We start from the raw sequence: 49,162 nt of genomic DNA, 5'->3' as shown, positions 1-49,162 counted from the left end.
GCGGAACCCTAAGTGGCCGTTACCGCAGGAATGGATATGTACACGGTCCAACTGTGTTGACTGTCAGGCCGTCTTCGCAGGCAAGCCAGCTCCCACCTTGGATCGCGGGGCATCAGTTATATCTGTGTCGGCTGCCAGGCCGTCACGGGAGCAAGCTCCCTCGCCACCGATTTAGCGTCGTGCCGAAGTTGTGTAGATACCTATGGCCATCGCAGGCAAACCAGCTCCCACTTTTTAGGTGTGCGTTGCGTCAGAGGCTGGTTTGCAGATTGGCGCGCAACGCGATCAGGTCTCCTTGCAGCTTGCGCAATTGCTCCAGCGCCATCCCGCTGGCGCCCAGGATGCATTGTGGAACATCCTTGGCCTTCTCCTGCAAGGCGCGCCCGGTGTCGGTCAGTTCCACGACTACCACTCGTTCATCTTCGCGGCTGCGGGTACGGCTGAGCAGGCCCTCGGCTTCCAGGCGCTTGAGCAGTGGCGTCATGGAGCCTGGGTCCGTCAGCAGGCGGCTGCTGATTTCGCTGACGGTCAATTCATCCTCTTCCCACAGCACCATCATGGCCAGGTATTGCGGGTAGGTCAGGCCGATGGCTTGGAGCAGCGGCTTGTAGACCTTGGTCATCAGCAATGAAGTAGAGTGCAGGGCGAAGCACAGCTGGTTGTCCAGCAACAGCGATTCGCAAGGATCAGGGTTTTTGCTCATGGTGGCGTCTCGAAAAAGCATGTCTGGCCTGGAATCTAGCGGGCAAATCTTTAATGCGCCAGGTAATTCTTGCCGGAGGCGTCAGACCAAGCCACTTTGCAATGCCAGATCCCAAGGCGGCACCGGGCTGAAACGGGATTTAAGATATTCAAGCAACAATCGGCTGCGCGCATTGGGCTGTTGCTCCAGGCGCAGCGCATAAATGCCGGCGGTTTCCGGGCTCGGCAAACCGTCTTCACAAAACAGCGGCAACAGCTCACCGCGTACTAGGTATTCACTGGCCAACCAGGTCGGCAGATGAGCGATGCCCAGCCCGGCCAGTGCACCCGAAAGCAGGGCTTCGGCATTGTTGGCGCTCATGCGGATGCGCCGGGGGCGATAGGTGGTGCGACGCCCGTCCAGTTCGAAGCGCCAGGCGAACATTGGCGCCAGCCCGTCCCAGTCCAGGCCCTCATGTTCGCTCAGCTCTCGAGGATGGGCCGGCGTGCCACGGCTTTTCAGGTACGCGGGGCTGGCGCAGGCGATACGCACAATGCTCGCCAACGGCGTAGCGACCAGCCGGGTATCGACAATATGCCCAGCGCGCAGAACCAGATCGACCTTGCCCAGATGCGCGCCCTGCATATCGACAAAGCTGTCGATCAAGTGCAGGTGCACGTCCAGTCCTGGGTACAGGTTTAAAAAGTCCGCAATGACCGGCGCCAGATGCCGGCGGCCGAATGCTGCGGGCGCATCGACCCGGATCAACCCCTCCGGCGCATGGCTCAGCGAGACCGCTTCAGCCCGCGCCAGCTGCAACTCGTTGACAATCCGTCGTGCCCGCTCGGCAAAGGCCAGGCCCGCCGAGGTGGGCACTACTGCATGGGTGCTGCGTTGGAACAGGCGGCTGCCCACTGAGTTCTCCAGGCTGTCGATACGCCGGGCCACGGCGGAAGGTGTCAGCGGATGGCGGCGCGCGGCGGCGGAAAAGCTGCCGGCTTCCAGCACATCCAGAAACAGGCTGAGTTGGTCGGTCAAGGTGTTGGGGTTCATGGCTCGACGCTTATGCGAGATTGGCACAGCCATTGTGCGTTGCTGTGCGTTTCCGCGCCAGAGCCGACTGCGTAGCATGCAAAGCTTGGAATTGCGGAGTAGCGAGCGGTGTGGGATCTAGTGATGTACTTGGCATTGGGTGCGGCGTTGGGCACCGTGGGTGGGCTGTTTGGCATCGGCGGCGGGCTGATTGCTATCCCGGTACTCGGCGTGTTGTTCGGGCTGGATCAGCAAATTGCCCAGGGCACCGCTTTGGTCATGGTCGTGCCGAACGTGATGCTCGCCCTGTGGCGCTATCACCAACGTAACCGCATCGAGTTGCGTCACGCCTTACCCTTGGGTGTGACCGGCTTTTGCTTTGCCTGGCTGGGATCGATCTGGGCGGTGGGGCTGGATGCGGGCGCCATGCGCATTGGTTTTATTGCGTTCTTGGTGGCGCTGTCTGCCTACAACCTGCTGCGCATGTTCACCCGCAACGCGCCGCCCACCACGCAAATGCGTTATTCCTGGCCCTGGCTTGGCGTCTTGGGCGCGGCATCCGGCTCCATGGGCGGGCTGTTCGGGGTCGGCGGCGCGGTGGTGGCCACACCGGTACTCACCAGTGTGTTCGGCACTACTCAAGTGGTTGCCCAAGGGTTGTCGTTGGCCTTGGCGTTGCCCAGTACCGGTGTGACCCTGGTCACCTATGCCTGGCACCACGAGGTGGACTGGATGATCGGCCTACCGCTGGCGGTGGGTGGCCTGCTGAGTATCAGTTGGGGCGTGAAAGTGGCTCATGCCTTGCCGGAGCGCCTGTTGCGCGGCCTGTTCTGTGGCTTTTTGGTGGTGTGCGCGGTGATGCTTACCTTTAAAGTTTGAAGCCTTCGACGATGTAGTCCGCCAGGCACTCGGTGATCGGCGAGGTCATCTGCGGGTTACGCAGCAAGCGCAGGTTCATCGACGGCAAAGGCGGGAAGCCTTCGTCGCTGCCGAGCACTCGCAGGTCGTCGGTGACCAGGCTTTCCATGCTGACCATCGCCGCCAGGCCCGCACTCACCACCGCCAGGATCGCTGCTCCGTTAGAGCTGTGATAGGCCAGGCGATAATCTCGCCCGGCCGCGTCCAATGCCGCACGTGCCCAATGGGTGTACAGGCACTCGTCGCCGGACACCGCCAGAGGCAGGGCATCGTGCTCCTCCACACAAAAGCACGGTGATGCTGCCCATACCATGCGTTCGGTACGCAACAACTCACCCAGATCATTGCCGGGCTCGCGGCTGATCACGGTCAGCGCCAAGTCCCGCCGTTGCATCAATACGGTCGATGCTTCGCAGTGCATTTCGATTTGAATCAGTGGGTAGGCTTTGGAGAACTGTTTCAGGATCCCTGGCAGAAAGCGCATCAGATAGTCATCCGGCGTGCCGATGCGCACCAATCCCACCATATGCGGCTCGCGCAGGGTATTGAACACTTCACTGTGCAATTTCAGGATGCGCCGCGCATAACCCAGCAGCACCTGGCCTTCGGGCGTGAGCCGTACCTGCCGGCCATCGCGCTCGAACAGTTTGCGCTGCAACACGTCTTCTTCCAGACGCTTCATCTGCATGCTGACCGCCGATTGAGTGCGATTGACGGTCTCGCCGGCACGGGTGAAACCGCCCTGGTCGGCAATGGCGACGAAGGTGCGCAGCACGTCTGTGTCGATGCTGGGATAGGCGGACAATTGATCAATCTCCGAGATGTAATGCATAAGAAACATTCGTTGGATTGATCATAATGCCAGGCACACACTGTCGTCATCCCCACTGGAGGGCGAGAAGATGAAAGGTCAAAAAGGTTTCATATCGACGGATAACTGGCCGTTTTCCGGGCTGTTTCACACATTCGCGCGTTGGCAACTGTTGCATCAGGAGCGGCAGATGCTGGCGACCTTGAGCGATGACGCACTCAAGGACATCGGGCTCAATCGCGCCGACGTCGCGCAGGAAAGCCATCGGCATTTCTGGGAAGACCCGCTGCGAAAATAAGCCCGGATGCAGTAGGGTAGGGCGCGAGCCTCAATGGAGATCGCCATGCCCGCCGACCTGTGTATTTCACTCAAGCAAGCTCGACGCATGGCGCTGGCTGCCCAGGGGTTTTCCGGGCGCCAGGCGCCTGCACAGGTAAAGGCCACGCACCTCAACCGCTTGATCGAGCGCCTGGGCGTTTTACAGATCGACTCGGTCAATGCGCTGGTGCGTTCCCACTACCTGCCCGTGTTTTCTCGCCTTGGTTCTTATTCCCCATCGATTCTTGAGCAGGCGGCCTGGAGCCTGGGGCGGCGGCGTTCTCTGTTTGAATACTGGGGGCATGAGGCGTCGCTGCTGCCCTTGGCGCTGTACCCGTTGATGGGTTGGCGTATGGAGCGCGCCCGGCAAGGGCAGGGGATCTATTCGCAGATGGCACGTTTTGGCCGTGAGCAGCAGGCGACGATTCAGCGCGTGTTGCGCACCGTCGAACAGCAGGGCGCCGTGGGGGCGGGTAGCTTGTCGACCCGCGAGGAGCGTGCCGGTCCCTGGTGGGATTGGAGTGATGAAAAGCACGCGCTGGAATGGCTGTTCGCCGCTGGCCTGGTCACGGTTGCCGGTCGTCGAGGGTTTGAGCGGCTTTATGATCTGCCCGAGCGTGTTATTCCCGCAGAGGTGCTCAGGGTCTCCATGAGTGAAGGTGAAGCGCAGCGTGGCTTGCTGTTGCACAGTGCGACTGCATTGGGTGTCGCCACCGAAAAAGACCTGCGCGATTATTTCCGCCTCGACCCCGCCGACAGCCGCAACCGCTTGGCCGAGCTGGTTGAGGATGGGCAACTGCTGGCGTGCCAGGTGCGGGGCTGGAAACAACCAGCGTATTGCCTGGCGGTGCCCAAACTGCCGCGCAACGTGCCGGCCAGTGCATTGTTGTCGCCGTTCGATTCGCTGATATGGGAGCGCAGCCGCACCGAGCGCTTGTTCGACTTTCGCTATCGCCTGGAGATCTACACGCCGCAAGAAAGACGCGTGTACGGCTATTACGTCCTACCGTTTCTCCACAACGAACGCATTGCCGCACGCGTCGACCTGCGGGCCGAGCGTGCCCATGGGCGCCTGGCCGTGCATGCCGTGCACGAGGAAGAACCTGGGCTGGATGAGGAAGGTATGTTGGCGCTGGCCTTGAACCTGCGAAAGATGGCCGACTGGCTAGGGCTGGAACAGATCCAGCTCAATTGCCAGCGGCCCAGTACTGCCCGGTTGAGGGCTGCGATGCTGAACCGGGATGTCAGCTTTTAAGGTCCTATCGCGGGCAAGCCCGGCTCCCACAGAGAAACGCGTTCAAATGTGGGAGCCGGGCTTGCCCGCGATGGCGTCATCCCCGTCGATAAAACGTCAGCGCTTTACCTGTTTCAAGGTCTCGGCAATCAGGAACGCCAACTCCAGCGACTGATCGGCATTCATCCGTGGGTCACAATGGGTGTGGTAGCGGTCTGACAGGCCATCTTCGGTGATCGGTCGTGCGCCGCCGATGCATTCGGTGACGTTCTGCCCGGTCATCTCGATATGGATCCCGCCGGCATAGCTGCCTTCTGCCTGGTGCACCTGGAAGAAATCCTTCACTTCGCCAAGGATCTGCGCAAAGTCGCGGGTCTTGTAGCCACTGCTGGCCTTGATGGTATTGCCGTGCATTGGGTCGCAACTCCACAGCACCTGCTTGCCCTCGCGCTGCACGGCACGGATCAGGTTGGGCAAATGGTCGCCGACCTTGCCTGCACCCATACGGGCAATGAGGTTGAGGCGGCCGGGGTCGTTATCCGGGTTGAGGATGTCGATCAGGCGGATCAGGTCGTCCGGGTTCATGCTCGGTCCGACTTTCACGCCGATCGGGTTGTTCACCCCGCGCAGGAACTCGACATGGGCGCCGTCCAACTGACGGGTACGGTCGCCGATCCACAGCATATGCGCCGAGCAGTCGTAGTAATCGTTGGTCAGGCTGTCGCGGCGCACGAAGGCTTGTTCATAGTTGAGCAGCAACGCTTCGTGGGCGGTGAAGAAGCTGGTTTCGCGCAATTGCGGCGAGCTGTCCATGCCACAGGCGCGCATGAAGGCCAGGGTTTCGTCGATGCGGTCGGCCAGTTGGCTGTACTTTTCGGCGAGGGCGGAGTTGGCGATGAAATCCAGGTTCCATTTGTGCACTTGGTGCAGGTCGGCAAAACCGCCCTGGGCAAAGGCGCGCAGCAGGTTGAGGGTGGCGGTGGACTGGTGGTAGGACTGCAACAGGCGGTCCGGGTCTGGCACGCGGCTTTTTTCGTCGAAGCCGATGCCGTTGACGATATCGCCACGGTAGGCGGGCAGGGTGATGCCGTCGATGGTTTCATCGTTGGCCGAACGTGGCTTGGCAAACTGGCCGGCCATGCGCCCGACTTTCACCACCGGGCAACCGGCGGCGAAGGTCATGACAATGGCCATCTGCAGCAGCACCTTGAAGGTGTCGCGGATCTTCGCGGCGGAAAACTCGGCGAAGCTCTCGGCGCAATCGCCACCTTGCAGCAGGAAGGCACGACCCTGGGTCACTTCGGCAAACTGACGGCGCAATTCGCGGGCTTCGCCGGCAAACACCAGGGGCGGGTAGCTCGCCAGGCTCTGCTCCACTTGCTCCAAGTGCGCGGCGTCCGGGTATCGGGGTTGCTGCTGGATCGGCAGGGCTCGCCAGCTATCGGGACTCCAGGGGTGGCTCATCATGAACTCGTTTGCAGGTGGATGTTAGGGCGTCAATGTTAGCAGCAATTAGTGCGTGACCTGTGGTTGCCGCTTGGCCGACAATCGCGCCTTTGTCGTGCGGTAAACCCTTTAGGAGTAGTGATGAGCGAGGAGCGTGTCGAGCGCCTGCTGGCCGAAGTCCATGATGAATTCGGCATGATCCGTGTGCTTGAAGTGGCTGATTACCGCTTTCTCGAATTTGGCGACGCCATCGAGCAAAGCTGTGTGTTCACTGCTGACCCGAGCTGGCTGGAGTACGACTACACCCGCGCGATGCTGATCGGCGCGTTGTGCCATGAACAGCCGGAAAGTGCGTTGTTCCTCGGCCTGGGCGCGGGCACGTTGACCCAGGCATGCCTCAAGTTCCTGGCGCTGGAGGATGTCGAAGCCATTGAGCTGCGCCCCGATGTGCCGCGCCTGGCGATTGAATATCTGGGGCTGGATGACGATCCGCGCTTGTACATCCGCATTGGTGACGCGCTGCAATTGCTCGACAGTGCTGAATCGGCCGATTTGATTTTCGTCGACCTCTACACCGATGTCGGCCCGGGCGTGGGGCATCTGGCCTGGACCTTCCTGGAAAACTGTCAGAAGAAACTCAACCCCGGCGGCTGGCTGGTGATCAACCAGTGGGCCACCGATGACGGCAAGCCGCTGGGGGCGGCGTTGCTGCGTGGGTTGTACCACCGGCATTACTGGGAGCTGCCGGTGAAGGAGGGCAATGTGATTCTATTGGTGCCTTCGGAGCTGGATCAGGTGCTGGACCTGGATGCGCTATCAGCCCGCGCCGAAGCCTTGGCGCCGCGATTGGGGTATTCGTTGCAGCCGTTGATCAAGGCGATTCGGCCAGCAACTTAGTTGTCAGTTCGGACGCTTTCGCGGGCAAGCCCACAGTCGAGTTGCACTCTGTGTTGAAATGCAATCCCCTGTGGGAGCGGGCTTACCCGCGAAGAGGCTCTCACTGGCGACGGCTAATTCAGTTTGTTCAAATCCCCTTGAACACCCCGGGCCGCTTCTCGACCATCGCCCGAACACCCTCCTTGGCGTCCTCACTGTTGAGCAGTTTATCCACCATGGGCGGCAGCGCGGCGGCTGCGACGGCCTCACCCTCCATGCGCGCCAGGCGTGCCGACATCAACGTTGCCTGCACACCCAGCGGCGCCTGGCGGGCAATGCGGTTGGCCAATTCAATGGCACGGGGCAACAGGTCTTCACTGGCTATCACTTCCTGCACCAACCCCAGGCGCAGGGCCTCATGGGCGTCGAATTCGTCGCCGGTGAGCAGCCAACGCATCGCATTGCCCCAGCCGGCAATCTGATGAAAGCGCAATGTCGCGCCGCCAAACGGAAAGATGCCGCGTTGCACCTCCATCTGGGCGAAGCGGGTATTGCTGGCGCAGAGGTTGATATCCGCCGCCAGCATCAACTCGATACCAATGGTCAGGCAGTAACCTTGGGCGGCGACGATCACCGGCTTGCTCACGCGCGGGCCGGCAAACACCCCCCACGGGTCGCACCCTCCCAGCGGCGGTTGCCAGCCGCCGGCCATTACGCCGCTGACATTGGCCAGGTCCAGTCCTGCGGTGAAGTGATCGCCATGGGCAAACACCACGGCCACCCGTGCGTCATCGTTTCGATCAAATTCGCCATAGGCCAGGCTCAGTTCATTGAGCAAATCCAGGTCAAAGGCGTTGCGCTTGGCCACGCGGTCCAGGCCTAGCAATAGAACATGGCCCTCAAGTGCGCGGCTGACACGGCTACTGCTGGCTTGATTCATCGGGTGTGCCCTCGGGGCGCAGGTGAGGTTTCAGACCAAAGGGTCTCAATGGGTGGGTGAACCGTTTAAGCTCGATAACCAACAGGGCCGGGCCTTTGAAAAATAGACCCTGGCGCATGGATCTGCAAAGCGCGTGACCCAGTGCGGTTTATCGGCGCCTGGCGATAAAAAAAGCTCCCTTTTTCAGCTATTTCCGGTATAGTGCGCGCCGGCCTTTAACCGGGCCGCGTTTAGGTAGCGCAATTCCCCGAAGTCAGCTTCGGCTGCACGTCCGCACAGCGGACTCTTCCTTGACGAATCTTTTTCATTCATTCGTTTTCGCAAATCCCCGCCGACAAAGCAGCCAGGGCGACTCTTGAGTCTCAACACGGCATGCGCAGCTTTGGAGCATGGGTCTTTGCGGATGCACTTAGAGGCAGACCCATGACCCAGGAAACCGGCGGCTTCGCCGCTTTTAATCTTAACCCGAATATTCTTGCAGCCGTCGCAGCGACCGGCTACGAAGAACCTTCGGCGATTCAGCAGCAATCGATCCCGATCATCATGGCCGGTAAGGACATGATTGGCCAGGCGCAAACCGGTACCGGTAAAACCGCCGCGTTCGCCCTGCCTATTCTGCATTGCATCGATCCTGCCAAGCGCGAGCCGCAAGCCCTGATCCTGGCGCCAACCCGTGAGTTGGCGCTGCAAGTAGCAACCGCCTTTGAAACCTACGCCAAGCAAATGCCGGGTGTAACTGTTGTGGCCGTTTACGGCGGCGCGCCTATGGGCCCACAACTCAAGGCAATCCGCAATGGCGCACAGATCGTTGTCGCCACTCCGGGCCGTCTGTGCGACCACCTGCGTCGTGACGAAAAAGTCCTGTCGACCGTGAACCACCTGGTTCTGGACGAAGCTGACGAAATGTTGAAGCTGGGCTTCATGGATGACCTGGAAGTCATCTTCAAGGCGCTGCCAGCGACCCGTCAGACCGTACTGTTCTCGGCTACCCTGCCGCAGTCCATCCGTGCCATTGCCGAACGCCACCTGCGCGATCCGGAGCACGTGAAGATCCAGACCAAGACCCAGACCGTTACCGCGATCGAACAGGCTCACCTGTTGGTTCACGCTGACCAGAAGACCTCGGCTGTATTGAGCCTGCTGGAAGTCGAAGACTTCGACGCCCTGATCATGTTCGTGCGCACCAAGCAAGCGACCCTGGACCTGGCCAGCGCCCTGGAAGCCAAAGGCTACAAAGCCGCTGCGCTGAACGGTGACATTGCCCAGAACCAGCGTGAGCGTGTGATCGACTCCCTCAAGGATGGCCGTCTGGACATCGTTGTGGCGACCGACGTTGCTGCCCGTGGCCTCGACGTTCCACGTATCACCCACGTGTTCAACGTTGACATGCCTTACGATCCAGAGTCCTACGTTCACCGTATCGGCCGTACTGGCCGTGCCGGCCGCGAAGGTCGTGCGTTGCTGCTGGTGACTCCACGTGAGCGCCGCATGCTGCAAGTGATCGAGCGTGTTACCGGCCAGAAAGTTGCCGAAGTCCGCCTGCCGGATGCCCAGGCCGTTCTCGATGCGCGCATCAAGAAACTGACCAACAGCCTGGCGCCACTGGTGGCTGACGCTGAATCGACCCACGGCGACCTGCTGGACCGCCTGACCGCCGATATCGGTTGCACCCCGCGTGCCCTGGCTGCAGCCCTGCTGCGCAAAGCTACCAATGGTCAGGCCCTGACCCTGGCAGCCATCGAAAAAGAACGTCCACTGGTTCCGAACAGCGCGCCACGCGGTGATCGTCCAGAGCGTTCCGGTGACCGTCCAGACCGTGGTGACCGTGAGCGTCGTGCTCCAGTGCCATTGGCTGAAGGCCGTGCTCGTTGCCGTACCGCGCTGGGTGCGCGTGATGGTATCGCTGCCAAGAACCTGCTGGGCGCTATCCTCAACGAGGGTGGCCTGGCACGTGAAGCCATCGGTCGCATCCAGGTGCGTGACAGCTTCTCCCTGGTGGAGTTGCCGGAAGACGGCCTGGAAAAACTGCTGGCCAAGCTGAAAGACACTCGCGTTGCCGGTAAGCAGCTCAAGCTGCGTCGCTACCGCGAAGATTGATCCGCCCTTGGGCTGATTGATCGCACATAAAAAATCCCCGACTGGTTCGGGGATTTTTTTTCGCCTCATGTTTTAGGCTCCGACGCGATCAACTGTGAGAGCAGGCAAGCCAGCTCCCACAGGTATAACGGTTTCAGCCAAAGCGATAGATATCCATGCCCAAGGCACCCAGTGTGAAGCCTTGGTGCGCCACGCTGAAATCTGCGCCCGCACCCCGCGCAAAGTACAGCGGCAGCAAATGTTCATCGCTGGGATGGCTGCGCACGGCATGTGGCGCCTGGCGGCGATAGTCATGCAAGGCGGCGTCATCATTGGCCGCGAGTCTGTCGACCACCCAGTCACGAAATTCCCGGGCCCACGATGTAATCGTCTCCGGCCCGGCGCGCCAATCCAGTTCGCCCAGGTTGTGGGTGATGCTGCCGGAGCCGATCAGCAGCACACCCTGTTCGCGCAGGCTCGCGAGTGCATGCCCGACTCGAGTCTGCAAAGCCGGGCCCAGGCGGCTGGGCAAGGACACTTGTACCACCGGGATGTCCGCTGCCGGGTACATCAGCGACAGCGGGACCCAGGTGCCGTGGTCGAAGGGGCGTTGCTCGTCAATACGTGCAGCCAGGCCGTCGGCGTGCAGCAGTTCGACGATCTCACTGGCCAACTGCGGGTCACCCGGCGCGGGGTATTGCACCGCAAACAGCTCGCGCGGAAAGCCACCGAAGTCGTGCCAGGTTTCGGGGGCAGCACTGCCGCTGACCAGCAGGTCCGGGCTTTCCCAATGCGCCGACACCACCACAATGGCTTTGGGCCGTGGCAGTTCGGCAGCCAGGCGCTGCAGCGCAGGACCGCTGGCACCGGGTTGCAAGGCCAGCATGGGCGAGCCGTGGGAGATAAACAGGCTGGGGAGCATGAGCAGGGTCCTGAGGGTTAAGATGGAGTCATCTTCAATCAGATCATCGATCTAAATCTAATATAAGTTTTAGCGCCTTTTGATCGAATTTTCGGAGTGATTCATGCAGCCTGAATTTTGGCAGGACCGCTGGGCGAGCAATCAGATCGGCTTCCATCAGCGCGAGGTCAATCCCTATTTGCAACGGCACTGGCCCGTGCTGGGGTTGCCCGAGGGGGCAAAGGTGCTGGTACCGTTGTGTGGCAAAAGCCTGGACTTGGTATGGCTCAAGAGCCAGGGGTACCCGGTAATGGGCGTGGAGCTGTCGGAGCAGGCGGTTGAGGCGTTCTTCAGCGAGCAGGAGCTTGTGCCGCACATCAGTCAGCAGGGCGCCTTCAAGGTCTACCAGGCCAGCATGATCGAGCTGTGGTGTGGCGATTTCTTTAGCCTCGATGCCGGGGCGCTGGCCGGTTGCAGCGCCGTTTATGACCGCGCAGCGTTGATAGCATTGCCGCCACTGATGCGCGCGCGATACGCAGAGCATCTGAATGCCTTGCTGCCCTCAGGCTGCCAGGGTTTGCTGATTACCCTCGATTACTACCAAGGGCAGAAGGCCGGCCCACCCTTTGCTGTCACGGACGAGGAAGTGCAGGTGCTATTTGCACTGCATTGGGCGTTGGAGCGGCTGGAGGAGCGGGACATCCTGAGGGAGAGCGGAAAGTTCCTGCAGGACGGTGTTACTCGCCTTGAAGAGCGTACTTATCGGCTGACCAGGCGCTAAAAGGGTTTTTCCTTTTGTAGGAGCGAGGGACGCCTAGTTCTTGCTCGCGAAAGACGTCAACGATAACGCGTGCTTGCTAAATGAACGCGGCGCCTGCGAGTTTTTCGCGAGCAAGCTCGCTCCTACAGAGAGCGGTGAAATCAGCAGGCACAAAAAGGGGCGATCAGATCGCCCCCTTGTTGAGTCATCCGGCTATCAGCCCCGGCGACGCAGTGCGTCAATCCGCTCTTCCAGCGGCGGGTGGCTCATGAACAGGCGAGCCAGGCCCTGCTTGATGCCGCCGTTGATGCCGAAGGCGGTCAGGCTGTCGGGCATATGCACCGGCAGGCCCTGTTCGGAGCGCAAGCGTTGCAGCGCGCCGATCATTGCGCTGGTGCCCGCCAGGCGTGCGCCGGCTTCATCTGCGCGGAACTCGCGTTTGCGAGAGAACCACATCACGATGGCGCTGGCCAGGAAACCCAGGACCAGCTCGGCGAAAATGGTCGCCACGAAGTAGGCAATACCACGGCCTTCTTCGTTCTTGAAGATGACCTTGTCGACGAAGTTGCCGATGATCCGCGCAAAGAACATCACGAAGGTGTTCACCACGCCCTGTACCAGCGCCAGGGTGACCATGTCACCGTTGGCCACGTGCCCGATCTCGTGGGCCAGCACCGCCTTGACTTCGTCGGGCGAAAACCGCTCCAGCAGGCCCTGGCTCACGGCCACCAGCGCGTCGTTCTTGTTCCAGCCGGTCGCAAAGGCGTTGGCCTCATAAGCCGGGAAAATCCCGACTTCGGGCATTTTGATGCCTGCTTCTTGAGACAACTGCTCCACGGTTTGCATCAGCCATTGTTCATGGCGAGTGCGTGGTTGCGTGATGATCTGGGTGCTGGTGCTCATCTTTGCCATCCACTTGGAGATGAACAGCGAGAACAGCGAACCGGCAAAACCAAAGACTGCACAGAAAATCAGCAGCTGATTGAGGTTCAGATCAACCCCATTGGCCGCCATGAACCCGTTGAAGCCAAAAAGGCTCAGGGTGACGCTGGCAATCAGTACGACTGCCAGGTTAGTGGCCAAGAACAGCAGGATGCGCATCATGGTTGTAGAATTCTCCTCATGCTTAATATGTCGCTCACTGCGGGGTATATAAGGTGCGGCATGGGGTGATTCAACCGGGGGACTATTTCAAACTGTGTCCTACACCGTTGGCGTAGGGCCTTGAAGGGATTTTCCGACCTGTATTGTCAGCCTTGCTCGACCCGATGCTACCCTGTCGCCCCGTGATTATAGGGGGCACGTCATAGGCAGGGGCCAAATGAAGTACAACCGCAAGTAAGTGACACAGAAGTGTTGCCAGATAATCGCTGTACGACCCTTTGAGAGTCGTACAGCGTCAATTGCCTTACTGGCGATAGGACTTCAGGAAGTTACCGATGCGACCAATCGCCATCTCCAGGTCATCCACACGTGGCAATGTCACCACGCGGAAGTGATCCGGCCATGGCCAGTTGAAGGCGGTACCTTGCACGACCAGCAGTTTTTCTGACAGCAGCAGGTCGAGCACGAACTTCTCGTCGTTGAGGATCGGGCAGACTTTCGGGTCGATCCGCGGGAACGCGTAAAGCGCGCCCATGGGCTTCACGCAGCTCACGCCGGGGATAGCGTTGAGCAGCTCCCAAGTGCGGTTACGTTGCTCCAGCAGGCGACCTTGGGGCAGGATCAGGTCGTTGATGCTCTGGTAGCCGCCGAGGGCGGTCTGGATCGCATGCTGGCTCGGTACGTTGGCGCACAGGCGCATGTTGGCCAGCATGTCGATGCCTTCGATGTAGCTTTGCGCATTGTGCTTGGGGCCGGAGATGGCGATCCAGCCGGAGCGGAAACCCGCCACGCGGTAGGACTTGGACAGGCCATTGAAGGTCAGGCACAGCAGGTCCGGGGCCAGGGAGGCGGTGCAGATATGCACGGCGTCATCGTAGAGGATCTTGTCGTAGATCTCGTCGGAGAACACCACCAGGTTGTGCTGACGCGCCAGTTCCAGCATGCCCAGCAATACTTCCCTGGAGTACACGGCGCCAGTGGGGTTGTTCGGGTTGATGATCACCAGGGCCTTGGTGTTGGGCGTGATCTTGGCTTTGATGTCGGCCAGGTCCGGGAACCAGTCGGCGCCCTCATCACACAGGTAATGCACCGGGTGGCCGCCCGCCAAGGTCACGGCGGCGGTCCACAGCGGGTAATCCGGGGCTGGCACCAGGACTTCATCGCCATTGTTGAGCAACGCCTGCATGGACATCACGATCAGCTCGGACACGCCGTTGCCCAGGTAGATGTCCTCGATGCCGACGCCTTCGACCTGCTTCTGCTGGTAGTACTGCATCACCGCCTTGCGCGCGCTGAACAGGCCCTTGGAGTCGCTGTAACCCTGGGCGGTCGGCAGGTTGCGGATCACATCCTGAAGGATTTCGTCCGGCGCTTCGAAACCAAACGGCGCCGGGTTGCCAATGTTCAGCTTGAGGATGCGATGGCCTTCCTCTTCCAGGCGTTTGGCGTGCTTGAGCACCGGGCCGCGAATGTCATAGCAGACGTTGGCGAGCTTGTTCGATTTGCTGACCTGCATGGCGATGTGATCCTGAAAATGAACGATCCCGACGGCGTAGGCACTACCGTAGGGTGAAGCCTGCACGGCCCGCACCCATAAATACGTTTGAATGCCGATGGCGCGGGTGCCAGACTGGCGTTTTGAAGAGGCGCAATCATACGTGCCGCCTGATCCATGGAAAAGACACAGATCAGGGTTTTTCAGTTGCCGAGGTGTACCGATGGATAAGTTGCAGAAAACTGTAGATGAATGGAAGGCGATGCTCGATCCGGAGCAGTACAACGTGTGCCGTCTCAAGGGTACCGAGCGACCGTTCAGCGGCAAGTACAACGCCACCAAGACCGACGGCGTCTACCACTGCATCTGCTGCAACGAGCCGCTGTTCGATTCCAAGGCGAAGTTTGATTCCGGCTGTGGCTGGCCCAGTTTCTATGAGCCGATCGCCGACAGCGCGATGGTCGAGATCCGCGATGTCAGCCACGGCATGATTCGCACCGAAGTCACCTGCGCCAAGTGTGATGCACACTTGGGGCATGTGTTCCCGGACGGCCCACCGCCGACGGGCCTGCGCTACTGCATCAATTCGGTATGCCTGGAGCTGGTGCCGCGCTAGGCTTGCATGGTCCCTGTAGGAGCGAGCTTGCTCGCGAAAAACGTCAACGATACGGCGGGTTTCCTGAATGAACGCGGCGTCTGATAGTTTTTCGCGAGCAAGCTCGCTCCTACAAATAAGGCTCTTCTTTCCCTGACTTGAGGCATTGCCATGAGCGACTCCCTGCTGAGCATCCCTTGCACAACTATCAAGGGTGAGCAAAAGACCTTGGCCGACTTTGCCGGCAAGGCCATTCTGGTGGTCAACACCGCGAGCAAATGCGGCTTCACACCGCAGTACAAGGGCCTCGAGCAACTTTGGCAGCAATACAAGGACCAGGGCCTGGTGGTGCTCGGCTTTCCCTGCAACCAGTTCGGCAAGCAGGAACCCGGCAATGAAGGCGCGATATCCGAGTTCTGCGAGCTGAACTTCGGCGTCAGTTTTCCGCTGTTCAAGAAAATCGACGTCAATGGCAGCGATGCCCACCCGTTGTTTGTGCAGTTGAAAAAACAGGCCCCGGGGCTGCTGGGTTCCAAGAACATCAAGTGGAACTTCACCAAGTTTCTCATTGGCCGTGATGGCAAGCAGGTCAAGCGTTTTGCGCCAACCACCAAGCCCCAGGACTTGACCCAGGAGATCGAAGCCCTGCTCAAATGACCGCAATATTGCGGGTACCCATCAGAGGCTGGTTGTCTTCGGTACCCACAGTTCCAGTAAGGCGTTGAGTTCTTCACGGCGAAACGGCTTGGCCAGGTAATCGTTCATTCCAGCGGCCCGGCAACGCTCGCGTTCTTCGGCCATCGCGTTGGCGGTCAAGGCAACAATGGGCAAGTCCGGCCAACGCCCGCTCCGGCGAATTTGTCGGCTGGCCTCATAGCCATCCATCACCGGCATGTTGCAGTCCATCAGCACCAAATCGAAGCGCTGGTCCTCCAGAAGCTTGAGGGCTTCGCCACCATGGGCCGCTACGATCACCTCACACCCGAGCTTGCTGAGCATGCCCTTGGCCACCAGTTGATTGACCGCGTTGTCCTCCACCAGCAGGATGCGCCCGCGGTGCGCAAGCGGAGCGGTTTCTATCTGGACCGGGTCGAGCACCAGTTGCGCGCCGCTGCGCAGGTTGCGTTGCAGGATCTGGTACAGCGCGTTGCGGCTCAATGGGCGCGCTTGTTGCTGCAGCGGCGCCAGGGCCGTGACTTCTTCGCTGGGCAAAAAGTTACCATAGGCGGTAACCAGCAGAATCGGCGCGCTGATGCCCGGGCGCAAGCGGAACAAGCATTCAGGGCAGTCGGTGATCAACAGGTCGGGCGCCAGCCCGCTCAAATCATCGTCCTGGGAATAGCAGCGCGGTGTCAGCCCCCAAGAGGGCAATAGCGTGGTGAGCAGCTCCGTCAGCCCGCCGCCGGCGTTGGTGATGGCGATCACCTCGCCCGTGAGCGGTGCATAGCGCATGGCAGGCAAATGCGCGGGCAGTGGGAGGTCGGCGCAGAACTGGCTGCCAAAGCCCACCTCCGAGCTGATACTCAAGCGGCCTTGCATGGCTTCGCACAGGTTATGAGTCAACGCCAGGCCCAATCCCGTCCCGCCAAACTGGCGGGTAATGCCAGCGCCGGCCTGGGTGAACGGCTGGAAGATTTTCACCTGGGCTTCCTGGGCGATGCCAATGCCGGTATCGCACACTTCAATGCTGACCCGACCTTCCAAGGCGCGCAGGCGCACATCGACGCGACCAAAGCGGGTGAACTTCAAGGCGTTGGAGAGCAAGTTGCTGACGATCTGCCGCACACGGGTAGGGTCGCCGACCACCTGGGCGGGAAATTGCGGGTCGATCAGGCAGGTCAGCTCCACGCTCGGAGCGGCATTTTGCGAGAGCAGGTTGGCGGTATCTTCCACCAATGAGCCCAGGTCGAACGGGATATGCTCCAGTTCCAGCTGGCCGGCGTCGAACTTGGACAGGTCAAGAATATCGTTGAGCAACTCCACCAGCACTTTGCCTGAGTCATGGGCAATGGACAGTTGCTGGCGCTGTTCGGCGGTCAGCGGGCTATCCAGTGAGAGGGCAATCATGCCCAGCAACCCATTGAGCGGCGTACGAATTTCATGGCTCATATTGGCCAGGAATGCTGCCCGTGCCTGAGCCATGCCCAGCGCAGTCATTTTCGCCGCCTCCAGCTCATCGTTGGACTGGCTCAAGCGTTGGTTGCTGGCCTTGAGTTCGAGGGTGCGCGCAGAAACGATATTTTCCAGTTGCCCCAAATACTCCGTGAGGCGATCTTCGGCATGGCGCCGTTGCTGGATCTCGGTTTCCATGTTTTCGAATTGTTGGTTGGCGACGCTGACCAGCACGCCGATTTCATCGTATTCATGGCCCGGTGGGCAATCCAGGCGCGCCTGTTTGCGTGTGCTCAGCTCGCGGATAATGCGCACCAGCGGTTGGGTGAGCATTACGTAGAACAGGCCGAGCAAAATCCCGGTGAGCAGCAGGCTGCGGGCGAAGCCGTTGAGCAGAGTGATCTCGGCGCGATGCAGGAAACGGCTGCCAAAGGCATAAGTATCGACGTCCAGGCGTAGCACACCAAGGGAGTCGTTGGGCATATGGCTGAGAAACAGTCGGTCTTCGAATTGGCGATTGGCACCAAACAGAAAATCGCTGACCGGCCGATAGTTGCTTTCCTTGCGCGGACGGTTGACGTCGGCCAGCACCACGCCATTGTTGTCGATCAACTGCGCGCGGATGATGGCGGGGGAGTGCAGCAGGCCCAAGGTCAGTTCCTGGGCGAGTTCGGCATCGATGTTGTAGGCGATTCTTGACGCCGGGTTATGGCTGATTTCAATCAGTGAGCGTATTTCACGGTTGATGGATGCGTCTTCACTGGCATAATCAATGCCGATTTGGATCAGACTGAGCAGGGTTCCCAAGACGAAACCGACCAGCACAGTCAATCTGGCTTGTTTATAAGACAAGCGGTGGGCGAACTTGATATCCATCGAGTGTTGAACCACTTAGCGTTTCCCTTCGCCCGGCAAGCATAGCTGAACATCCACAAGCTTTGGCTCGCCCGGCATGAATCGTTTGTTTGATGCAGCCCTACAGTTTGCCGCAGGGTTGCCAATACGCCATCTTTTGCAAGAAGTTGCCAGAGGAATAGCTGTGGATTCTCGATTGAATGCCTTTCTTGAGCGCGCCGATGCGGTGCTGGCTCGCCTGGAACCGTTGTTACCCGCCCCACGCCAGGCGATCGACTGGCACCAATGCCTGGCCGCCCGCTGGCAGCGCGAAGGTCGCAATGGCTTCCTGTTAGCGTTGGAAGTGAGCCTGGACATGCGCCTGTCGGACCTGATTGGTGTCGACAAACAACGTGAACAACTGGCGCGCAACACCCAACAGTTCCTTGATGGGTTACCCGCCAACCACGCCCTGTTATGGGGTTCGCGTGGCACCGGCAAGTCTTCCATGGTCCGGGCCTTGCTCGCCCAGCACGCCAACGCCGGCCTGCGTCTTATCGAGATCGAGCGTGACCACCTGGCTGACCTGCCGCGGGTGGTCGAGCAACTGGTCAAGCTACCACAACGCTTCATTTTGTTTTGCGATGACCTATCGTTCGAGGCCGGCGAAGGTGACTATCGCGTGCTCAAGAGCGTGCTGGATGGTTCCCTGGAACAGGCGCCGGAAAACGTGCTGCTGTACGCCACGTCCAACCGTCGCCACCTTGTGCCGGAAAACCAGAGCGACAATGACAACTGGAAACGCGTGGACGGCGAATTGCACCCGAGCGAGGCGGTTGAAGACAAGATTGCCTTGTCGGATCGTTTTGGCTTGTGGTTGTCGTTCTACCCCTTTACCCAGGAGCATTTTCTGGATGTGGTGGAACACTGGATCGGTGAGTTGGCCAGCAAGGCCGGCTTGCAGTGGCAACGCGATGAGCAGCTTGACGTTCTCGCGGTGCGTTGGGCCACTGGGCGCGGCAACCGCAATGGCCGGTGCGCCTATCAATTCGCCCGTTACTGGGTGGGTCTTAAATTGCTGGAACGTCAACCATGATCGATTTACAACAGGCCGGCAGCGGCCTTGATGGCTATGCCATGCTCTGCGCGCAACTGGAGTCATTGCTGGCTGATGAGCGCGATTTTATTGCCAACAGTGCGCAGTTTTCCGCGTTCCTGTTCAACCAGTTGGATGACTTGAACTGGGCTGGCTTTTATCTCAATCGTAACGAAGAGCTGGTGCTTGGGCCCTTTCAGGGGCAGATCGCCTGTGTGCGCATTCCGTTTGGTCGCGGAGTGTGTGGTGCGGCTGCGGCCTCACGGAAAACCCAGCGCGTGGAGGACGTGCACGCGTTCCCAGGCCATATCGCCTGCGACAGCGCTTCGAACAGTGAATTGGTGGTGCCATTGGTCAAGGACGGCCAACTGATTGGTGTCCTTGACCTCGACAGCCCATTGCTGGGCCGCTTTACCCCTCAGGACCAGGAGGGGATTGAGCGGCTGGCGGAGATTTTCCTGCAGTTGACCGACTGCTGAAGCGGTGGGTACTTATGCTGGTCGCGGTAGGAGCGCATTTGCTCGCTCCCGCCACGACGGGCCCTGGTGCTATGGGGCTTGCAGTTCATCGAGTTGAACCCGCAGCATCTTCTCCAATTCCAGCATGAGCTGTTCCAGGGCCCTGATGCCGCTTTCGATCACGGCCCACTCCTCATTGCGAGAACAGGTTTGCTCCAAGGCTTCGCATTGCCCCGCCAACGAATGGGCTTGAACGATGCGGGCGGCACCCTTGATCTTGTGGGCTTGCTCAATGATGTCCGAGGGGGGCGCGTGTCGATCCCGCAGTTCGATAAGGACCTTGCGGTCGTGAAGGCTGCTGCTCAGCAGCTCCTCCAGCAAGCGTCGACTCAACTGTGGATCACCGCCGGTCAGCGCTTCCAGGCATTCGAGGTCCAGCCGTTGGGGCACGGTTTCAGGGGCGATATGTGCCAGTTGGCGCTCTAATACGGTAAGGCTGATGGGTTTGAACAGGCAGTCATCCATGCCGGCTTGCACGCATCGTTGCCTTTCCTCCGGCTGGGCGTTGGCGGTAAAACCCAGTACCACGCAGGGCACCAATTGTTCGCGTTGCTCATATTCACGGATTGAACGACTCAGTTCGTAGCCATTCATGATGGGCATGTTGCAGTCGGCAATTACCAGGTCGAAATGCTCTTTACGCCAGGCCTGGAACCCTGCGGCTCCGTGCTCGGCAGCGATGAATTTATGCCCCAGGTAGCCCAATTGCTGGCACATCAGCAGGCGATTCGCCGGATGGTCGTCTACCACCAGTACGTTAAGCACCCGTGCGGTGGCCGGCGTTGGCGGCGTGTGTTCACCCACCGCCTGGATCGCTTGCAGGCGAGGCATGCTCAGGTTGACGTGCACCTGGGTGCCGACCATGGGCACGCTGCTCAGGCTCAATTGGCCGCCCATCATCGCGCACAGGCTGCGGCAGATCACCAGACCCAGGCCCGCGCCACTGCGCGCCAGTTGCCCTGAGTTGTCCGCCTGGGCAAAGGGTTCGAACAGGCGTTGTTGGTCATCCCGGCTGATGCCGATGCCGGTGTCTTCCACCACCAGTTTCAGCTCGATCTGCTCCGGGGCCTGGGTAGGCTGCAGCTCGACCTTGATCTTGACCTGCCCTTGTTCGGTGAACTTGATCGCGTTGCTCACAAGGTTCGATAGCACCTGCTTGAAGCGCAGCGGGTCTATCAGCACCTCGATATCGTTCAGGTCGGGTTTGAACTCCAGCAGCAGGCTGAGGGTTTTCTGCCGTGCGAGACCGTCGAAGACGCGCACCACTGATTCAATTACCTCCCGCAGGTTGACGCGCTCCGGCGCCAGGCTGAGGCGGCCGGACTCGATACGCGCGATGTCGAGAATGTCACCGATCAGCTCCAGCAGGTCTCTGGCCGAGTTGTACGCCACCTCGATCGCCGGACGGTCAAGGTGTCCTTGGTCGGCGCGCTTGAGCGTCAGTTCGAGCATGCCGATCACAGCGTTCATCGGGGTACGAATCTCGTGGCTCATGGTAGCCAGGAACGTGCTCTTGGCGCGGTTGGCTTCGTCGGCGCGCTCCTTGGCAGCGCGTAGTTCATCGAATAGCTGGCGTCGGTCACTGATATCGATCCAGCCACCGATGATGCCCTGGACTTCACCCGTAGAGTCGCGGTAGGGAAGGATCCAGTGATAGATGGTCAGTTTCTTGTCGTGGATATGCAGGCTGCGATCGAGGATCAGCGGATTACCCTCGGCCACCACACGCAGATAGTCAGCATGATACTGGGCTGCCTCCGACGCCAGCGCCATGGTCATCTGGGTCACGCTTTTGCCGATCACCTCTTCGCGCTTGACGTCGAACACCTGCAGGTAGCTGTCGTTACAGGTCTGCAACAACCCATTGCGGTCGCGCACGTAGATCGGATGGGGCGTCTCATTGACCAGTGCACGCATGAACTCGAACTGATCGTTGAGGGCACGTTCGGCCATTTTTCGATGCTTGATCTGGCGACGCATGTAGGCGTTCCAGGCTAGGGATATCAACAGCAACAGCCCGGTGCCGATGATGATTCGCGCGATCAGTTGATGGTAATTACGCCAGTAGCTGTCCGATGCGGCGGTGTAGCCACGCCAGCGACTGTTGATTACGCCCATTTCATCCGGGGCAATGCTGAGCAGCGCCTTGTCGAGTATCGAGCTCAACTCCGTGGCTTGGCGCGAGGTAGCAAGAGAGAAGGTCGCTGGGGTCGTGCCGATGCTGGCGCTTATTTGCAATTTATCCTGGAAGACCTGGGATGACAGGAAATAGTTGGCGATCACCAAGGTATTCACTGCCCCATCCACTTGTCCCTGTGCTAGCAGCTCCGATGCTCTGAACGTATCACTGGTTTCGACCAGTTGAACCTGCGGGAAGTCTTTGCTCAAGGTCGCGGCCAGTGGGTTGCCTCGGGTGATTGCCAGACGCTTTCCTGCCATCTGCTCCATGTTCGAGGGGGCACCTTGCTCTCTGCGTGTCAACAATACATAGGAGTTTTCCAGGTAGGGGCGGCTGAAATTAAGCTGCGAATCTCGTTCGTTGCTGGGCACGATGGCACCGATCATATCGACTTTCTGGGTCGCGACCTGGTCGATCATCGCGCTGACATCGCGCCCGCGCTGCACCGAAAAACGCAGGCCGGTGCGCAAGCGAATCAACTCCAGCAAGTCGGCGGTGATGCCGCGAAAGTTGCCGTCTGCATCGAAGAACGTCAGGGGCGCGAAAGTTTCGTTGACGACCACGGTGACCACCGGATGCTCTTTGAGCCAGCGCTCTTCGCGCTGGGTCAGTTGCAGCTTCTTGTCGGTCAGCAGGATGTCGCTGCCGGCGCTCCAGCGCTTGGCAATACTGTCCCTTTCGTTGATGGGCACTGAGGCCAGGGCTGAATCGACAATGCTGAGGAGCATCCGGTTGTCCTGGCGCGTGGCAAAACTGAAACCATAAGCTTCATGTTTGCCGAAGTTGGCCATGCGAATGTTCTTGAGATAGCCCTTGTTGATCATGTAATGGGTGGAAATGGTGTCACCGAGAAACACATCCGCCTGGTCGAAGGCCACTGCATTCAAGGCATTCTGATAGGACGGGTAGGCGCGGATGCTCGCCTTGGGGTACAGCTTCTCCACCTCATTGAGCGGCAGGTAGTGATAGACAAGGCTCAGGCGCAGCCCATCGAGGCCTTCGCTGAGGCTGCGGGTTTCTCCCTCGCGCGTGACCAGCACCGGCTGGTCCACGGCATAAGGTTCGGAGAGGATAAGATTTGGCGTCGCAGCTTCAAACCCGTTTGAGGAGCCCAGCAGGTCAATTTCCCCGTCTTCCAGGGCGCGAATGGCCGCCGCTCGGGAGGGGTAGCGCATCACATTGATTGGCAGGGAGAGTGCCTTGGCCAGTAATCCTGCGTAGTCGGCGGTAAGGCCTTCGTAGTCATGGCCGCTGGAAGTGAGGTCGAAGGGCGGGTAATCAGGTGTGGATGTCCCCAGCGTGAGTTCACGTTTGTTCTGCAGCCACTGGCGCTGGGCCTTGTCAAAATGAGTGTCCAGTTGAACAGCTCCCGCACGACTCAAGAGGGTGAAACGTTCCGGGCTGGTTTGGTGCTCCGCCAGCACGGTAGTGCTGAAGTACAAACCGGCACTTAATATAATCAGATAGTCCTTTATACGCCTGGGCATCCGCTTTCTCACACTAGCGCGTTTCGTTTTGCCATCTCGATGAGTTCTACCAAGGATTTGGCTTTGAGTTTCTGCATGAGTCTCTTTTTATAAGTACTGACCGTCTTGTTGCTTAAAAACATACCTTTGGCAATTTCCTTGTTAGTGCGACCTTGCGCAAAAAGTTGCAGGACCATCAACTCTCGGTCATTAACTGACTTGAACAGTTCCAGCTCCTGGACATCCATGCCTTCGGCTCCGGGGCCACTCAATGCCTGGCTGGGGAAGTAGTTGTAGCCGGACAGGACAGCGCGAATGGCGCTCAGCAATTCGCTCAGGTCACCCTCCTTGCACACGTAGCCTTCGGCGCCCGAGCGCATGCACCGCGTAGCAAATAGCGTCGGGCACTGGGCCGTGAGCACCAGGGTCTTCATTGAGGTGTTCATGGCATTGAATCGGCAGAGCACCTCGAGACCGTCGAGTTTCGGGATGCTGATATCCAGAATCACCAAGTCTGGAAGGCACTCACGGACCATTTGTATGGCATCGCACCCGTTGTCTGTTTCGCCGACGACCTTGTAACCTTCGTGCTCCAGCAACATTCGAATAGCAAGCCGGATAACGGGGTGGTCATCGATAATAAAAACTGAGTTCATAATCACATTCCATGCAGGTGCAAATAAAGCGGGCACATTAGCTCAGAAGATAAGGGCACGGCATGAAGCGCACGAGCAGTAGATGCAAAACAGGAAAGTTCCTACAATTAAAAAGGTATGCGCCTACAAGTTGATGGGTAGTCGTGACAGAGCATGTGAGCGTTTCGAACGCAATCGTGGCATGGTGATAGGCTTGAATTTTTACGGCGGGCTTCGTAGCGTATTTCGTCGAAGAAGATGTTTAAAGTCCTACGTAGGGGGGGTAAAAGTTAAGCCGATTAACTTTTCAAGTTCGTCCTTGTTCAACGGTTTTGATAAATAGCCAAGAAGCGGAAGACTTCGTTGCGAGGCTTGTTTTGTCAGGCTCATCAGTTCTGGCGTGGGTAGCCCGCTTAACAGAATAGCGCTGGTAATGAAGCGCCGACGGCTGGCGATTTCCACTAGTTCAAGTCCGGGCAGGTCGGGCAGGCATTGGTCGCACAACATCAGGTCAAAGGGATGTTCGGACTGGCTCATTGTGCGTATGGCCTGCTCTGCGTTTTCCACCGCAGTCAGTTGATCGAAGCCGAAGCTGTTGAGCAGGCATTGGGTGGCCAGAAGTTGAAACGGGTGATCCTCCACCAAAAGAATACGAAGAGAGTATCTGGGCATAGAAAGCACACAGTGAGGCAAGCGTCGATGGGGGCAGTAGAATTGCTCGGTCGGTTGGGAACGCGTGATTATTCTTCGGATGCTTGTACGAATTCGATCAGTCCGCTCTGTTCCCATCGTAGGGCAATTCGTTTCAGGGAACAGGCGGTCGGATGCAAGCGTTACTGAGGGCTGGAACGCCCAGTCATTTCCCGTGCCATTTCGGTGGCGTAGCTGTCGGTCATACCGGCAATGAAGTCGATCATTCGCAGGAACGAGGCGTGCAGTGGCCAGGCGGGGTCCGGCGCGCTGTTGCCCAGCAAATCGAGAATGCGCCGATTCTTGAACGACGGTGTTCGCCCGCCATGTTGTTCAAGGGCCGCGCCGCAGAACGCGTTCAGCAGGATTTCCAAGGTGGTGTAAGCGCCGATTTCATGCAATGTCTTGCGCTTGTCCTGGAAAATTTTCTTGCGCGCCATGTCTTTGGCATCCAGCACGCAGCGCTTTGCCGGGCCGTGCATATGCTCCACCAGGTCTCCCTGCAGCGTGCCGGCCAGCAGGGCGTCCTGCTGTTCGACAAACGCCTGCGCAGCCGCATTGGTCAGGTGCTCGATGGCTTTGCCACGCAGGATCGCCAGCTTGCGTCGGCGAGAGTCCAATGGGCCCAGCTGGCGATAGGTTTGTGGCAGGTCATCACCGACCAGGTCGAGCAACAACGACTCCACTTCGCTGTACTGCAGAAGCTCCATTTCCAGGCCATCTTCCAGGTCGATCAACGCGTAGCAGATGTCGTCGGCTGCCTCCATCAGGTAGACGAGCGGGTGACGCGCCCACCGTTGTTCCTCTAACTGGGGCAAGCCAAGCTTGTGGGCGATCTGCTCAAGAATTGGCAACTCGCTCTGGTAACAGCCGAACTTGTGTTTCTTGTAGCCCAGCGAGTCGGCGTGACGGGCAGTCCAGGGGTATTTGAGGTACGTGCCCAAGGTGGCGTAGGTCAGCCGCGTGCCGCCGTCGAACTGGTGGTATTCAAGTTGGGTGAGTACCCGAAAGCCCTGGGCATTGCCTTCGAAGTTAAGGAAGTCATTGCGTTCGGCGCTGCTCATGCCATCCAGCCAACCTCGCCCGGCGGCCTGTTGGAACCAGTGGCGAATGGCGTCTTCGCCGGAATGCCCGAATGGCGGGTTGCCGATGTCATGGGCCAGGCAGGCCGATTGCACCACCATGCCCAGGTCGCTGGGGTCGCACCAGTCGGGCAGGGCGCTGCGCAGGGTTTCGCCCACGCGCATGCCGAGTGAGCGCCCCACGCAGCTGACTTCCAGGGAGTGGGTCAAGCGTGTGTGGATATGGTCGTTGCTCGAAACCGGATGCACTTGGGTCTTGCGTCCCAGGCGCCGGAACGCGCCGGAGAAAATAATGCGGTCGTGATCTTTGTGGAAGGGGCTGCGGCCCAGTTCTTCAGGGCTGTGCAGGGGTTTTCCAAGACGTTCGCGGGTTAGCAGGGTGGGCCAATCCAAGGCGCAGGCTCTCCGTAGTGTGAATGACAGTTCCAGCTTCCCGGTTCGGCCTTCAAGGGCAGGCGAATCCAGCGGTCGGCCGCGTCGGTATCAATTAACAGGCAGCGCAAAAAACCGCAATGACCAGCAGGTGTCTGGTCATTGCGGTCATCGGCTCACGAGGGTCAGCTTTTGCGCGAAGAGCCTTGCATGGCCAACTTGATCAGGGGGATCAAGCCGGCACCCAGCCGCACCAGGCGCGTGATGCTGCTGATACTGCCGCCCTTGGCGCCCTTGCCGGTAAAGAAGCCCATCAGCGTAACCGCCGCCACGCCCCACAACGGCGCGTGCTTGATGCCCAGGCTGTCCTGCCAGTTGTGGCGCATGTTGCGCATTTTGTGCAGGGGCGCCATGAGTTGTTGGGACTCATGACGGATTTCCTGGCGGTGCATTTCCATGCGCAGGCGAATCAAGGCTTTGCGCATTTCCCGGCGAGAAGTATTTTGCGGGATCTCAGTCATGCTCATGGCAGCAGGCGCTCCCGGTCATTGGCCAGTTCTTCAAGCGTGGCGTGGAAGGGCGTTGACTCATCGAATACCGCCGCCTTCAAGCGCACACCGCAGAACGCAGCGGCCAGGCTGTAGAACACGCAGAGGCAGATGATGCCGGTCAGGCGATAGCCCGTGTCCCACACCAGGATCATCACCAGCGTCGACAACCCCACCAGCAACAGCAGGGCAAACACCAATGCCAGGCCGGCAAACAGCAACAGGCTGACGGTACGGGCCTTTTGCTCTTGTAATTCAATGCCGAACAACTCGACATGACTGTGCAGCAAGCCCAGCACAGCTGCGCCCAGGCGTCGGGAAGTTGAACCGCTTGCTGAGGAATGTGCGCTCGTGGATGAGCTGGATTCGCCGATAGACATGGTTAGCGCCTTGTAGCCAATAGACCGATCAAAAAGCCTACGCCGGCAGCAATGCCGACTGACTGCCATGGGTTGGCTTGCACGTAGTCTTCGGTGGCGGTGATTGCCGCCTGGCCGCGCTCGCGCAATGAGTCTTCGGTCAGTTGCAGGGTCTCGCGGGCCTTGAGCAGGCTCTCGTGGATCTTGGTGCGCAACTCGTCAGCCTGGTCACCGGCCAGCACGGCAGTGTCGTCCAGCAGCTTTTCGGTATCGCTGACCAGGGTTTGAAAATCCTCCATCAGTATCTCTTGAGCAGTCTTTGCTGTTTTACCGGCCATGGTTATCTCCGTGGGTAGCTGATCTGTACGTGTGGTTTCGAGTCGCGGCGTTCGCTGAAGGTTCATTGCAATTGTGTGGTACAGCTTTTGCTTTGCCTTGGTGCGCAGGCCTTGGAGCCTGCGCTGAATCCGGGCGGTCGAGGTGAAAACCTTGGAAAACCTTACCCTAAATCACTTAATTTCGCGGAAAAACCCTTTCGGCAACGGCCTGTTGTGTTGATCGCTGCGCTAAAGCGGTTCACGCCCTCTGAAGAAAGGCGGAGCCGGCGGTGCCAATTTAGTGCGCTAAACCCTGGCTTGAACCGCTTTGGTGCTTTTTGCCTTGATGCAGGCCTGCCAACCTCCATGGAAAACTTGCAAAGCGCGGTGGACACCCTCGTCCACAGCTCCAATACCTTGTTCATTCTGATTGGCGCGGTCATGGTGCTGGCCATGCACGCCGGCTTTGCCTTCCTTGAAGTTGGCACGGTACGGCAGAAGAACCAAGTCAACGCCTTGTCGAAAATCCTCAGTGATTTCGCGATTTCAACGCTGGCCTATTTCTTTATAGGCTATTGGATCTCCTACGGTGTGAGCTTCCTGCAACCGGCCGCGGTGATCAGCGCCGATCATGGCTACGGCCTGGTGAAGTTTTTCTTCCTGCTGACGTTTGCCGCGGCGATTCCGGCAATTATTTCCGGCGGGATTGCCGAGCGTGCGAAGTTTGCCCCGCAGCTGTGTGCCACCGCGCTGATCGTGGCGTTTATCTACCCGTTCTTCGAAGGCCTGGTATGGAACGGCAACCTTGGCCTGCAAGCATGGCTGCTCGCAACCTTTGGCGCCAGCTTCCACGACTTTGCCGGTTCCGTGGTGGTTCACGCCATGGGCGGCTGGCTGGCGCTGGCGGCGGTGTTGCTGCTGGGCCCGCGCAATGGGCGTTATCGTGAAGGGCGCCTGGTAGCGTTTGCGCCGTCGAGCATTCCTTTCCTGGCGCTGGGCTCGTGGATTCTGATCGTGGGCTGGTTCGGCTTTAACGTGATGAGCGCGCAAACCCTCAATGGCGTCAGTGGTCTGGTGGCCGTCAATTCGCTGATGGCCATGGTCGGCGGCACCGTGGCAGCCCTGGTAATTGGCCGTAATGATCCCGGTTTTCTGCACAACGGTCCTTTGGCCGGGTTGGTGGCAATCTGCGCCGGTTCCGACCTGATGCATCCGGTGGGCGCGCTGGTCACGGGCGTGGTCGCTGGCGGCTTGTTCGTGTGGTGCTTTATCGCTGCCCAGGTGCGCTGGAAGATCGACGACGTGCTGGGCGTGTGGCCGTTGCATGGCTTGTGTGGCGTGTGGGGCGGCATTGCCTGCGGCATCTTCGGGCAGGCTGCCCTGGGTGGACTGGGCGGCGTGAGCCTGATCAGCCAGTTGATCGGCACCGGGCTGGGCGTGGCGGTAGCATTTGGCGGCGGCTTGCTGGTGTACGGCGTGATCAAGCGCGTGCAAGGGCTGCGCTTGAGCCAGGAACAGGAGTATTACGGTGCGGACCTGTCGATCCACAAGATCGGCGCGGTCAGTCAGGACTGATCGGCGCGTCTTCGTCAGTGTGTGGCGGTGGGTAGAAACCGTGCAGCAGGCGATAGTGGTTGCGCCGTACTTCATTCACTCGCGCCTGCACCTGTTGGTCCGGCAGGCCCAGCAGGATCAGGGCGTGGGAGGCGAGCATCAGGCTCGACTCCAGCAACTCGGGCACCACCTCGCTGGCGCCCGCGGCCTTGAGTTCAGCCAACTGGCTGTCATCGCGTGTGCGCACCAGGATCGGCACGTCTGGGTTGATCTGCCGCGCCTCCTTGAGCACCACCAGGGCGACATCGCTGTTGTCCACCGCGATCACCGCCAACCGCGCCCGTTCCAGGCCGACGGCGCTGAGCAATGCACCACGGCGGCAGTCGCCGTAATGCACACTGCTGTCCTCGGTGGCGGCTTCCTGCACCCGTTCGGGGTCATCATCCAGGGCGATAAACGCCTGTTGTTCGCGGCGCATAAAGCGCCCGATGGACTGGCCTACCCGGCCATACCCGCAAATCACCACGTGTCCGTGCAATTGAGCGTTGAGCGCGGTGATGTGTTCCAGTTGCACTTGCTGGTTGGGCTTGCGATGCAGGCGCAGCGCGATGGCCGGTGCCGCACGTAACAGCAGCGGTGTCAGCAGCATCGAGCAGAAGGTGGCAGCCAGTAGCAGGCCGTTGAACTCATCGGGAATCAACCGGCTCTGCTGCATCTGCGCCATCAGCGCAAAACAGAACTCGCCGCCCTGGGCCAGCGCCAGACCGCTGCGCCAGGCTGTTTCGGTGTCACTGTTACGCCACTTGACCAGCGCCGCGACGACGCTGCCTTTGACCAGCATCAGCGTGAGCGTCAGGCCGAGGATCAACAGGCTGTGGCTGACGAACAACTGCAGATCGATGAGCATGCCGATGCTGACAAAAAACAGCCCCAGCAGGATGTCGCGAAACGGGCGGATATCGGCTTCGATCTGGTGTCGGTAATGACTTTCCCCCAGCAGCATGCCGGCCAGGAATGCACCGAGGGCAGGGGACAGGCCCAGCAGGTGGGTGAGCCAGGCGGTGAGCAAGACAATCACCAGCGCCAGCAGCACAAACAGTTCCGCCGAATGAGACGCGGCGACTTCACGGAACAGGCGCGGCAGCAACCAGCGGCTGGCGAACAACAGGCCCACGAACAGCACCACGGTCTTGCCCAAGGTCAGCGGCAGCGCCCAGTACCAGGCTTGGTCGCTGCTGCCGGCAAATACCGGTACCAATGTCAGCAGCAACACCGCTACGACATCCTGGAACAGCAACACGCCGATCGCATTCTGCCCATGACTGCTGAAGACTTCACCCAGGCTGGTCAACTCCTTGCTGACAATGGCGGTGGACGATAACGCCAGCCCTGCGCCCAGTAACAACGCGACGCCAGGTGCGAGGCCAAAGCTCATCAATAACGCGCCCAGCAATGCCCCGCACCCCAGCACTTGCAGGCTGCCCAGGCCAAATACCACGCTGCGCAGCGCCAACATTCTCGACAGGGAAAACTCAAGCCCCAGGGAAAACAGCAGGAACACCACACCCATCTCGGCCAGGTCCGGCAGGTCTTCGTTGTCATTGACCCAGTCCAGCGCGGTGGGGCCCACTGCCAGGCCTACGCACAGGTAGCCCAGCACGGGCGGCAGCTGCAGCCGGCGAAACAGTGCAATCACCACCAGGGATGAGGCCAGAATAATCAGCAGGTTGGCGAACACAGGCATCTCCGTTGCAGGGCGAGCGGCAAAAAGCCGCAAGAATCGCTGAATCAGTTATAGGCCATGGTGATCTGGATCAGGCTTTTTGCACCGTAGGAGCGAGCTTGCTCGCGAAAAACGTCAACGATAACGCGGGGTTCCTGAGTGAACACGGCGCGCGGGAGTTTTTCGCGAGCAAGCTCGCTCCTACAGGGGCTTGTTGGGATTAGAATGGATGTTCGTTTCTTGTTCGAGTCCTTTCATCATGCTTCCTGAATGCCAGCTGTTCGGCACCCTGGGTTGCCATCTGTGTGAGATTGCCGAAGCCGAAGTCATGCCGCTCGTCGAGCACGGGTTGTTGGTGGAGTTGGTGGATATCGCCGATCCGGAGGACCTGACAGACGTCTACGGCCTGCGGATTCCGGTGCTTCGCCGCACGGACACCGGGGCGGAACTGGACTGGCCGTTCGACACCGCGCAGGTGGTTACCTTCCTGCGTTGAGATTTATGCGATGGCGGCTTTCCAAATATTAAGTTACTGTATATTCGTACAGCGATTGAATAGAGGGAACGCCCGTGGTGAATGTTGAACAACTTAAAAGCAGCGTCAATCGCATGTCCGCCGATGTGGTGCGTGACGCGGTGAACGAACTGCGCCTCGATGGCCTGGTCACGGAAGGCAAGACGCCGTTTAACAAAGTGCATTTCAACACCTGCTTCGCGGAAATCGAGGCGCTGTTCCAGCGCGCCGGTTATCACAAGCAGCTGGATGTGGTGGGTTATCAGGGCTTGCTCTACGCGTTGTATGACCCGGGTCGTTGGGAAGCGGTGGACGTGCTGCGCTGGCTCAAGGAATTCACCGAGGCGGCAAGCGCCTCGCCGGTGCTGCGAGCTCAACTGGCCAAGGCCTGAGATAGGCCCTAGGCAATCGCGCGCCATGGGCGATAATGCCCGCCTGTTTTCCAGGCTTTGAGCGTCGGCATGTCCACTTCCATTTTTTCCCCCTCCCAGCACCAAGCCAGCACCCTGTACTTGCCGCCGGGCTCCTGGGTGACGGTGCTCGATTGCCTGTGCGCACACTTTCCGGCCATCGGCCGCGAACAATGGTTGGACCGCATTGCCCGCGGCCGGGTGCTGGATGTCAATGGCAGCCCGATCAGCCTGGGCCTGGGCTACAAGGAAGGCTTGTGCATCTATTACTTTCGCGAAGTGCCCAACGAGAAAGTGATTCCGGTGCTGGAAAACATCCTGTACGCGGATGAGCACCTGGTGGTGGCGGACAAACCGCATTTCCTGCCAGTGACACCCGCTGGCGAGTACGTCGAGCACACCTTGTTGCGACGCTTGATCCGGCGCCTGGACAATCCCGCCCTGGTGCCCCTGCATCGCATCGACCGACATACGGCGGGGTTGGTGCTGTTCTCCGCCAACCCGCACAGCCGTTCGGCCTATCAGCAATTGTTTCCCACGCGACGTATCGACAAATTCTATGAAGCCATCGCTCCGGCCTTGCCGCACCTCAGCTTCCCGTTGGTGCACAAAAGCCGTTTGGTGGATGGCGAACCTTTCTTTCGCATGCAGGAAGGGCCGGGTGCCAGCAACACCGAGACGGCGGTAGAGGTGCGCGAGAAAAACGCTGATCTATGGCGCTACGGCCTGTTCCCGGTGACCGGCAAGAAGCACCAGCTGCGCGTGCATATGACGGCGCTCGGGGCGAGCATCTGTAATGACCCGTTCTACCCCGAAGTGATCAAGGATGCCGAGGACGATTACGCCAAGCCACTCAAGCTACTGGCCCAGGGCGTGCGCTTTATCGACCCGGTAAGCGGTGAACAACGCAGCTTTCGCAGCCAGATCACCCTGGACTGGTAAACCCCAGGAACAACAAGGCCCGCGCTAGGCGGGCCTTGTGTGCAAGCGCTGAGGCTTACAGGTCTTTAACGGTGCGAACCTGATCTTTATTGATACGGGTGTGCTTGCCGTCCAGTTGTTCGAATTCGTAGAAGCCCGAATCTTCATCGTACTTCGGGGTGTCGACGGCCTGGATTTCGCGACCGTCATTCAGGGTGATCACTGTTGGCGAAGCGCAACCGGCGAGGGTGGCGAGGCCCAGTGCAAGCATGAGAGCGGCGATGGTCCGTTGAGTCATGAGTTTGTCTCCGAGAGAATACTTTTAAATTGCTGACCTTGTGACGTACGGGACGCCGGCAAAGTTCCTTGTGCAGGGTTCATTCTGACATGCCAGCCCCGGGGTGCAACAGCTCGGGCGTATTAAGATTGGCCAGGCGCGGGTCATCGGCCGGACATTCCAGCGCCACGGCACCCAGTTGCAGCCACAGCTTGCGCGGGCTGCGCTCCCCCGCTTGCCACGCCTGTTCCACCTGGTTTTTCAGGCGAGTGGGGATGACGCACAGCAAGGGTTCCCAGAAGTCACCCTGGCGCACCATCACCGGTAGCTGCCGATTGCGTCGTGCGGTCGCACGCAGGTCGGCGAGCAGTCGCGCATCAATCTGCGGCACATCGCAAGGCAATATCAGCAGATGCTCATGGCGTGCGGCGAAGAGTCCTGCACGGATACCTGCCAGCGGGCCGGGGAAGTCCGGGTTGTCATCGCTCACCTGTTGGTCGGCATAGAGCGCGTAGCGTTCATGGTTGCGGTTGCACGAGATGATCAGGTCATCGGTGAGCGGCCGGGCCAACTGGTGCAGGTGGGCGATCAAGGGCTGACCTTGCCATTCCAGCAGCCCTTTGTCCTGCCCGCCCACGCGTTGGCCGCGACCACCGGCCAGCAACAGGATCGAACACGGCAGGGAAGAAAATTCAAACGTCATGGTGGTTGCGCTGCGGCAGGGAAACAGGGGCCTGTGATATAACATCGGGCTGTTCCTTCGACAACCGGACCGTGCCATGAAAGCCAAGGCCGATGCGCCCTTTGTACCCCTGAATATTGCTGTATTGACGGTCAGCGACACCCGCACCCTGGAGACCGACACCTCCGGCCAGGTCTTCGTCGATCGTCTTGCCGCCGCCGGCCACCGCCTGGCCGAGCGCGTGCTGCTCAAGGACGACCTTTACAAGATTCGCGCCCAGGTGGCCCACTGGATCGCCGAAGACGTGGTGCAGGTGGTGCTGATTACCGGCGGCACCGGCTTCACCGGTCGCGACAGTACCCCTGAAGCAGTGAGCTGCCTGCTCGACAAGCAGGTCGATGGTTTTGGCGAGCTGTTCCGCCAGATCTCCGTGGCCGATATCGGCACCTCCACCGTGCAATCGCGCGCCTTGGCGGGGTTGGCCAATGGCACTCTTGTGTGCTGCCTGCCAGGGTCCACCAATGCCGTGCGCACCGGTTGGGACGGCATCCTCGCCGAGCAGTTGGATAACCGTCACCGCCCATGCAACTTCGTTCCGCATCTGAAGCTGGCCGAACCTTGTGAATCCCGTGGATAAGCCCGGTAAGACCGGCGCCCTGATGCCGGTGGAAGCAGCCCTGCAGCGTTTGCTCGACATGGCCGCCGCCGCGCCGATCCGCGAGCAGGAAGTACTGCCTCTGGCTGAGTGTGATGGCCGGGTATTGGCCCTGGATCTGATCTCCACACTCGACCTGCCACCGTGGCCCAACAGTGCCATGGACGGCTACGCCGTGCGCCTGGCGGATTGGACCGGCGAGCCCTTGGTGGTGAGCCAGCGGATTTTCGCCGGCACTGCACCTGAACCCTTGGCGGCCGGCACCTGTGCACGCATCTTTACCGGCGCGCCGGTGCCCCAAGGCGCTGACTGCGTGCAGATGCAGGAAAACGCCGTGGTGCATACCGACCAGCGCGTGAGTTTCACCGAGCCATTGCAGATGGGCGACAACATCCGGCCTCAGGGCCAAGAGACCACGGTCGGTGAGACCGTACTCAGTGCCGGCACCCGCCTGGGCCCTATCGAACTCGGTTTGGCCGCGTCTCTTGGACGTGATCGACTCGAGGTGGTGCGGCGCGTACGCGTGGCCGTGTTGTCGACCGGCGACGAACTGATCGAGCCAGGGTTGCCGCTCGGCCCTGGGCAGATCTACAACAGCAACCGTCGCGTGCTGTGCAGCTGGCTGGTGCGCATGGGCTGCGAAGTGATCGATGCCGGGATTCTACCGGATGATCTGGAACAGACCCGCGCGCGCCTGGCGGGGCTGGGCAGCGTTGACCTGATCCTCTCGACCGGCGGTGTGTCGGTGGGCGAAGCGGACTTCCTCGGCATTGCCTTACGGGAAGAGGGTGAGCTGGCGCTGTGGAAGCTGGCGATCAAACCGGGCAAGCCGCTGACCTTCGGGCATTTTCGTGGCGTGCCGGTGATCGGCCTGCCGGGAAACCCGGCCTCGACCCTGGTGACTTTTGCGCTGCTGGCGCGCCCGTATCTGCTGCGCCGTCAAGGGGTGCAGGAGGTGCAGCCGCTGCGCTTCGAAGTGCCGGCAGGGTTCGTCTGGCCCAAGCCCGGCAACCGCCGCGAGTACCTGCGCGGGCGGATCGAACAGGGCAAGGCGATCATCTACCGCAACCAAAGCTCCGGGGTGCTGCGCAGTGCGGCGTGGGCTGAAGGCTTTGTGGAGGTGCTGGAAGGGACCACGCTGGCCATCGGCGACCGGGTCAACTTCATTCCTTTGAGCGAAGTCCTTAACTGACCGCGCGCTAAAAATGTGGGAGCTGGTTGGCCTGCGATAGCCATAGGTATTTACACAACCTCTGAACGACGCAAAACCTGTGGCGAGGGAGCTCGCTCCCGTGACGACCGACCAGCCGACGCTTATTTACCTGCCGCCCCGCGCTCCCACATTTGGATCGTGGTGCGTCAGGGAGATTTGCGTCGGTTGGTAGGCCGTCACGGGAGCAAGCTCCCTCGCCACAGATCCAGCGTCGCGCCGAAGTTGTGTAGGTACCGATGGCTATCGCAGCCAAGCCGGCTCCCACATTTGGATGTGTATGTGCCCTATGAGCAATCAGTAATCGTCACCCTGCTCAGTGACATCCCGCTCCACCGGCCCCGCCTCCGGGTCGTAGCCGGCCGGGAACTTGCCCTTCAACGTCCAGGCAAACGCAATGATCTCGGCAATCGTGCGGTACAACTCTTCCGGAATGCTGTCCCCCAGTTCCATGCGCGCCAGCAGCTTCACCAACTCGGCGTTTTCATAGATCGGTACTTCATTCTCCCGTGCCAGCTTGAGGATGGCTTCGGCCAGGGCATCATCGCCTTTGGCTGTCAGAGTAGGGGCCTGTTGGCCGTCGTACTTGAGGGCGATGGCCTGGCGGGGCGGGTCGGCGTTTCTCATGCGGTTTCATCCACCCAGCGTTGCTCCAGTCCGGTTTTTGGCCCGCGTGGCGGGGTGCCCAGGTGGCAATCCAGGTCGCCGACGTTGAGCCCGGATGAAACCAGGCGCTCACGCAGGCTGCCCAAGTGGCTTTCGATCAGGCTGGCCGTGAAAGGGCGGCTGGCCCATAGCTGGCTGGACAGTTTGCCTTGGGACAGCTGCGCCTGAACTTGCAACGGCCCCAGCGGCTCCATGTCAAAGGCCAGTTCGACGCGCCAAAGCATTTGTTTCGGGTCTTTTTTATCCTTGCGCTCGGGCTGGTCCTTGTCTGGCGCGGGCTCCTCGCGTTGGAACTTGACCTGCAACGGCACGATGTCTTGCAGGGTGCGCATGGGAATCTCCAACTGCCAGGTCGTTTGCAGGCGTCCGTCGGCGGTGGTGCCGGTCTGTTCCAGGCTCGACAGTTGATGGCTCTGCAAGCGCGAGATCGCCCCGGCGGCCAGGCGTAGCAGGTTTTCCAGGTCGCCTTCACCTTCCAGTTTTGCCATGAGCCGCTCGGGCAGCGGGAAGCCGGCGGGTATCTGCCGGGCGCCGACCTGGCCGAGGGTGCTCAGCGGGCTGCGCACAAAGTGCGGCAACACCTGGGCCAGGGTATTGGCGGCGAGGATCGCATTCAGGTTGGTGCTGGCGGGCAGGGCGGGCAGCAGGTCTGCGACCAGGCGTAACAGCGCGCCTTTCATGTCCAACGGTGGGATTTGCGGGTTCTGGCCGGCGAGCAGTTTGGCTTCCAGAAAGGCGCCGCTGTTCTGCACCACCTGGGCCAGCACCTTGGGATTGCTGACCTGTGCCAGATCGGGCAAGGCCGCCAACAATCGCTCGGCGGCGGCCCGCAGCTCGGCCGATGTGCTGTCGCCACGGGGCAGGTTTTGCAAGGCGGTGAACACCGCATCCAGCGAGCCTTGGCGACTTTGCTGAATGGCAAGTTGCTGCGTCACGGCCAGTTGGTCCTTCAGGCCGCTTAGCGGTACGAAGTTCAGGGTCTGCGCGTTCTGCACCACAGCACTGAGCAAGCTGCCCACCCTTAGCGGTTGAGGGCTTTCCAAGGTCAGGGTGGCACCGGCCAGGGCGTTATTGAGCACACTCACCAGCGAGCGATAGATCGCCGGTTGCGCCGTGCCCTGGGGTAGCATCTGCGTGGTCAGCACCTTGGCTTGCAACAACGTACCTACCGGCATTTGGTTAGTGTCGAGGCGAGTGAGAGCGGCCACGTTGGCACTCATGGCTTGCTGCAAGGTAAGGGCCAGGTTGCCCGCAGGCGTCTGGCTCACCGCCACATTGCTGCCTAGAGGCAAGGGCTGGGCACTGCTGGCCTGCACCAGCGCCTGGCGACCGCCTTCGAGGGTCAGTTTGAGCAGTAACTGAAAGGCCTCGCCGCCTTGTTTAAGCGCGATGACCTCAGCGTTCACGGTTTTCCCCGGGTCGATCAACCCGGCCTGCGGCTCCAGCAGTTTGAGCAATGCGCCGGCTCCAGGCAGCGGAGTGGGCCCGGGTGCGGAGGTTGGCGGCAGTGGAGGAAGGTTGATCTCGCCGGTCATCGTGCGCATCGTCTCTGGGGAAATTGCCCTCTTTAGAGTAGGGCATCGCATGTATAATGCCGCCCGTCTGCAAAGAGAGCGGTAAAAACCTCACAACTATTTGATCCAGCTCTCTAAAATCGGTCGCCAAAGCCGTTATTGTGCATCTCTCTATAACGGCCGCTGCACCGCCGACTTGAACCGTAAAGGCCCGCGATCTTTTGACCAGCCCTCTTCTTGAAGCCGTAGCGCTTGCCTGTGAACGCGACCTGCGCCTGCTGTTCGAGCAACTCGACCTGCGGCTGACGGGTGGGGACATGGTGCAAATCAGTGGCCCCAATGGCAGCGGCAAGACCAGCCTGCTGCGCCTGCTGGCCGGGCTGATGCAGCCGACGGCCGGCGTGGTGCATCTCAACGGCAAGCCCTTGAACGAACAGCGTAGCGAGCTGGCGCGCAACCTGATCTGGATCGGCCACGCCGCCGGCATCAAAGACGTACTCACTGCTGAAGAAAACCTCAGTTGGCTCAGCGCCCTGCATCATCCTGCTTCCCGTGACGCCATCTGGCAGGCCCTGGCCGCGGTGGGCCTCAAGGGCTTTGAGGACGTTCCCTGCCACACCCTGTCCGCCGGCCAGCAGCGCCGCGTGGCCTTGGCCCGCTTGTACTTGCCCGGCCCGCCGTTGTGGATTCTCGACGAACCTTTCACCGCCCTCGACAAACAAGGCGTGGTTCAACTCGAAGCACACCTGGCCCAGCACTGCGAGCAAGGCGGCCTGGTGGTGCTCACCACCCACCACACCTTGGCGCGTATGCCTGCTGGCTACCGTGAGCTGGACCTGGGGCGGTGGTCGCTATGAGTGTGTTCGCCCTGTTGGTCGCCCGCGAAGCCCGGCTGTTGTGCCGTCGCCCCGCCGAACTGGCCAACCCGCTGGTGTTCTTTGCCATCGTGATCGCGCTGTTCCCGCTGGCGGTTGGCCCGGAGACTAAACTGTTGCAAACCTTGTCCCCAGGACTGGTGTGGGTCGCCGCGCTTTTATCGGTTCTGCTCTCGCTGGACGGGCTGTTTCGCAGTGATTTCGAAGACGGTTCCCTGGAGCAGTGGGTCCTTTCGTCGCACCCGTTGCCACTTCTGGTACTGGCCAAGGTGCTGGCACACTGGGTTTTTTCCGGCTTGGCGCTAGTCTTGCTCTCGCCACTGCTTGCCATGATGCTTGGGTTGCCCGTTGAATGCCTGCCGGTGCTGCTCCTGTCTTTGTTACTCGGCACGCCGGTGCTCAGCCTGTTGGGGGCGGTGGGCGCAGCGTTGACGGTCGGCTTGAAGCGTGGCGGGCTGTTGCTGGCCCTGTTGATTCTGCCTTTGTATATCCCGGTGTTGATCCTGGGCAGTGGCGCGTTGCAAGCCGCGCTCATGGGTATGCCGGCGACCGGTTACCTCTTGTGGCTGGGTAGCCTGACCGCCCTGGCGGTAACCCTGACACCTTTTGCTATAGCCGCCGGCCTGAAAATCAGCGTCGGTGAATAATGAGGTCTGACCCGGCGTCAATGACGCTGAGTCAGTAAAGACCCTGAGCTTTTCGCCACGACGAAAAGCACCGTGATGGAAACAGCAATGAACTGGACCTGGTTTCACAAGCTCGGCTCGCCCAAATGGTTTTATGGCATCAGTGGCAAGCTGCTGCCGTGGTTGAGTATCGCCGCCATCCTGCTGATCGGCACTGGCCTGGTCTGGGGCCTGGCCTTTGCGCCGCCGGACTATCAGCAAGGCAACAGCTTTCGCATCATCTATATCCACGTACCTGCCGCGATGCTGGCCCAGTCCTGCTATGTGATGCTGGCGGTGTGTGGCATCGTCGGCCTGGTATGGAAGATGAAGCTGGCCGACGTGGCCCTGCAATGCGCCGCGCCGATCGGTGCATGGATGACCGCCGTGGCACTGGTGACCGGTGCGATCTGGGGCAAACCGACCTGGGGCTCGTGGTGGGTGTGGGATGCGCGCCTGACCTCGATGCTGATCCTGCTGTTCCTGTATTTCGGCCTGATTGCCCTGGGCAACGCCATCAGCAACCGTGACAGCGCCGCCAAGGCTTGCGCGGTGCTGGCGATTGTCGGCGTGATCAACATCCCGATCATCAAGTACTCGGTGGAGTGGTGGAACACCCTGCACCAGGGCGCCACCTTCACCCTCACCGAAAAACCGGCGATGCCCGTGGAGATGTGGGCGCCGTTGCTGTTGATGGTGCTGGGCTTCTACTGTTTCTTCGGCGCCGTATTGCTGCTGCGCATGCGCCTTGAAGTGCTCAAGCGTGAAGCCCGTACCAGTTGGGTGAAAGCCGAAGTGCAAAATTGCCTGGGAGCACGCGGATGAGTTTTGCTTCTTTCAGCGATTTTCTCGCCATGGGCCACCACGCCCTGTATGTCTGGACGGCCTATGGCATCTGCCTGGCGGTGCTGGCCCTCAACGTCGCCGCGCCGATCCTGGCCCGCAAGCGTTACCTGCAACAAGAGGCGCGACGTCTGCGCCGGGAGACCGAAAAGTGAATCCGCTGCGTAGAAAGCGTCTGTTGATCATCCTTGCCATCCTGGCCGGCGTCGGCATTGCCGTGACCCTGGCCCTGAGCGCCCTGCAGCAGAACATCAACCTGTTCTACACGCCCACCCAGATCGCCAATGGCGAGGCACCGGTCGATACGCGCATCCGCGCTGGCGGCATGGTAGAGCAGGGCTCGTTGAAGCGTTCCGGCGATTCGTTGGACGTGACCTTCGTCGTCACCGATTTCAACAAGGCCGTGACCATCACCTATCGCGGCATCCTCCCGGACCTGTTCCGGGAAGGCCAGGGCATTGTCGCCCTGGGCAAGCTCAACGCCGATGGCGTGGTAGTGGCTGACGAAGTGCTGGCCAAGCACGATGAAAAATACATGCCGCCCGAGGTCACCAAAGCCTTGAAAGACAGCGGCCAAACCGCTCCCGCCACCCCAGTCAAGGAGGGCTGAGCCATGACGTTCGCACTGTTTATTCCGGAGCTGGGCCAGTTGGCGATGATCCTCGCGCTGTGCTTTGCCGTGGTCCAGGCCGTGGTGCCCTTGCTGGGTGCCTGGCGCGGCGACCGCCTGTGGATGAGCCTGGCGCAGCCGGCCGCCTGGGGCCAGTTTGCCTTCTTGCTGTTCGCCTTTGGGTGCCTGACCTACGCCTTCATGACCGACGATTTTTCGGTCGCCTACGTTGCCAACAACTCCAACAGCGCTTTGCCCTGGTACTACAAGTTCAGCGCCGTGTGGGGTGCCCACGAAGGTTCATTGCTGTTGTGGGCCTTGATCCTCGGCGGCTGGACCTTCGCCGTCTCGGTGTTCTCGCGCCAATTGCCGCAAGTGATGCTGGCGCGGGTGCTGGCGGTGATGGGCATGATCAGCATCGGCTTCCTGCTGTTCCTGATCATGACCTCCAACCCGTTCACCCGCATCCTGCCGCAGATCCCGGTGGACGGTCACGACCTCAACCCGTTGCTGCAGGATATCGGCCTGATCGTGCACCCGCCGATGCTCTACATGGGTTATGTGGGGTTCTCCGTGGCCTTCGCGTTTGCCATCGCCGCCTTGCTCGGCGGTCGTCTCGACGCCGCCTGGGCGCGCTGGTCACGGCCATGGACCATCGTTGCCTGGGCCTTCCTCGGTATCGGTATCACCCTGGGCTCATGGTGGGCCTACTACGAACTCGGCTGGGGCGGCTGGTGGTTCTGGGACCCAGTGGAAAACGCCTCCTTCATGCCGTGGCTGGTGGGTACCGCGCTGATTCACTCCCTGGCCGTTACCGAAAAACGCGGTGTGTTCAAAAGCTGGACGGTACTGCTCGCCATCGCGGCGTTTTCCCTCAGCCTTCTCGGCACTTTCCTGGTGCGCTCGGGCGTGCTGACCTCGGTGCATGCGTTTGCCTCAGACCCTGAGCGCGGCGTGTTCATCCTGATCTTCCTGCTGTTTGTCGTCGGCGGCTCGCTCACCTTGTTTGCCCTGCGCGCGCCGGTGGTCAAGAGCCAGGTCGGTTTCAACCTGTGGTCGCGGGAAACCCTGTTGTTGGGCAATAACCTGGTGCTGGTGGTAGCCGCGTCGATGATCCTGCTCGGCACCCTCTACCCGCTGGTGCTGGACGCCTTGAGCGGCGCCAAGCTGTCCGTGGGGCCGCCGTACTTCAATGCGTTGTTCATCCCGCTGATGGGCCTGTTGATGGTGGTGATGGCGGTCGGCGTGCTGGTGCGCTGGAAAGACACCCCGGTGAAATGGCTGGTGGGCATGCTGATGCCGGTGCTGCTCGGCAGCGTGGCCCTGGCGGTGATCGCCGGTTTCGCCTACGGCGACTTCAATTGGGCGGTACTCGCGACGTTCCTGCTGGCAGCCTGGGTGTTGCTCGCGGGGGCGCGGGACATCGTCGACAAAACGCGCCACAAGGGTTTGCTCAAGGGCCTGCCCACCCTGACCCGCAGCTACTGGGGCATGCAGATCGCCCACATTGGTATCGCGGTGTGCGCCCTTGGGGTAGTGCTGTCCAGCCAGAACAGCGCCGAGCGCGACCTTCGCCTGGCGCCGGGCGAGTCCATGGACCTGGCCGGTTACCACTTCATCTTCGAAGGTGCCAAGCACTTCGAAGGGCCGAACTTCACCTCCGACAAAGGCACGGTGCGCGTAGTGCGCAATGGCAAGGAAATCGCCGTGCTGCACCCGGAGAAACGCCTGTACACCGTGCAGAGTTCGATGATGACCGAGGCTGGCATCGACGCCGGTTTCACCCGTGACCTGTATGTGGCCCTCGGTGAACCCTTGGGCGACGGGGCCTGGGCCGTGCGCGTGCATGTCAAACCCTTCGTGCGCTGGATCTGGTTCGGCGGTTTGCTCACCGGGTTCGGCGGGTTGCTCGCAGCGCTGGACCGGCGCTATCGGGTCAAGGTCAAGAGCCGGGTGCGTGAAGCGCTTGGCCTTTCGGGAGCTGCGGTATGAAGCGTTGGTTGATGGTTGTGCCGCTGGCGTTGTTCCTGCTGGTGGCGGTGTTCCTGTATCGCGGGTTGTACCTGGACCCTGCCGAGCTGCCTTCGGCGATGATTGGCAAGCCGTTCCCCGCCTTCAACCTGCCAACGGTGCAGGGTGACAAGACCCTGACCCAGGCAGACTTGCAGGGCAAGCCGGCGCTGGTCAACGTGTGGGCCACCTGGTGCATCTCTTGCCGCGTCGAACACCCGGTGTTGAACAAGCTGGCCGAGAAGGGTGTGGTGATCTACGGCATCAACTACAAGGACGACAATGCGTCGGCCTTGAAGTGGTTGGCGGAATTTCATAACCCGTACCAGCTGGATATCCGCGACGAAGACGGCAACCTGGGATTGAACCTGGGTGTGTACGGCGCGCCGGAAACTTTCTTCATCGACGCCAAAGGTGTGATCCGCGACAAGTTCGTCGGCGTGATCGACGAAACGGTGTGGCGTGAGCAACTGGCCGCCAAGTACCAGGCCCTGGTCGATGAGGCCAAGCCATGAAGCGTTGGTTGACCGCTGCCGTTTTAGCCCTGGGCCTGGCCGGCGTGGCCCACGCCGCCATCGACACCTATGAATTCGCCAACGACGCGCAGCGTGAGCGTTTCCGCGACCTGACCAAGGAACTGCGCTGCCCCAAATGCCAGAACCAGGACATCGCCGACTCCAACGCCCCGATCGCCACCGACCTGCGCAGAGAGATTTTCCGCATGCTGGGGGAGGGCAAGGACGACCAGCAGATCATCGACTTCATGGTCGACCGCTACGGTGATTTCGTACGCTACAAACCGGCACTCACCGGCAAGACCGCGCTGCTGTGGTTTGGCCCGGCCGGGCTGTTGCTGGCCGGCGTGGTGGTAATGGCCGTGATCGTGCGTCGGCGCCGTGTCGCACCGATTGATGGCGCCGATGCGCTGTCCCCTGAAGAGCGTAAACGCCTCGACCAATTGCTGGACACCAAGACTGATGATTGATTTCTGGCTCGCAGCCGGTTTGCTGCTACTGATTGCCCTGAGTTTCCTGTTGATCCCTGTGTTGCGTGGCCGTCGTGCCCAGCGTGAAGAGGATCGCACCGCGTTGAACGTGGCGCTGTACCAGGAACGCGTCGCCGAGCTGCAAGCGCAGCAGGACGAAGGTGTGTTGAATACCGCGCAGCTCGACACCGGCCGCGCCGAAGCGGCCCGTGAGTTGCTGGCCGACACTGAAGGTGTGGAAAAGCCCCGCGAATCGCGGTTAGGCAAACCGCTGCCGTTTTTGGCGGCGTTTCTGGTGCCTGTGCTGGGCGTTGCGCTGTACCTGCATTATGGCGCGAGCGACAAGGTTGAACTGACCCGTGAGTTTTCCCAACCGCCGGTGTCCATGGCCGACATGACCCGCCGCCTGGAACGCGCCGCCGCTGCACAACCGGATTCGGCAGAAGGTTTGTACTTCCTTGGGCGCGCCTATATGGCCCAGGACCGTGCCGGCGATGCCGCCAAAGTCTTTGAACGTACGGTTGCGTTGGCCGGGCGCCAACCGGAACTGCTCGGGCAATGGGCCCAGGCGCAGTACTTTGCTGACAACAAACAATGGTCGCCTCAGGTTCAGGCGCTGACTGACGAAGCCTTGAAGCTCGATCCCAAGGAAGTCACCAGTCTTGGCCTGTTGGGTATCGCTGCCTTTGAGGGCCAGCGTTATCAGGAAGCCATCGACTACTGGAACCGCCTGCTCGCGCAACTGCCGCCAGAAGACAATTCCCGTGTCGCCCTGCAAGGCGGGATTGATCGCGCGGCAGAGAAGCTCAAGGAGAGCGTTGGCAGCGTCGCCCAGGCGCCCAAGGCGCTACTGACCGTGCGGGTGGACTTATCTGCCGAAGTGAAGGCCAACGTCCTGCCAGGCGACAGCGTGTTCATCTTTGCCCGCGCCGTAAACGGCCCCCCGGCGCCCTTGGCTGCCAAGCGTGTGACCGTCGACGCATTGCCGGTCACCGTCGAACTGGGCGATGCCGACGCGATGATGCCGCAGTTGAAACTGTCCAACTTCCCCGAAGTCCAATTGGTTGCGCGCATATCCCGGGCCGGCCAACCGACCACTGGCGAATGGATCGGCCGCAGCCAACCGTTGGCCAGCAGCACCACTGCGTTGCAGCAACTGACCATCGACACTCCGGACCAGTAATTCTGAGGACACACCCATGACCGCATTTGCACGCATCACCTTGCTCAGCCTGGTACTCGGCCTGAGCGCCTGTGCGGTCCACCGCCCACCTCCGGCGCCGACCGGCCCGACTATTCCACCGTCTGGCCCCTCGACCCAGCCGAGCACCAAGCCCAGCACCAAACCTTCCGGCCCGGTGACGCCACCGGCCAAACCCCTGCCAAGCAAGTCGCCGACCTTTGCCCCACCGCCGGGCGCCGCCAGCCACTGGGACGGCAAGATGCAGGTGTACGTGCTCGACGATCAGCCTGACACCTTCTACCGCCAGCGCACTTACTACCGTTGGAGCAACGGCTGGAGCCGCTCCATCAGCCCCAACGGGCCATGGGAAGAGACCAACGTGCAAGGCGTGCCGCCGGGGTTGAGCAAGCAATACGCGCAATGACAAAAGGCGGCCTGAGGGTTAATGCCAGTCAGTTAAGGCAGAATCGGTAACTGTGGCGAGGGAGCTTGCTCCCGCTGGGGCGCGAAGCGGCCCCAAAAATGGGACTGCTACGCAGTCCAGCGGGAGCAAGCTCCCTCGCCACAAGTCACTGGTTGTCTGCTCTAGCTCTTAACTGACTGGCATTAGGCCTGAGGGTCGCCTTTTTCATGGCTTTCAAACGCACTGTGTAGATCACGGTAGGGCCAAGCAATTAAAGCCCGACGCATGCGCCGAATGCGCAGTGCGCTGTAGTGATGTGGCTATCGCTGGCCTGGCGTGGGAAGGATTGCTAGGTATACTTTCCTGCGGCTACTACGACGCGGCTCCCCGGGTGCAAACCAGGCGCCGCGCAGTGGTCCCGGGGATGTACCGGTGTGGGGACAAGCGAAGAGGGTTTTTAATGGCAGGCAGGTTGATCTATCTCATCGGGCCATCGGGTTCGGGCAAAGACAGTCTGCTGGATGCCGCACGCCCACGTCTGGTTGAGCGTGGGTGCCGCATGGTGCGACGGGTGATCACTCGGTCCGCGGAGGCGGTGGGCGAAGCGGCGCAAGGTGTGAGCCCCGAGCAGTTTGCGGCCATGGAGGCCGAGGGCGCATTTGCCTTGAGCTGGCAGGCTAATGGCTTGTCCTACGGCATCCCCAGGGAAATCGACGATTGGCTGGCCGCGGGGGACCACGTTCTGGTCAACGGTTCCCGTGCGCACCTGGCGCAAACCCGTGAGCGTTATCCGACCTTGCTGGTATTGCTGCTGACGGTGGACCAAGCGGTGCTGCGCCAGCGTCTGATTGCGCGTGGGCGGGAGTCATTGGCGGATATCGAGGAGCGCCTCGCGCGCAATGCGCGGTTCACTGCCGAATTGATTGCCGGTCATGGCGCGGGGTTGTTCGTATTGGATAATTCCGGCCCGTTGGCGCATACCGTCGAACGCTTGCTGTGTTGCCTGGAGCACGGGCACAGCGTGAACACCTGACCCAGTAGTGCATGGGTAATGCCAGCGCTCAGATAAAACCCGGAGACGGAGCTCATATTTTTCAATACGCACCCATGCCGACTTGTTGGTGGACTTCAATACGGAGAAGACAAGATCGACCTGTCGCAAATGGCACGCGACGGCAAGGTAGCGCTGAACTTCGTTGAGCACTATACAGGGGCGGCAGGGGGCGCGATTGTTTGACGCAATGCGGGGCGGGACTTACTCAATGATTGATTAAGTCCCGCCCCTTTGTGCGTTGTGAAAAGTTTTTATGAGCCGAAGGCCCCGTCAGGACGCTTGGGCAGTGGCCAACGCGGCTTTACGTGACGCACTCAGGAAGCGCAACAAGGCCACCAGCGCAAATGCGCTGCCCACCAGCATGACGGCCAACCAGCCGCCATGTTCATACACGCTGCTGGCAATCGCCGAACCGAACGCACCGCCGATAAAAATGCTGGTCATGTACAGCGCGTTCAGGCGGCTGCGGCTGTTGGCATCGAGGGCGTAGATGGCGCGCTGGCCGAGGACCATATTCATCTGCACGCAGAAGTCCAGAACCACACCGGTGACTGCCAGGCCGATCACGCTGTAGAGCGGGTGTACCAACGCCGGCAGGAAACTCAGCGCGCCAAACAGCATCGCCAGCAACGAGGCGCGGTGGGTATGGCCGGCATCGGCCAGGCGACCGGCCATGGGCGCGGCGATGGCGCCAAGGGCACCGACCAGGGCAAACAGTGCGATCTCGCTTTGGCTCAGGCCGTGGTTACGCGCCAGTTCCAGTGGTACGGCAGTCCAGAACAGGCTGAAGGCAGCGAACATGCAACCCTGGTAGAACGCCCGCTGGCGCAACAGCGGTTGCTCACGCAACAGGGTGCCCAGGGAGCGCAGCAACTGGCCGTAGCTGGCACTGTGATCGGGCTGGCGCTTGGGGATTGTCAGCATCAGCACCACGCTGATAAACGCCATCAGTGCGGCGGCCGCTATGAACATCGCACGCCAGCCGAAGTGGTCGGCCACCACGCTCGACACCGGCCGTGCCAGCAGAATGCCCAGCAGCAGGCCGCCCATGATGCTGCCGACCACCCGGCCCCGGGATTCGGCCGGCGCCAGGTGTGCGGCCAGCGGAATCAGGATCTGCACCGAGACGGAACTGAAACCGATCAGCAGCGACACCAGCAAGAACAGGTTCGGCTGTTCGATAAACGCCGCACCCAACAGGCTGGCGATCGCCACGACGGTGGTGGTGATCATCAGCTTGCGGTTTTCCAGCAGGTCGCCCAGAGGCACCAGGAAAAACAGGCCCAGGGCATAGCCGATTTGCGTGAGGGACACGATCAGGCTGGCCATTGCCGGCGTCAGGCCAATGTCCGGGGCAATCAACTCGATGATCGGTTGCGCGTAGTAGATGTTGGCGACGATGGCGCCGCAGCAAAACGCGAACAGCATGACCATGCCCCGGGTCATGGTGCCTGCAGCGTGAGAGGTTGCGTTCATGGTGTACTCATAAAGGCGAAGGACGATGGCGTGAGAGAGTAAAGACAAGGCTCTCAAGTGAGTAGGCTGCTTGTGGTGATATCACTTATGCCGGCTGATGATACATTCAGACACATCTGCCCTACGCAAAAAAGTGGGAGCTGGCTTGCCTGCGATGGCGGTGCACCAGTCACCAGAAATATGACTGATAGATCGCTTTCGCAGGCAAGCCAGCTCCCACAGGTTTGACCGAGTTGATTCAGTCAGATGGGTTATTGGCCAGAGTAGATCTGGTCAAACACCCCGCCATCATTGAAATGGGTCTTTTGCACTGTGCGCCAGTCGCCGAAGGTCTTCTCCACCGACAGGAAGTCCACCTTGGGGAACCGGTCGGTGTACTTTGCCAGCACCTTCGGGTCCCGTGGGCGCAGGTAGTTGTTGGCCGCAATTTCCTGGCCTTCGGGCGACCACAGATACTTGAGGTAGTCCTCGGCCACGGCACGGCTGCCTTTTTTCTCGACCACTTTATCCACCACCGACACCGGCGGTTCGGCTTCGGCGGAAACGCTTGGATAGACCACTTCGAACTGATCACGGCCAAACTCGCGGGCGATCATTTCTGCTTCGTTTTCAAAGGTCACCAGCACGTCGCCAATCTGGTTGGTCATGAAGGTGGTGGTGGCGGCGCGGCCACCGGTGTCCAGCACTGGCGCTTGCTTGAACAACTTGCCAACGAAGGTCTTGGCCTTTTCTTCATCGCCGCCGTTCTTCAGCACGTAACCCCAGGCCGACAGATAGGTGTAGCGGCCGTTACCCGAGGTCTTAGGGTTGGGCACGATTACCTGCACGCCGTCCTTGAGCAGGTCGGGCCAGTCTTTCAACGCCTTGGGGTTACCTTTGCGCACAATAAACACCGTGGCTGAGGTGAATGGCGCACTGTTGTTCGGCAGGCGTGTCACCCAGTTGTCCGGCACCAGCTTGCCGTTGTCGACCAGGGCATTGATATCGGTAGCCATGTTCATGGTGATCACGTCGGCGGGCAGGCCGTCGATCACTGAGCGCGCCTGTTTGCTGGAGCCGCCGAAGGACATCTGCAGCGTCAGCTTGTCGTCCGGATGCTCGGCTGCCCAGTGCTTCTGGAAAGCGGCGTTGTAGTCCTTGTAGAAGTCGCGCATCACGTCGTAGGAGACGTTGAGCAGGGTGGTCGCTGCCTGGGCGGAGCCCGCCAAGGCCAGGCCGGCGGCCAGTAGAGAGGCGCTGAGGATTTTTTTCACTGCTCATTCCTTGTTGTTCGAGAAGAGGGAGGCAATTTGCCAGCGACTATAGCCGGGCCTGCATAGAGCTTTAAAGATTAAAACGAACTTTGCTTATTCCAGTTTGCGAAACAGATTGCTGCCACAGCGCGCGCAAAACGCGGCGTTGGGTTCATGGCTGTCCTTCTTGCACACTGGGCAGTCGGTATGCAGCTGTTCGCCGCGCATGGCACTGGCCAGTTCAGCGGTAAAAATACCCGTCGGCACGGCGATGATCGAGTAACCGGTGATCATCACCAGCGAA

Annotated in this window: 51 protein-coding genes (1 of these 51 only partly in view); 27 read left to right on the top strand and 24 right to left on the bottom strand. The window is 60.4% G+C overall.

The window, feature by feature from the left end; translation table 11 throughout:
* Positions 1-250: 250 nt before the first annotated feature.
* A complete protein-coding gene (locus OC445_RS17725) occupies positions 251-703 on the bottom strand; it encodes a MarR family winged helix-turn-helix transcriptional regulator (protein WP_034127142.1) in 453 nt (150 codons plus the stop codon).
* A gap of 81 nt (positions 704-784) precedes the next feature.
* Positions 785-1,735, bottom strand: a complete 951-nt coding sequence (locus tag OC445_RS17720) for a LysR family transcriptional regulator (RefSeq protein ID WP_198790750.1) — start codon at positions 1,733-1,735, stop codon at positions 785-787.
* Between the two features lie 108 nt (positions 1,736-1,843).
* On the opposite strand from OC445_RS17720, the gene OC445_RS17715 reads away from it, so the two are divergent.
* On the top strand, positions 1,844-2,593 hold the full coding sequence (locus OC445_RS17715) for a sulfite exporter TauE/SafE family protein (RefSeq protein ID WP_034127144.1): 750 nt from the start codon (positions 1,844-1,846) through the stop codon (positions 2,591-2,593).
* On the opposite strand, the gene OC445_RS17710 is transcribed toward OC445_RS17715, so the two are convergent.
* Entirely contained in the window at positions 2,583-3,464 is an 882-nt protein-coding gene (locus OC445_RS17710; protein ID WP_054920153.1) for a LysR family transcriptional regulator, read from the bottom strand. The two genes, OC445_RS17715 and OC445_RS17710, sit on opposite strands and share 11 nt — an antisense overlap.
* 70 nt (positions 3,465-3,534) lie before the next feature.
* Here OC445_RS17710 and OC445_RS17705 point away from each other — a divergent pair, with 70 nt between their 5' ends.
* Together OC445_RS17705 and OC445_RS17700 are read left to right on the top strand one after the other, a co-directional pair.
* Complete coding sequence (locus OC445_RS17705; protein ID WP_034127146.1) at positions 3,535-3,741, top strand: DUF1127 domain-containing protein; 207 nt, start codon at positions 3,535-3,537, stop codon at positions 3,739-3,741.
* Positions 3,742-3,786: 45 nt separating this feature from the next.
* The gene (locus OC445_RS17700) at positions 3,787-5,016 is read left to right on the top strand and encodes a winged helix-turn-helix domain-containing protein (protein WP_198790749.1); all 1,230 of its coding nucleotides are present in this window, start codon (positions 3,787-3,789) and stop codon (positions 5,014-5,016) included.
* Between the two features lie 96 nt (positions 5,017-5,112).
* Here the strand turns inward: OC445_RS17700 and OC445_RS17695 are convergent, their stop codons facing one another.
* Positions 5,113-6,459, bottom strand: a complete 1,347-nt coding sequence (locus tag OC445_RS17695) for a class II 3-deoxy-7-phosphoheptulonate synthase (RefSeq protein WP_105226257.1) — start codon at positions 6,457-6,459, stop codon at positions 5,113-5,115.
* Positions 6,460-6,582: 123 nt separating this feature from the next.
* Here OC445_RS17695 and OC445_RS17690 point away from each other — a divergent pair, with 123 nt between their 5' ends.
* Positions 6,583-7,338, top strand: a complete 756-nt coding sequence (locus OC445_RS17690; RefSeq protein WP_034127149.1) for a spermidine synthase — start codon at positions 6,583-6,585, stop codon at positions 7,336-7,338.
* Between the two features lie 127 nt (positions 7,339-7,465).
* Here OC445_RS17690 and OC445_RS17685 read toward each other — a convergent pair whose 3' ends face one another.
* Positions 7,466-8,257 (bottom strand): crotonase/enoyl-CoA hydratase family protein, encoded by a 792-nt coding sequence (locus tag OC445_RS17685; protein WP_072448170.1) that lies wholly within the window; start codon positions 8,255-8,257, stop codon positions 7,466-7,468.
* Positions 8,258-8,680: 423 nt separating this feature from the next.
* Between OC445_RS17685 and OC445_RS17680 the strand changes: the two genes are divergently transcribed.
* Positions 8,681-10,354 carry a DEAD/DEAH box helicase gene (locus OC445_RS17680; protein WP_014717677.1) on the top strand — a complete coding sequence of 558 codons (1,674 nt, stop codon included), beginning with the start codon at positions 8,681-8,683 and terminating at the stop codon, positions 10,352-10,354.
* A 133-nt stretch (positions 10,355-10,487) separates the two neighbouring features.
* On the opposite strand, the gene OC445_RS17675 is transcribed toward OC445_RS17680, so the two are convergent.
* Positions 10,488-11,255, bottom strand: coding sequence for a DODA-type extradiol aromatic ring-opening family dioxygenase (locus OC445_RS17675; RefSeq protein ID WP_089042692.1), 768 nt, complete (start codon positions 11,253-11,255; stop codon positions 10,488-10,490).
* A 103-nt stretch (positions 11,256-11,358) separates the two neighbouring features.
* Between OC445_RS17675 and OC445_RS17670 the strand changes: the two genes are divergently transcribed.
* On the top strand, positions 11,359-12,015 hold the full coding sequence (locus OC445_RS17670) for a thiopurine S-methyltransferase (protein ID WP_181124391.1): 657 nt from the start codon (positions 11,359-11,361) through the stop codon (positions 12,013-12,015).
* Positions 12,016-12,210: 195 nt separating this feature from the next.
* On the opposite strand, the gene htpX is transcribed toward OC445_RS17670, so the two are convergent.
* Entirely contained in the window at positions 12,211-13,098 is an 888-nt protein-coding gene (gene htpX / locus OC445_RS17665) for a protease HtpX (protein WP_003189904.1), read from the bottom strand.
* A 304-nt stretch (positions 13,099-13,402) separates the two neighbouring features.
* On the bottom strand, positions 13,403-14,614 hold the full coding sequence (locus OC445_RS17660; RefSeq protein ID WP_044273990.1) for a pyridoxal phosphate-dependent aminotransferase: 1,212 nt from the start codon (positions 14,612-14,614) through the stop codon (positions 13,403-13,405).
* Positions 14,615-14,816: 202 nt separating this feature from the next.
* On the opposite strand from OC445_RS17660, the gene msrB reads away from it, so the two are divergent.
* Both msrB and OC445_RS17650 read left to right on the top strand, forming a co-directional pair.
* Positions 14,817-15,209 (top strand): peptide-methionine (R)-S-oxide reductase MsrB, encoded by a 393-nt coding sequence (gene msrB / locus OC445_RS17655; protein WP_034127154.1) that lies wholly within the window; start codon positions 14,817-14,819, stop codon positions 15,207-15,209.
* Between the two features lie 150 nt (positions 15,210-15,359).
* Positions 15,360-15,845 (top strand): glutathione peroxidase, encoded by a 486-nt coding sequence (locus tag OC445_RS17650; protein ID WP_034127155.1) that lies wholly within the window; start codon positions 15,360-15,362, stop codon positions 15,843-15,845.
* Positions 15,846-15,866: 21 nt separating this feature from the next.
* Here the strand turns inward: OC445_RS17650 and OC445_RS17645 are convergent, their stop codons facing one another.
* On the bottom strand, positions 15,867-18,176 hold the full coding sequence (locus OC445_RS17645) for a response regulator (protein ID WP_072448164.1): 2,310 nt from the start codon (positions 18,174-18,176) through the stop codon (positions 15,867-15,869).
* A gap of 163 nt (positions 18,177-18,339) precedes the next feature.
* Here OC445_RS17645 and OC445_RS17640 point away from each other — a divergent pair, with 163 nt between their 5' ends.
* Both OC445_RS17640 and OC445_RS17635 read left to right on the top strand, forming a co-directional pair.
* Positions 18,340-19,230 (top strand): ATP-binding protein, encoded by an 891-nt coding sequence (locus tag OC445_RS17640; protein ID WP_072448162.1) that lies wholly within the window; start codon positions 18,340-18,342, stop codon positions 19,228-19,230.
* A complete protein-coding gene (locus OC445_RS17635; RefSeq protein WP_054897893.1) occupies positions 19,227-19,709 on the top strand; it encodes a GAF domain-containing protein in 483 nt (160 codons plus the stop codon). The genes OC445_RS17640 and OC445_RS17635 overlap by 4 nt, the downstream gene beginning before the upstream one ends.
* A gap of 69 nt (positions 19,710-19,778) precedes the next feature.
* Here the strand turns inward: OC445_RS17635 and OC445_RS17630 are convergent, their stop codons facing one another.
* The 7 genes from OC445_RS17630 to OC445_RS17600 form a co-directional block, all read right to left on the bottom strand.
* Positions 19,779-23,414 (bottom strand): transporter substrate-binding domain-containing protein, encoded by a 3,636-nt coding sequence (locus OC445_RS17630; RefSeq protein WP_034127159.1) that lies wholly within the window; start codon positions 23,412-23,414, stop codon positions 19,779-19,781.
* 8 nt (positions 23,415-23,422) lie between these two features.
* Entirely contained in the window at positions 23,423-24,049 is a 627-nt protein-coding gene (locus tag OC445_RS17625; protein WP_034127160.1) for a response regulator transcription factor, read from the bottom strand.
* A 249-nt stretch (positions 24,050-24,298) separates the two neighbouring features.
* Complete coding sequence (locus OC445_RS17620) at positions 24,299-24,700, bottom strand: response regulator (protein ID WP_034127161.1); 402 nt, start codon at positions 24,698-24,700, stop codon at positions 24,299-24,301.
* A 161-nt stretch (positions 24,701-24,861) separates the two neighbouring features.
* A complete protein-coding gene (locus OC445_RS17615; RefSeq protein WP_034127162.1) occupies positions 24,862-26,193 on the bottom strand; it encodes a deoxyguanosinetriphosphate triphosphohydrolase in 1,332 nt (443 codons plus the stop codon).
* A gap of 164 nt (positions 26,194-26,357) precedes the next feature.
* Complete coding sequence (locus OC445_RS17610; protein WP_034127163.1) at positions 26,358-26,699, bottom strand: hypothetical protein; 342 nt, start codon at positions 26,697-26,699, stop codon at positions 26,358-26,360.
* Complete coding sequence (locus OC445_RS17605; protein WP_005786473.1) at positions 26,696-27,100, bottom strand: phage holin family protein; 405 nt, start codon at positions 27,098-27,100, stop codon at positions 26,696-26,698. Before OC445_RS17605 ends, OC445_RS17610 begins: the two co-directional genes overlap by 4 nt.
* A gap of 2 nt (positions 27,101-27,102) precedes the next feature.
* Positions 27,103-27,417, bottom strand: a complete 315-nt coding sequence (locus OC445_RS17600; RefSeq protein WP_003189926.1) for a YqjD family protein — start codon at positions 27,415-27,417, stop codon at positions 27,103-27,105.
* Between the two features lie 345 nt (positions 27,418-27,762).
* Here OC445_RS17600 and OC445_RS17595 point away from each other — a divergent pair, with 345 nt between their 5' ends.
* Complete coding sequence (locus OC445_RS17595) at positions 27,763-28,971, top strand: ammonium transporter (protein ID WP_034127164.1); 1,209 nt, start codon at positions 27,763-27,765, stop codon at positions 28,969-28,971.
* Here the strand turns inward: OC445_RS17595 and OC445_RS17590 are convergent.
* Positions 28,958-30,694 (bottom strand): cation:proton antiporter, encoded by a 1,737-nt coding sequence (locus tag OC445_RS17590; RefSeq protein ID WP_034127165.1) that lies wholly within the window; start codon positions 30,692-30,694, stop codon positions 28,958-28,960. The genes OC445_RS17595 and OC445_RS17590 overlap by 14 nt on opposite strands.
* A gap of 238 nt (positions 30,695-30,932) precedes the next feature.
* Between OC445_RS17590 and OC445_RS17585 the strand changes: the two genes are divergently transcribed.
* From OC445_RS17585 to OC445_RS17575, 3 genes are all read left to right on the top strand, one after another.
* Complete coding sequence (locus OC445_RS17585; protein ID WP_034127166.1) at positions 30,933-31,169, top strand: glutaredoxin family protein; 237 nt, start codon at positions 30,933-30,935, stop codon at positions 31,167-31,169.
* A 74-nt stretch (positions 31,170-31,243) separates the two neighbouring features.
* A complete protein-coding gene (locus OC445_RS17580) occupies positions 31,244-31,579 on the top strand; it encodes a hypothetical protein (protein ID WP_003189932.1) in 336 nt (111 codons plus the stop codon).
* A 69-nt stretch (positions 31,580-31,648) separates the two neighbouring features.
* Positions 31,649-32,539 carry a pseudouridine synthase gene (locus OC445_RS17575; protein WP_054897890.1) on the top strand — a complete coding sequence of 297 codons (891 nt, stop codon included), beginning with the start codon at positions 31,649-31,651 and terminating at the stop codon, positions 32,537-32,539.
* A gap of 55 nt (positions 32,540-32,594) precedes the next feature.
* Here the strand turns inward: OC445_RS17575 and OC445_RS17570 are convergent, their stop codons facing one another.
* Both OC445_RS17570 and mobA read right to left on the bottom strand, forming a co-directional pair.
* Positions 32,595-32,816, bottom strand: a complete 222-nt coding sequence (locus OC445_RS17570; RefSeq protein WP_003189935.1) for a YgdI/YgdR family lipoprotein — start codon at positions 32,814-32,816, stop codon at positions 32,595-32,597.
* Positions 32,817-32,895: 79 nt separating this feature from the next.
* Positions 32,896-33,498, bottom strand: coding sequence for a molybdenum cofactor guanylyltransferase MobA (gene mobA / locus OC445_RS17565; RefSeq protein ID WP_181124387.1), 603 nt, complete (start codon positions 33,496-33,498; stop codon positions 32,896-32,898).
* 76 nt (positions 33,499-33,574) lie between these two features.
* On the opposite strand from mobA, the gene moaB reads away from it, so the two are divergent.
* The gene (gene moaB / locus OC445_RS17560; RefSeq protein ID WP_034127168.1) at positions 33,575-34,114 is read left to right on the top strand and encodes a molybdenum cofactor biosynthesis protein B; all 540 of its coding nucleotides are present in this window, start codon (positions 33,575-33,577) and stop codon (positions 34,112-34,114) included.
* On the top strand, positions 34,098-35,324 hold the full coding sequence (gene glp / locus OC445_RS17555; protein ID WP_057976687.1) for a gephyrin-like molybdotransferase Glp: 1,227 nt from the start codon (positions 34,098-34,100) through the stop codon (positions 35,322-35,324). Before moaB ends, glp begins: the two co-directional genes overlap by 17 nt.
* Positions 35,325-35,639: 315 nt before the next feature.
* Here glp and OC445_RS17550 read toward each other — a convergent pair whose 3' ends face one another.
* Positions 35,640-35,969: an EscU/YscU/HrcU family type III secretion system export apparatus switch protein gene (locus OC445_RS17550; protein WP_054899079.1), complete on the bottom strand. Its 330-nt coding sequence runs from the start codon at positions 35,967-35,969 to the stop codon at positions 35,640-35,642.
* Positions 35,966-37,543 carry a flagellar hook-length control protein FliK gene (locus OC445_RS17545; RefSeq protein ID WP_054899084.1) on the bottom strand — a complete coding sequence of 526 codons (1,578 nt, stop codon included), beginning with the start codon at positions 37,541-37,543 and terminating at the stop codon, positions 35,966-35,968. Before OC445_RS17545 ends, OC445_RS17550 begins: the two co-directional genes overlap by 4 nt.
* Before the next feature lie 200 nt (positions 37,544-37,743).
* Here OC445_RS17545 and ccmA point away from each other — a divergent pair, with 200 nt between their 5' ends.
* From ccmA to phnN, 11 genes are all read left to right on the top strand, one after another.
* Positions 37,744-38,379 (top strand): cytochrome c biogenesis heme-transporting ATPase CcmA, encoded by a 636-nt coding sequence (gene ccmA, locus OC445_RS17540; protein ID WP_034127172.1) that lies wholly within the window; start codon positions 37,744-37,746, stop codon positions 38,377-38,379.
* On the top strand, positions 38,376-39,044 hold the full coding sequence (ccmB, locus tag OC445_RS17535; protein ID WP_014717701.1) for a heme exporter protein CcmB: 669 nt from the start codon (positions 38,376-38,378) through the stop codon (positions 39,042-39,044). The genes ccmA and ccmB overlap by 4 nt, the downstream gene beginning before the upstream one ends.
* Before the next feature lie 87 nt (positions 39,045-39,131).
* Positions 39,132-39,887: a heme ABC transporter permease gene (locus tag OC445_RS17530; RefSeq protein WP_054899080.1), complete on the top strand. Its 756-nt coding sequence runs from the start codon at positions 39,132-39,134 to the stop codon at positions 39,885-39,887.
* Positions 39,884-40,060, top strand: coding sequence for a heme exporter protein CcmD (gene ccmD, locus OC445_RS17525; protein ID WP_034127174.1), 177 nt, complete (start codon positions 39,884-39,886; stop codon positions 40,058-40,060). The genes OC445_RS17530 and ccmD overlap by 4 nt, the downstream gene beginning before the upstream one ends.
* Positions 40,057-40,515 (top strand): cytochrome c maturation protein CcmE, encoded by a 459-nt coding sequence (gene ccmE / locus OC445_RS17520; protein WP_014717703.1) that lies wholly within the window; start codon positions 40,057-40,059, stop codon positions 40,513-40,515. The genes ccmD and ccmE overlap by 4 nt, the downstream gene beginning before the upstream one ends.
* A 3-nt stretch (positions 40,516-40,518) precedes the next feature.
* Positions 40,519-42,507: a heme lyase CcmF/NrfE family subunit gene (locus OC445_RS17515; protein WP_054899081.1), complete on the top strand. Its 1,989-nt coding sequence runs from the start codon at positions 40,519-40,521 to the stop codon at positions 42,505-42,507.
* Positions 42,504-43,040 (top strand): DsbE family thiol:disulfide interchange protein, encoded by a 537-nt coding sequence (locus OC445_RS17510; protein ID WP_034127177.1) that lies wholly within the window; start codon positions 42,504-42,506, stop codon positions 43,038-43,040. Before OC445_RS17515 ends, OC445_RS17510 begins: the two co-directional genes overlap by 4 nt.
* Complete coding sequence (locus OC445_RS17505; protein WP_020301388.1) at positions 43,037-43,510, top strand: cytochrome c-type biogenesis protein; 474 nt, start codon at positions 43,037-43,039, stop codon at positions 43,508-43,510. Before OC445_RS17510 ends, OC445_RS17505 begins: the two co-directional genes overlap by 4 nt.
* Positions 43,503-44,693: a c-type cytochrome biogenesis protein CcmI gene (ccmI, locus tag OC445_RS17500; protein ID WP_054899082.1), complete on the top strand. Its 1,191-nt coding sequence runs from the start codon at positions 43,503-43,505 to the stop codon at positions 44,691-44,693. Before OC445_RS17505 ends, ccmI begins: the two co-directional genes overlap by 8 nt.
* A 16-nt stretch (positions 44,694-44,709) precedes the next feature.
* A complete protein-coding gene (locus OC445_RS17495) occupies positions 44,710-45,117 on the top strand; it encodes a hypothetical protein (RefSeq protein ID WP_057976697.1) in 408 nt (135 codons plus the stop codon).
* 439 nt (positions 45,118-45,556) lie between these two features.
* Entirely contained in the window at positions 45,557-46,129 is a 573-nt protein-coding gene (phnN, locus tag OC445_RS17490; protein ID WP_096142954.1) for a phosphonate metabolism protein/1,5-bisphosphokinase (PRPP-forming) PhnN, read from the top strand.
* Positions 46,130-46,420: 291 nt separating this feature from the next.
* On the opposite strand, the gene OC445_RS17485 is transcribed toward phnN, so the two are convergent.
* From OC445_RS17485 to OC445_RS17475, 3 genes are all read right to left on the bottom strand, one after another.
* Entirely contained in the window at positions 46,421-47,626 is a 1,206-nt protein-coding gene (locus OC445_RS17485) for an MFS transporter (protein ID WP_096142953.1), read from the bottom strand.
* A gap of 251 nt (positions 47,627-47,877) precedes the next feature.
* Positions 47,878-48,879, bottom strand: coding sequence for a sulfate ABC transporter substrate-binding protein (locus OC445_RS17480; RefSeq protein ID WP_034127182.1), 1,002 nt, complete (start codon positions 48,877-48,879; stop codon positions 47,878-47,880).
* 93 nt (positions 48,880-48,972) lie between these two features.
* A protein-coding gene (locus OC445_RS17475) for an ion transporter (protein WP_014717713.1) crosses the window boundary here: on the bottom strand, positions 48,973-49,162 show its end. The gene runs 635 nt beyond the window's last position; the window shows 190 of its 825 coding nt (coding positions 636-825); its start codon lies beyond the right edge, outside the window; it ends in the stop codon at positions 48,973-48,975.

Source organism: Pseudomonas sp. Pse35, from assembly GCF_024519715.1.
Taxonomy (GTDB): Bacteria; Pseudomonadota; Gammaproteobacteria; order Pseudomonadales; family Pseudomonadaceae; genus Aquipseudomonas; species Aquipseudomonas paracarnis.
The sequence above is the reverse complement of the archived record's forward strand: the minus strand, read 5'-3'. Positions and strand labels throughout refer to the sequence as shown.

Coding starts and splice junctions, on each gene's coding strand:
- OC445_RS17695 (WP_105226257.1), bottom strand. CDS start 6,459: ATGAGCCACCCCTGGAGTCCCGATAGCTGGCGAGCCCTGCCGATCCAG.
- OC445_RS17585 (WP_034127166.1), top strand. CDS start 30,933: ATGCTTCCTGAATGCCAGCTGTTCGGCACCCTGGGTTGCCATCTGTGT.
- OC445_RS17700 (WP_198790749.1), top strand. CDS start 3,787: ATGCCCGCCGACCTGTGTATTTCACTCAAGCAAGCTCGACGCATGGCG.
- msrB (WP_034127154.1), top strand. CDS start 14,817: ATGGATAAGTTGCAGAAAACTGTAGATGAATGGAAGGCGATGCTCGAT.
- OC445_RS17685 (WP_072448170.1), bottom strand. CDS start 8,257: ATGAATCAAGCCAGCAGTAGCCGTGTCAGCCGCGCACTTGAGGGCCAT.
- OC445_RS17545 (WP_054899084.1), bottom strand. CDS start 37,543: ATGACCGGCGAGATCAACCTTCCTCCACTGCCGCCAACCTCCGCACCC.
- OC445_RS17485 (WP_096142953.1), bottom strand. CDS start 47,626: ATGAACGCAACCTCTCACGCTGCAGGCACCATGACCCGGGGCATGGTC.
- OC445_RS17660 (WP_044273990.1), bottom strand. CDS start 14,614: ATGCAGGTCAGCAAATCGAACAAGCTCGCCAACGTCTGCTATGACATT.
- ccmD (WP_034127174.1), top strand. CDS start 39,884: ATGAGTTTTGCTTCTTTCAGCGATTTTCTCGCCATGGGCCACCACGCC.
- OC445_RS17590 (WP_034127165.1), bottom strand. CDS start 30,694: ATGCCTGTGTTCGCCAACCTGCTGATTATTCTGGCCTCATCCCTGGTG.
- ccmI (WP_054899082.1), top strand. CDS start 43,503: ATGATTGATTTCTGGCTCGCAGCCGGTTTGCTGCTACTGATTGCCCTG.
- OC445_RS17645 (WP_072448164.1), bottom strand. CDS start 18,176: ATGGATATCAAGTTCGCCCACCGCTTGTCTTATAAACAAGCCAGATTG.
- OC445_RS17620 (WP_034127161.1), bottom strand. CDS start 24,700: ATGCCCAGATACTCTCTTCGTATTCTTTTGGTGGAGGATCACCCGTTT.
- OC445_RS17675 (WP_089042692.1), bottom strand. CDS start 11,255: ATGCTCCCCAGCCTGTTTATCTCCCACGGCTCGCCCATGCTGGCCTTG.
- moaB (WP_034127168.1), top strand. CDS start 33,575: ATGAAAGCCAAGGCCGATGCGCCCTTTGTACCCCTGAATATTGCTGTA.
- htpX (WP_003189904.1), bottom strand. CDS start 13,098: ATGATGCGCATCCTGCTGTTCTTGGCCACTAACCTGGCAGTCGTACTG.
- OC445_RS17705 (WP_034127146.1), top strand. CDS start 3,535: ATGAAAGGTCAAAAAGGTTTCATATCGACGGATAACTGGCCGTTTTCC.
- OC445_RS17595 (WP_034127164.1), top strand. CDS start 27,763: ATGGAAAACTTGCAAAGCGCGGTGGACACCCTCGTCCACAGCTCCAAT.
- OC445_RS17725 (WP_034127142.1), bottom strand. CDS start 703: ATGAGCAAAAACCCTGATCCTTGCGAATCGCTGTTGCTGGACAACCAG.
- OC445_RS17510 (WP_034127177.1), top strand. CDS start 42,504: ATGAAGCGTTGGTTGATGGTTGTGCCGCTGGCGTTGTTCCTGCTGGTG.
- OC445_RS17690 (WP_034127149.1), top strand. CDS start 6,583: ATGAGCGAGGAGCGTGTCGAGCGCCTGCTGGCCGAAGTCCATGATGAA.
- OC445_RS17635 (WP_054897893.1), top strand. CDS start 19,227: ATGATCGATTTACAACAGGCCGGCAGCGGCCTTGATGGCTATGCCATG.
- OC445_RS17600 (WP_003189926.1), bottom strand. CDS start 27,417: ATGGCCGGTAAAACAGCAAAGACTGCTCAAGAGATACTGATGGAGGAT.
- OC445_RS17550 (WP_054899079.1), bottom strand. CDS start 35,969: ATGAGAAACGCCGACCCGCCCCGCCAGGCCATCGCCCTCAAGTACGAC.
- OC445_RS17610 (WP_034127163.1), bottom strand. CDS start 26,699: ATGAGCATGACTGAGATCCCGCAAAATACTTCTCGCCGGGAAATGCGC.
- OC445_RS17710 (WP_054920153.1), bottom strand. CDS start 3,464: ATGCATTACATCTCGGAGATTGATCAATTGTCCGCCTATCCCAGCATC.
- OC445_RS17625 (WP_034127160.1), bottom strand. CDS start 24,049: ATGAACTCAGTTTTTATTATCGATGACCACCCCGTTATCCGGCTTGCT.
- OC445_RS17670 (WP_181124391.1), top strand. CDS start 11,359: ATGCAGCCTGAATTTTGGCAGGACCGCTGGGCGAGCAATCAGATCGGC.
- phnN (WP_096142954.1), top strand. CDS start 45,557: ATGGCAGGCAGGTTGATCTATCTCATCGGGCCATCGGGTTCGGGCAAA.
- OC445_RS17575 (WP_054897890.1), top strand. CDS start 31,649: ATGTCCACTTCCATTTTTTCCCCCTCCCAGCACCAAGCCAGCACCCTG.
- OC445_RS17605 (WP_005786473.1), bottom strand. CDS start 27,100: ATGTCTATCGGCGAATCCAGCTCATCCACGAGCGCACATTCCTCAGCA.
- OC445_RS17680 (WP_014717677.1), top strand. CDS start 8,681: ATGACCCAGGAAACCGGCGGCTTCGCCGCTTTTAATCTTAACCCGAAT.
- OC445_RS17570 (WP_003189935.1), bottom strand. CDS start 32,816: ATGACTCAACGGACCATCGCCGCTCTCATGCTTGCACTGGGCCTCGCC.
- mobA (WP_181124387.1), bottom strand. CDS start 33,498: ATGACGTTTGAATTTTCTTCCCTGCCGTGTTCGATCCTGTTGCTGGCC.
- OC445_RS17720 (WP_198790750.1), bottom strand. CDS start 1,735: ATGAACCCCAACACCTTGACCGACCAACTCAGCCTGTTTCTGGATGTG.
- OC445_RS17650 (WP_034127155.1), top strand. CDS start 15,360: ATGAGCGACTCCCTGCTGAGCATCCCTTGCACAACTATCAAGGGTGAG.
- ccmB (WP_014717701.1), top strand. CDS start 38,376: ATGAGTGTGTTCGCCCTGTTGGTCGCCCGCGAAGCCCGGCTGTTGTGC.
- OC445_RS17630 (WP_034127159.1), bottom strand. CDS start 23,414: ATGCCCAGGCGTATAAAGGACTATCTGATTATATTAAGTGCCGGTTTG.
- OC445_RS17495 (WP_057976697.1), top strand. CDS start 44,710: ATGACCGCATTTGCACGCATCACCTTGCTCAGCCTGGTACTCGGCCTG.
- OC445_RS17530 (WP_054899080.1), top strand. CDS start 39,132: ATGAACTGGACCTGGTTTCACAAGCTCGGCTCGCCCAAATGGTTTTAT.
- OC445_RS17505 (WP_020301388.1), top strand. CDS start 43,037: ATGAAGCGTTGGTTGACCGCTGCCGTTTTAGCCCTGGGCCTGGCCGGC.
- OC445_RS17515 (WP_054899081.1), top strand. CDS start 40,519: ATGACGTTCGCACTGTTTATTCCGGAGCTGGGCCAGTTGGCGATGATC.